At 65.7% G+C, this 56344-nt stretch carries 53 protein-coding genes, 1 tRNA gene and 1 riboswitch (1 of these 55 cut by a window edge); of the genes, 29 read left to right on the forward strand and 25 right to left on the reverse strand.

The window, feature by feature from the left end:
• Positions 1-102: 102 nt before the first annotated feature.
• The 9 genes from metK to miaB form a co-directional block, all read right to left on the reverse strand.
• Positions 103-1269, reverse strand: a complete 1167-nt coding sequence (gene metK / locus B2585_RS10735; protein ID WP_292022905.1) for a methionine adenosyltransferase — start codon at positions 1267-1269, stop codon at positions 103-105.
• A 6-nt stretch (positions 1270-1275) separates the two neighbouring features.
• Positions 1276-1324, reverse strand: a riboswitch (SAM-SAH riboswitch).
• 12 nt (positions 1325-1336) lie between these two features.
• Positions 1337-2869: an apolipoprotein N-acyltransferase gene (gene lnt / locus B2585_RS10740; protein WP_292022906.1), complete on the reverse strand. Its 1533-nt coding sequence runs from the start codon at positions 2867-2869 to the stop codon at positions 1337-1339.
• Between the two features lie 3 nt (positions 2870-2872).
• Positions 2873-3763 carry a hemolysin family protein gene (locus B2585_RS10745; RefSeq protein ID WP_292022908.1) on the reverse strand — a complete coding sequence of 297 codons (891 nt, stop codon included), beginning with the start codon at positions 3761-3763 and terminating at the stop codon, positions 2873-2875.
• Positions 3764-3787: 24 nt separating this feature from the next.
• The gene (gene ybeY / locus B2585_RS10750) at positions 3788-4276 is read right to left on the reverse strand and encodes an rRNA maturation RNase YbeY (RefSeq protein WP_292024019.1); all 489 of its coding nucleotides are present in this window, start codon (positions 4274-4276) and stop codon (positions 3788-3790) included.
• 39 nt (positions 4277-4315) lie between these two features.
• Entirely contained in the window at positions 4316-5245 is a 930-nt protein-coding gene (locus tag B2585_RS10755; protein ID WP_349678306.1) for an SDR family oxidoreductase, read from the reverse strand.
• A 129-nt stretch (positions 5246-5374) separates the two neighbouring features.
• Positions 5375-6388 carry a PhoH family protein gene (locus tag B2585_RS10760; protein WP_292022911.1) on the reverse strand — a complete coding sequence of 338 codons (1014 nt, stop codon included), beginning with the start codon at positions 6386-6388 and terminating at the stop codon, positions 5375-5377.
• 217 nt (positions 6389-6605) lie between these two features.
• Entirely contained in the window at positions 6606-6941 is a 336-nt protein-coding gene (locus B2585_RS10765; protein WP_292022912.1) for a hypothetical protein, read from the reverse strand.
• The gene (locus tag B2585_RS10770; RefSeq protein ID WP_292022914.1) at positions 6938-7492 is read right to left on the reverse strand and encodes an OmpA family protein; all 555 of its coding nucleotides are present in this window, start codon (positions 7490-7492) and stop codon (positions 6938-6940) included. Before B2585_RS10770 ends, B2585_RS10765 begins: the two co-directional genes overlap by 4 nt.
• Before the next feature lie 226 nt (positions 7493-7718).
• On the reverse strand, positions 7719-9050 hold the full coding sequence (miaB, locus tag B2585_RS10775) for a tRNA (N6-isopentenyl adenosine(37)-C2)-methylthiotransferase MiaB (RefSeq protein ID WP_292022917.1): 1332 nt from the start codon (positions 9048-9050) through the stop codon (positions 7719-7721).
• A 133-nt stretch (positions 9051-9183) separates the two neighbouring features.
• On the opposite strand from miaB, the gene B2585_RS10780 reads away from it, so the two are divergent.
• The 4 genes from B2585_RS10780 (at position 9184) to B2585_RS10795 (ending at position 13314) form a co-directional block, all read left to right on the forward strand.
• Positions 9184-10053 (forward strand): hypothetical protein, encoded by an 870-nt coding sequence (locus B2585_RS10780; RefSeq protein ID WP_292022919.1) that lies wholly within the window; start codon positions 9184-9186, stop codon positions 10051-10053.
• 88 nt (positions 10054-10141) lie between these two features.
• A complete protein-coding gene (locus B2585_RS10785; protein WP_292022921.1) occupies positions 10142-12205 on the forward strand; it encodes a methyl-accepting chemotaxis protein in 2064 nt (687 codons plus the stop codon).
• A gap of 138 nt (positions 12206-12343) precedes the next feature.
• The gene (locus tag B2585_RS10790; protein WP_292022923.1) at positions 12344-12772 is read left to right on the forward strand and encodes an FKBP-type peptidyl-prolyl cis-trans isomerase; all 429 of its coding nucleotides are present in this window, start codon (positions 12344-12346) and stop codon (positions 12770-12772) included.
• A gap of 89 nt (positions 12773-12861) precedes the next feature.
• Positions 12862-13314 carry an SRPBCC domain-containing protein gene (locus B2585_RS10795; protein ID WP_292022925.1) on the forward strand — a complete coding sequence of 151 codons (453 nt, stop codon included), beginning with the start codon at positions 12862-12864 and terminating at the stop codon, positions 13312-13314.
• Here B2585_RS10795 and irrA read toward each other — a convergent pair whose 3' ends face one another.
• Positions 13315-13737 carry an iron response transcriptional regulator IrrA gene (gene irrA / locus B2585_RS10800; RefSeq protein ID WP_292022927.1) on the reverse strand — a complete coding sequence of 141 codons (423 nt, stop codon included), beginning with the start codon at positions 13735-13737 and terminating at the stop codon, positions 13315-13317.
• Positions 13738-13924: 187 nt separating this feature from the next.
• Between irrA and fabA the strand changes: the two genes are divergently transcribed.
• The 11 genes from fabA (at position 13925) to B2585_RS10855 (ending at position 24261) form a co-directional block, all read left to right on the forward strand.
• Positions 13925-14434, forward strand: a complete 510-nt coding sequence (gene fabA, locus B2585_RS10805) for a bifunctional 3-hydroxydecanoyl-ACP dehydratase/trans-2-decenoyl-ACP isomerase (protein ID WP_292022929.1) — start codon at positions 13925-13927, stop codon at positions 14432-14434.
• 44 nt (positions 14435-14478) lie between these two features.
• The gene (gene fabB, locus B2585_RS10810) at positions 14479-15708 is read left to right on the forward strand and encodes a beta-ketoacyl-ACP synthase I (protein ID WP_292022931.1); all 1230 of its coding nucleotides are present in this window, start codon (positions 14479-14481) and stop codon (positions 15706-15708) included.
• Between the two features lie 10 nt (positions 15709-15718).
• Complete coding sequence (locus B2585_RS10815) at positions 15719-16507, forward strand: enoyl-ACP reductase FabI (RefSeq protein WP_292022934.1); 789 nt, start codon at positions 15719-15721, stop codon at positions 16505-16507.
• Between the two features lie 508 nt (positions 16508-17015).
• A complete protein-coding gene (locus B2585_RS10820) occupies positions 17016-17801 on the forward strand; it encodes a hypothetical protein (protein WP_292022936.1) in 786 nt (261 codons plus the stop codon).
• A gap of 57 nt (positions 17802-17858) precedes the next feature.
• Positions 17859-18548 carry a haloacid dehalogenase type II gene (locus B2585_RS10825; RefSeq protein WP_292022938.1) on the forward strand — a complete coding sequence of 230 codons (690 nt, stop codon included), beginning with the start codon at positions 17859-17861 and terminating at the stop codon, positions 18546-18548.
• Positions 18548-19378, forward strand: a complete 831-nt coding sequence (locus B2585_RS10830) for an alpha/beta fold hydrolase (RefSeq protein WP_292022940.1) — start codon at positions 18548-18550, stop codon at positions 19376-19378. The genes B2585_RS10825 and B2585_RS10830 overlap by 1 nt, the downstream gene beginning before the upstream one ends.
• Entirely contained in the window at positions 19375-20343 is a 969-nt protein-coding gene (locus B2585_RS10835) for a threonine ammonia-lyase (protein ID WP_292022942.1), read from the forward strand. The genes B2585_RS10830 and B2585_RS10835 overlap by 4 nt, the downstream gene beginning before the upstream one ends.
• A 9-nt stretch (positions 20344-20352) precedes the next feature.
• Entirely contained in the window at positions 20353-21561 is a 1209-nt protein-coding gene (locus B2585_RS10840) for an endonuclease/exonuclease/phosphatase family protein (RefSeq protein ID WP_292024022.1), read from the forward strand.
• A gap of 20 nt (positions 21562-21581) precedes the next feature.
• Complete coding sequence (pcaD, locus tag B2585_RS10845; RefSeq protein ID WP_292022944.1) at positions 21582-22376, forward strand: 3-oxoadipate enol-lactonase; 795 nt, start codon at positions 21582-21584, stop codon at positions 22374-22376.
• On the forward strand, positions 22376-23089 hold the full coding sequence (locus B2585_RS10850; RefSeq protein WP_292022946.1) for an alpha/beta fold hydrolase: 714 nt from the start codon (positions 22376-22378) through the stop codon (positions 23087-23089). The genes pcaD and B2585_RS10850 overlap by 1 nt, the downstream gene beginning before the upstream one ends.
• Before the next feature lie 80 nt (positions 23090-23169).
• Positions 23170-24261 carry a Zn-dependent alcohol dehydrogenase gene (locus B2585_RS10855; protein ID WP_292022947.1) on the forward strand — a complete coding sequence of 364 codons (1092 nt, stop codon included), beginning with the start codon at positions 23170-23172 and terminating at the stop codon, positions 24259-24261.
• Positions 24262-24279: 18 nt separating this feature from the next.
• Here B2585_RS10855 and glsA read toward each other — a convergent pair whose 3' ends face one another.
• Positions 24280-26112, reverse strand: a complete 1833-nt coding sequence (gene glsA / locus B2585_RS10860; RefSeq protein ID WP_292022949.1) for a glutaminase A — start codon at positions 26110-26112, stop codon at positions 24280-24282.
• Positions 26113-26428: 316 nt separating this feature from the next.
• On the opposite strand from glsA, the gene B2585_RS10865 reads away from it, so the two are divergent.
• From B2585_RS10865 to B2585_RS10885, 5 genes are all read left to right on the forward strand, one after another.
• A complete protein-coding gene (locus B2585_RS10865) occupies positions 26429-27145 on the forward strand; it encodes a cyclic nucleotide-binding domain-containing protein (RefSeq protein ID WP_292022951.1) in 717 nt (238 codons plus the stop codon).
• A gap of 192 nt (positions 27146-27337) precedes the next feature.
• Complete coding sequence (locus B2585_RS10870; protein ID WP_292022953.1) at positions 27338-27718, forward strand: DUF3307 domain-containing protein; 381 nt, start codon at positions 27338-27340, stop codon at positions 27716-27718.
• 129 nt (positions 27719-27847) lie between these two features.
• Positions 27848-29230 carry a TolC family protein gene (locus tag B2585_RS10875; RefSeq protein WP_292022955.1) on the forward strand — a complete coding sequence of 461 codons (1383 nt, stop codon included), beginning with the start codon at positions 27848-27850 and terminating at the stop codon, positions 29228-29230.
• Entirely contained in the window at positions 29227-31365 is a 2139-nt protein-coding gene (locus tag B2585_RS10880) for a type I secretion system permease/ATPase (protein WP_292022956.1), read from the forward strand. Before B2585_RS10875 ends, B2585_RS10880 begins: the two co-directional genes overlap by 4 nt.
• A complete protein-coding gene (locus tag B2585_RS10885) occupies positions 31365-32672 on the forward strand; it encodes an HlyD family type I secretion periplasmic adaptor subunit (RefSeq protein ID WP_292022957.1) in 1308 nt (435 codons plus the stop codon). The genes B2585_RS10880 and B2585_RS10885 overlap by 1 nt, the downstream gene beginning before the upstream one ends.
• Before the next feature lie 112 nt (positions 32673-32784).
• On the opposite strand, the gene B2585_RS10890 is transcribed toward B2585_RS10885, so the two are convergent.
• Entirely contained in the window at positions 32785-35016 is a 2232-nt protein-coding gene (locus B2585_RS10890; protein ID WP_292022958.1) for a CHASE2 domain-containing protein, read from the reverse strand.
• Between the two features lie 198 nt (positions 35017-35214).
• Between B2585_RS10890 and B2585_RS10895 the strand changes: the two genes are divergently transcribed.
• Entirely contained in the window at positions 35215-39564 is a 4350-nt protein-coding gene (locus tag B2585_RS10895) for a tandem-95 repeat protein (protein ID WP_292022959.1), read from the forward strand.
• A 75-nt stretch (positions 39565-39639) separates the two neighbouring features.
• Positions 39640-40401 carry a MauE/DoxX family redox-associated membrane protein gene (locus B2585_RS10900; protein WP_292022960.1) on the forward strand — a complete coding sequence of 254 codons (762 nt, stop codon included), beginning with the start codon at positions 39640-39642 and terminating at the stop codon, positions 40399-40401.
• Between the two features lie 7 nt (positions 40402-40408).
• On the opposite strand, the gene B2585_RS10905 is transcribed toward B2585_RS10900, so the two are convergent.
• From B2585_RS10905 to lepA, 8 genes are all read right to left on the reverse strand, one after another.
• Positions 40409-40485 (reverse strand) — tRNA-Arg (locus B2585_RS10905).
• Between the two features lie 49 nt (positions 40486-40534).
• Complete coding sequence (locus B2585_RS10910) at positions 40535-40711, reverse strand: CTP synthetase (RefSeq protein WP_292022961.1); 177 nt, start codon at positions 40709-40711, stop codon at positions 40535-40537.
• A gap of 88 nt (positions 40712-40799) precedes the next feature.
• On the reverse strand, positions 40800-40973 hold the full coding sequence (locus B2585_RS10915) for a CTP synthetase (RefSeq protein ID WP_292022962.1): 174 nt from the start codon (positions 40971-40973) through the stop codon (positions 40800-40802).
• Entirely contained in the window at positions 40973-41458 is a 486-nt protein-coding gene (locus B2585_RS10920) for a cytochrome b (RefSeq protein WP_292022963.1), read from the reverse strand. Before B2585_RS10920 ends, B2585_RS10915 begins: the two co-directional genes overlap by 1 nt.
• 69 nt (positions 41459-41527) lie before the next feature.
• Positions 41528-41749: a hypothetical protein gene (locus B2585_RS10925; RefSeq protein WP_292022964.1), complete on the reverse strand. Its 222-nt coding sequence runs from the start codon at positions 41747-41749 to the stop codon at positions 41528-41530.
• Positions 41750-41803: 54 nt separating this feature from the next.
• Positions 41804-42175, reverse strand: a complete 372-nt coding sequence (locus tag B2585_RS10930; RefSeq protein WP_292022965.1) for a DUF4112 domain-containing protein — start codon at positions 42173-42175, stop codon at positions 41804-41806.
• A 465-nt stretch (positions 42176-42640) separates the two neighbouring features.
• Positions 42641-43327, reverse strand: a complete 687-nt coding sequence (locus B2585_RS10935) for a hypothetical protein (protein WP_292022966.1) — start codon at positions 43325-43327, stop codon at positions 42641-42643.
• Between the two features lie 39 nt (positions 43328-43366).
• Entirely contained in the window at positions 43367-45166 is a 1800-nt protein-coding gene (gene lepA / locus B2585_RS10940; protein WP_292022967.1) for a translation elongation factor 4, read from the reverse strand.
• 122 nt (positions 45167-45288) lie between these two features.
• Between lepA and B2585_RS10945 the strand changes: the two genes are divergently transcribed.
• Together B2585_RS10945 and B2585_RS10950 are read left to right on the forward strand one after the other, a co-directional pair.
• Positions 45289-45450 carry a hypothetical protein gene (locus B2585_RS10945; RefSeq protein WP_292022968.1) on the forward strand — a complete coding sequence of 54 codons (162 nt, stop codon included), beginning with the start codon at positions 45289-45291 and terminating at the stop codon, positions 45448-45450.
• A complete protein-coding gene (locus B2585_RS10950; RefSeq protein ID WP_292022969.1) occupies positions 45447-45617 on the forward strand; it encodes a hypothetical protein in 171 nt (56 codons plus the stop codon). The genes B2585_RS10945 and B2585_RS10950 overlap by 4 nt, the downstream gene beginning before the upstream one ends.
• 55 nt (positions 45618-45672) lie before the next feature.
• On the opposite strand, the gene B2585_RS10955 is transcribed toward B2585_RS10950, so the two are convergent.
• On the reverse strand, positions 45673-46521 hold the full coding sequence (locus B2585_RS10955) for a helix-turn-helix domain-containing protein (RefSeq protein ID WP_292022970.1): 849 nt from the start codon (positions 46519-46521) through the stop codon (positions 45673-45675).
• A 117-nt stretch (positions 46522-46638) separates the two neighbouring features.
• On the opposite strand from B2585_RS10955, the gene B2585_RS10960 reads away from it, so the two are divergent.
• The gene (locus B2585_RS10960; RefSeq protein ID WP_292022971.1) at positions 46639-46866 is read left to right on the forward strand and encodes a DUF2061 domain-containing protein; all 228 of its coding nucleotides are present in this window, start codon (positions 46639-46641) and stop codon (positions 46864-46866) included.
• Positions 46867-46966: 100 nt separating this feature from the next.
• Here B2585_RS10960 and B2585_RS10965 read toward each other — a convergent pair whose 3' ends face one another.
• Positions 46967-48172: a glycerophosphodiester phosphodiesterase family protein gene (locus B2585_RS10965; RefSeq protein WP_292022972.1), complete on the reverse strand. Its 1206-nt coding sequence runs from the start codon at positions 48170-48172 to the stop codon at positions 46967-46969.
• Between the two features lie 115 nt (positions 48173-48287).
• Here B2585_RS10965 and B2585_RS10970 point away from each other — a divergent pair, with 115 nt between their 5' ends.
• A complete protein-coding gene (locus B2585_RS10970; protein ID WP_292022973.1) occupies positions 48288-49235 on the forward strand; it encodes a 1-phosphofructokinase family hexose kinase in 948 nt (315 codons plus the stop codon).
• A gap of 85 nt (positions 49236-49320) precedes the next feature.
• Positions 49321-49629 carry a hypothetical protein gene (locus B2585_RS10975; RefSeq protein WP_292022974.1) on the forward strand — a complete coding sequence of 103 codons (309 nt, stop codon included), beginning with the start codon at positions 49321-49323 and terminating at the stop codon, positions 49627-49629.
• Here the strand turns inward: B2585_RS10975 and B2585_RS10980 are convergent.
• Positions 49626-50075, reverse strand: coding sequence for a low molecular weight protein-tyrosine-phosphatase (locus B2585_RS10980; protein WP_292022976.1), 450 nt, complete (start codon positions 50073-50075; stop codon positions 49626-49628). The genes B2585_RS10975 and B2585_RS10980 overlap by 4 nt on opposite strands.
• Before the next feature lie 100 nt (positions 50076-50175).
• On the reverse strand, positions 50176-52368 hold the full coding sequence (gene katG, locus B2585_RS10985) for a catalase/peroxidase HPI (protein WP_292022979.1): 2193 nt from the start codon (positions 52366-52368) through the stop codon (positions 50176-50178).
• Positions 52369-52550: 182 nt separating this feature from the next.
• Between katG and B2585_RS10990 the strand changes: the two genes are divergently transcribed.
• The gene (locus B2585_RS10990; RefSeq protein WP_292022981.1) at positions 52551-53459 is read left to right on the forward strand and encodes a hydrogen peroxide-inducible genes activator; all 909 of its coding nucleotides are present in this window, start codon (positions 52551-52553) and stop codon (positions 53457-53459) included.
• Between the two features lie 54 nt (positions 53460-53513).
• On the forward strand, positions 53514-54902 hold the full coding sequence (locus B2585_RS10995) for a phosphomannomutase (RefSeq protein WP_292022984.1): 1389 nt from the start codon (positions 53514-53516) through the stop codon (positions 54900-54902).
• 4 nt (positions 54903-54906) lie between these two features.
• Here the strand turns inward: B2585_RS10995 and B2585_RS11000 are convergent, their stop codons facing one another.
• A protein-coding gene (locus B2585_RS11000) for a GMC oxidoreductase (RefSeq protein WP_292022986.1) crosses the window boundary here: on the reverse strand, positions 54907-56344 show its 3' portion. Its footprint extends 335 nt past the window's final position; only the last 1438 of its 1773 coding nucleotides appear in the window; the start codon falls outside the window, past its right edge; it ends in the stop codon at positions 54907-54909.

The following is a 56344-nucleotide window of genomic DNA, read 5'->3' on the forward strand; positions in this document are numbered from 1 at the left end:
GCACCCCCCACCGAGGTATTTTGAGACCGAAGAAGGGGGCGGGTCGGCGCAAGGAAAAAGGCCCCGGTCGATACCGGGGCCTTCGTCATTTTTCGGTGTCGTTCAGACCGCGGCTTTGAGCGCGTCCACGAGGTCCGTCTTTTCCCACGAGAACCCGCCGTCATCCTCCGTCGGGCGCCCGAAGTGGCCGTAGGCCGCCGTGCGCTGGAAGATCGGCTTGTTGAGGCCGAGGTGTTCGCGGATACCGCGCGGAGTGAGGTCCATGACCCGTGCCGCGGCTTTCTCGATGGCCGCTTCCGAAACCTTGCCGGTGCCGTGGGTGTCGACGTAGATCGACAACGGCTTGGCCACGCCGATGGCATAGGAAAGCTGGAGCGTGCACTTGTTGGCCAGCCCCGCCGCGACGACGTTCTTGGCGAGGTAGCGCGCGGCATAGGCGGCCGAGCGGTCCACCTTGGTCGGGTCCTTGCCGGAGAAGGCACCGCCGCCGTGGGGCGCAGCCCCGCCGTAGGTGTCCACGATGATCTTGCGGCCCGTAAGGCCCGCGTCGCCGTCCGGCCCACCGATCACGAACTTGCCGGTCGGGTTGACGTGCCATTCGGTCTCGTCCGTGATCCATTCGTCCGGGATCACCTCGTTGATGTAAGGCGTCACGAGCGCGCGGACGTCGTCCGAGGTCATGGACGCGTCGAGGTGCTGGGTCGACAGCACGAGCGAGGTCACCGCGACCGGCCGCCCGTTCTCGTACCGCACCGAAAGCTGGCTCTTGGCGTCCGGGCCAAGCTGCGGTGCTTCGCCGGACTTGCGCGCTTCGGCGAGGCGCTTGAGGATCTTGTGGCTGTAGAGGATCGGGGCAGGCATGAGCGCGGTCGTCTCGTCCGTCGCGAAGCCGAACATGATGCCCTGGTCCCCGGCCCCCTCGTCCTTGTTGTCGGCCGCATCCACGCCTTGCGCGATGTCGGCGGATTGGGCGTGGAGGTAGTTGTCCACCGTCATGTTCGCCCAGTGAAAGCCCTTCTGCTCATAGCCGATGTCTTTCACGCATTCGCGCGCGATGTCTTCGACGCGCTCGATGACGCTGGCCGGGCCGCGCACCTCGCCGCCGATCACGACACGGTCTGTCGTCGCGAAGGTTTCGCAGGCCACGCGCGAAAACGGGTCCTCGGTGAGAAAGGCGTCCAGGACAGCATCGGAAATCCGGTCGCAGACCTTATCCGGGTGGCCCTCGGAAACGGATTCCGAGGTGAACGTGTAGTTGGGTCGTGCCATGAAAAGTGCTCCGTTATGCTAAACCCGCCACGTCAGGAAGCCGTTGTGGCGGTTAAGTCACTTTGCGTTACAGGGGGGCGGTCACGGGGTCAACGGATTTGCGCCGGGCAAAGGCCAAAAGCCCCGCAAACAGCGCCGAAAGCGCCACAATGAACGGGATGTCCCCGATCCGGGCATAGAGGGTCTCCGGCATCGGCGCGGGAAGCGGCGCGTCGAGGAACCCGGCTTCGTTCAGCGGAAGCGAGGCGGTCACGTTGCCCTTGGCGTCGATCATGGCACTGATCCCTGTGTTGGCCGCACGCGCCAGCGGCAGGCCGAACTCGATCGCCCGGAAGCGCGCTTGGATGAGGTGCTGCTGGGGGCCGGAGAACGTGCCGAACCACGCGTCGTTGGTGGCCTGCAAAATCCAGTCGGCCCGCCCTTCGGCCCCGCGAATGTCGCGCGGGAAGATCGCCTCGTAGCACACCAGCGGGATCACGGCGCCCAGCGCGCCCGGCAACTGGTGGATCTCCGGGCCGGTGCCTTCGGAGAAGCCGAACCCCTCCTGCTGCGCGAGGCCGCGGATGCCCACCTTGGCGAGCAGGTCGCCGAAAGGCACGAACTCCCCGAACGGGACGAGGTGGTGCTTGTCATAGATCCAGGCGGGCTCTGCCGGGCCTTCGTAGTAGACGATGGAATTGCGGTAGGTTGCGCCTTCCCGGCGCTGTATCCCCGCGATCAGGCGGGCGGGCTGCGCGGCCTCATAGGCCTGCGCCTCCAGTCCGGGTGCCTGCCCTTGCAGCGACGGGATGGAGCTTTCGGGCCAGACGACAAGGTCGGGCGCTGGCCCGTCCGGGTCGGCGGAGGACAGCGCCACGGCCCGCTCGAACCAGGTCATCACCCAGTCCTGATCCCATTTGAGGTGCTGGGGCGCGTTGGGCTGGATCAGCCGGACGATCGGCGCGTCGGCGCGGTCCGGCAGCGGGCGCTGGTCGGCGAGGACGCCAAGCCCGGCAAGGACGAGACCCGCCACAACGACCGCTGCCATGCGCCAGCGCCCGTAGATTGCGACATAGATCGCCGAGGCGAACGCGAGCGTCACCCAGCCCAGACCATAGGCCCCGACCCATGCCGCGAGCTGCGCGACGGGGGTTTCCATCCAGATGAGCCCCGGCCCGCCCCAGGAAAACCCGGTGAAGGCCCAGCCGCGCGTGTATTCCGCGAGGCCCAGCGCGACCGGCAGGGCAATCCAGCGCAGCCGGGGACGCACGAAATGGGCGAGCGCCGAAGCCACGCCCCAATAGCTCGACATCGCCGCCGCCAGCAGGACGACAGCAAACGGCGCCATCCAGCCATGTGCCTTCACATCCACGAGGAACGGCTGCACCAGCCAGCTCCACCCAACGATGAAATAGCCGGTCCCGACCATCCAGCCGAGCAGCCCGGCCCGCTTCCATCCCGGCGCTTCCAGCACGAGGCCGAGACCCATCGCGAAGGCGACGACGCTGAGCGAATAGATCTTGAACGGTTCCTGACCGATCGCGGCGATACCGCCAAAGAAAAGGGCTGCGAACAGCCCTTTCCATTTCGCCCCCGCGAGGCGCTGCATCTGCGCGCGCATGGACTACTCCCCTGCTTCGCCCGGCATCCTGACTCGCAGTCTCTTTATCTTGCGCGGGTCGGCGTCCACCACCTCGAATTCCACGCCGGACTCGTGGGGGATCACTTCGCCCCGCGCGGGCACCCGGCCCGCCTCGAGAAAGACCAGCCCACCCAGCGTGTCGATTTCCTCTTCCTCGATCTCGTCCGAGAAGAGGTCGAGTCCCGTGGCCTCCTCGAACTCGCCAAGTGGCGCACGCGCCTCGACGAGCCACGACCCGGACGGCTCCTGCATCCACAGCGCGCCTTCCTCGAGGTCATGCTCATCCTCGATCTCGCCGATCACCTGTTCGACGAGGTCTTCGAGCGTCACCAGACCGTCGACCCCGCCGTATTCGTCGATGACGAGCGCCATGTGCATCCGGTCGGTCTGCATCTTCTGAAGCAGAACGCCAATGGGCATGGACGGGGGGGCGTAGATCAGCGGGCGCACGAGGTCGCCCAGGAAGAAATCCGGGCTGTCGCCGTTGAAACCGTGCTTCAGTGCGAAATCCTTGAGGTGGACGAGGCCCACGGGCGTGTCCAGCGTGCCGCGAAAGACTGGCAGACGGGTGTTGCCCGACTCGCGGAACTTCTCGACCAGATCGGGGAGTGTGATGTCCTCCGGCACGGCCACGACTTCCACTTTCGGGATCATAACGTCCTCGACGCGCATGCGCCGCAGGTTGAGCATACCCAAGGGGAGACTGCGCGCACCATCGGTCGCGCGCCCCGGTTCGTCGGCCTGGCCCTCCTCATCCGAATCCGAAGGGCTGAGCGCCCCGATGATCCGTCCAAAGAAACCTTCGTGCCTTGCGTTATCCTCATCGTCGCGCGCGCTCTGCGCCGCGCTAGAAGAGCCGTCGGTATCGCCCATCTGTCCTTTCCAAGTGGCCGGAGGTCAGGCCTCCGCATCCCCATATGGGTCCGCGAGACCCATCTTGCCAAGTATTTCCGTCTCGAGCCCTTCCATCAGGGCCGCATCTTTGTCGTCTATGTGGTCATAACCCAACAGATGCAGGGTTCCGTGGACGATCAGGTGGGTCACATGGTCGGCCATCGGCTTGCCCGCTTCGGCGGCTTCCCGCGCACAGGTGTCATAGGCGATGGCGATATCGCCGAGTTCCAGGTCCTTGGGCGGAGACGGATCACCGCCGGGTGCCTCCGCCCCCCGCTCCTCGGACGGCCAGGAGAGCACGTTGGTCGGCGTGGGTTTGTCGCGGAACTCGGTGTTGAGGCCCGCGATGCGGGCGTCGTCGCAGGCGAGCAGCGCGATCTCCGCCCCTTCGACTCCCAGCCGCGCGAGCGTCGCCGCACAGGCGGTTTCGGCCAGGGCCTCCAGCCCCAGCGCCTCCCAGCGGTCATCTTCGCATACGACATCCACGATCATGGCGACGCTCTTATCCGCCATTCACGCGGGCGCAAACACTCAATCCGCCATCACGTCCGCTTGTCGCACGCCGGTCAGGTCTTCGCTGACCTCCCAAAGCCGCTCCGCGATGTCCGCGCGCTGCGCGTAATCGGTGGTGGAGGCCGGTCCCACCGGCCCCTTCAGGCCATTCCACGCCTGCGGGCCATAGTTGCCGCCCCCCTCGGCGTCCGGCGAGGTCGCCGCGAACAGGATCGCGTGAGCGGCCTTCTCAGGCGGGTGGCTCAGTAGCGGCACCACGGTCTTGCCCGCGATCCACCCCAGCACCGGCACGGTCCGGAGACGGTCATGGACCCCTTGGGTGCGCGCGAACCCCGGATGGGCCGCCACGCTGCGAATTCCCCATCCGTTCGCCGCGCTGCGCCGTTGCAATTCCTTGGCGAACATCAGGCAGGCGAGCTTGGTCTTGCCGTAGGCGACCATCGGCTTGAACGCCCGCTCGCTCTGAAGGTCGTCGAAATCGAATTCGCCATACTTGTGCGCCCCGGAGGACAGGCTCACCACCCGCGCACCGCTCGCACTCAACAGCGGCAAGAGCCCGACCACCATCGCGAAATGGGCAAGATGGTTGACCCCGAACATCATCTCGAACCCGTCTCTGGTCTCGCTCCGGCCAAGCTCGGCCATGACGGCCGCGTTGCAAACGAGGATGTCGAGCTGTTCGACTTCGGCCAGCATTCTGGCGGTGAAGGCCTTGACCGAGGCGAGATCGGCGAGGTCCACCTGCCGGAAACTCAGATCGGCGCCCGGCACCTCGGCCCGGATTTTGTCCAGCACGGCTTCGCCCCGCTCGACCGACCGCCCGGCCATGATCACATGCGCCCCGGCCCGTGCCAGTCCGGTAACGATCGCGGTGCAAAGACCGCTGGTTCCCGTCACCATGGCAACCTTACCGTCAAGCGACCCCATATCGTTCGGCGTCCACGCCATATCCTGACCCTTCTCTGCTTCGGCACATGCTTCGGGGAGTTTGAGGGGCCGACCCCTCAAAGCCTGCGTGGCTTGAACGCAGACAAGAATGCGCGGGCAGCCCCCGGCTGCCCGCCCCTTTCGACAGTGTCAGCCCTTGGCCGGGTCTGCCGCGTCGTAGGCGTTGATGATCTTGGCCACGAGGTGGTGACGTACCACGTCCTTCGCGGTGAAGTAGTTGAACGCGATGTCGTCGATCCCCTTGAGCAGCGCCTCGGCATCGTGCAGGCCCGAGTTCACGCCGCGCGGCAGGTCGACTTGGCTGCGGTCGCCGGTGATGACCATGCGGGAGCCTTCGCCCAGACGGGTCAGGAACATCTTCATCTGCATCGTCGTGGCGTTCTGCGCCTCATCGAGCACCACGAAGGCATTGGACAGCGTCCGGCCCCGCATGAAGGCGAGTGGCGCGATCTCGATCCGTTTCTCGGCGATCAGCTTTTCGACCTGCTTGCCGGGAAGGAAATCGTTCAGCGCGTCGTAGAGCGGCTGCATGTAGGGGTCGACCTTGTCCTTCATGTCGCCGGGCAGAAAGCCCAGACGCTCCCCCGCCTCGACGGCAGGGCGCGACAGGATGATCTTGTCGACATGGCCGGTGATGAACAGGTTCACGCCCACCGCCACGGCAAGATAGGTCTTGCCGGTGCCCGCCGGACCGATCCCGAAAGCGAGTTCTTTCTTGAACAGGCTTTTGACATAGGCCTTCTGCGCATCCGTGCGCGGCTCCACCAGCTTCTTGCGGGTCTTGATCTCGACCCGCCCGCCCTTGAACAGTTCCATCTGGGCGTCGGGACCGGGCAGATCGCCCGCGTCGTGGCCCATGCGGATCTCGCCGTCGATATCGCCGGCCTCGATCTGCTTGCCCTGTTCGAGGCGTTGATAAAGCGCCTGAAGCACCGCGGTCGCCTGCCCGCGCGCGTCGCCATCGCCGACCACGGCAAGCTGATTGCCACGACGCAGGATATGCACGTTCATCTGGTGTTCGATCTGGGCGAGGTTTCGGTCGAACTCCCCGCACAGGTCGATAAGCAATCGGTTGTCGGGGAACTCCAGCAGAGTTTCGTGAATGTCTTCGGATTTTGGCGGGTTCAGCGCATCAAGTCCCAAGTAAATCTCCGTTTCACGGGTGCCTGTACCAACGATGGTGCCTCCCCCCTTGTTCCCACGCAAGCATTAGTGCGCTGATTTCACGCGAATGATACAAAAAGGGCGCGCGGGAGGCGTGTGGCGACCGTTCCTTAGGCGTTCAAGGAACGCTTTGGACCCGCCAAATGAAAAGGCCCGGCGCTGGCCGGGCCTCGTCGTGTCTGGGCTGCGGCGCAGGTCAGCGCGGCAGGTAATCCGGAAGGTCCGGCGAGACGCGCCATTCGCCGATGACGGCACCGCGCGGAAGTTCGTTGGTGCAGCGCGGCAGGCCCGACTTGGGGTCCGATCGGTCGCCGCCGTAGCCTTCGAGGCCATCGTCGGTGATCCAGGCCTCGCAGCCATCCGGAAGCACGGCGACGGCGGCGATGCCGTCACGCGGCCCCGGCGCGTCGCCGATGGTGCGGTCGACGTTGGTGGCGATCAGCTTGGGCGCGCCGCCGGTATAGGCGGTGGCGGAACAGCCAGCCACGACGACGGGCGCAAGAAGCGCGATCATTACGGTTCTGATTTTCATGGGTTCGGGTACCTGTAGCAGACGATTTCCACGCGGCGGTTCTTTTGCATGTTCGCCGCCGAATTGTTGGGCGCGATCGGACGACGCTCGCCAAAGCCCACGACACGGTCGACGACCGCCCCGGACTGGCGCGCGACACCGGCCACGGCATTGGCGCGGTTCTGCGACAGGCGGATGTTGTACTCATCCGAAGCGCGGCTGTCGGTGTGACCGTAGACGGCATAGGCGAAGGCGCCGGCGCCCGCGAAGAACTGACGCAGCCATTGCTGGCCCTGCGCGGTCAGCTTGTAGCTATCGGTCGCGAAGAGCACGTCGGTGTTCTGAACGGCACAGGTGTTCTTTTCGAGGCACATGTGGCGGCCCGTCTTGGGGTCGCGCCGCGACACCATGTAACCCTCGACGCCACCATCGGCCCACCAGTGCATACACCCGTCCGGGTCCACCCAGAGGCCCCAGTTGATCTTGCCGGTGACGGTGACTTGCGATTGCGCCTCGGCCGTGGATGTCACCCCGGCAGCGGCGGCGAGCCCGAGGACGGCGGCGGCAGCCATGGTCCTGACTCTGGAAATAACTCGGTATTTCACTCCATATCCCCCAAAATGGCCGTGTGGCGACGGCGCTATATCTATTGGAGGAAGGTTAAACCGATGAAAGTCTTTATGTAAATGCTGGGCAGGTCGAAATTGTCCAAGACATGTGGACATTGGGTGTCATGTTTGGCCATTGCTTGCGATTGAAGTGAAAATCCACACAATTCCTAGTGTTAGTGAGTGGAGCCTACACCACCTCGCCTGCCAATGAGTTGGGTCCGGCGCCGGTGATTCTCACCCGCCGCAGGTCGCCCGGAGCGATTCCCTCGTCACTGACATGAACGGCGTGGAGATAGTCGGACTTGCCCACCATCTGCCCCTCCATCCGGCCCGGTTTTTCGAACAACACGCCGACCTCACGCCCCACCATGCTCTCCATCACGCCGCGCGCCTGTTCGTTGATGAGACCCTGAAGGCGCTGGAGCCGGTCCGACGCTTCGGCCTCGTCCACCAGCGGGCGCTCCGCCGCCGGGGTGCCGGGGCGCGAGGAATACTTGAAGCTGAACGCCTGCCCGTAATTCACCGCGCGGATGAGCGACAGGGTGTCCTCGAAATCAGCGCCGGTCTCTTCCGGGAAGCCCACGATGAAATCGCCCGAGATCAGGATATCGGGGCGCGCGGTGCGGATGCGCTCGATCAGCCGGAGGTATTCCTCCGCCGTATGCTTGCGGTTCATCCGCTTGAGGATGCGGTCCGACCCTGACTGCACCGGCAGGTGCAGGTACGGCATGAGCTTTTCGCACTCCCCATGCGCGGCGATCAGGTCGTCCGCCATGTCGTTGGGGTGCGAGGTGGTGAAGCGGATACGCTCCAGCCCGTCAATGTCATTGAGCGCCCAGATCAGCTTGGCCAGCGACCAGTCGCCATGCGTGCCGCGCCCGTGATAGGCGTTCACGTTCTGGCCGAGCAGGGTGATCTCGCGCACCCCACGCTCAACCAGTTCCTGCGCCTCGCGCAGGATGCGTTCGGGCGGGCGGCTGACTTCGGCACCGCGCGTATAGGGCACGACACAGAAGGCGCAGAACTTGTCGCAGCCTTCCTGCACCGTAAGAAACGCGGTCGGCGCGCGCCGGGCCTTGGGCCGGTTCTTGAGAACCTCGAACTTGTCCTCAGCGGGAAAATCGGTGTCGAGCGCCTTTTCCCCGCGCCCGACCTTTTCGACCATCTCCGGAAGGCGGTGATAGGTCTGCGGACCGACCACGAGGTCGACCATCGGTTGCCGCCGCATGATCTCCTGCCCCTCGGCCTGCGCCACGCAGCCCGCGACGCCGATCTTGAGGTCCGGCTTCGCGTCCTTGAGATCCTTGAAGCGCCCCAGCTCGGAATAGACCTTCTCGGCGGCCTTTTCCCGGATGTGGCAGGTGTTCAGAAGGATCATGTCGGCCTCTTCGGGCGAGCCGACTTCGACATAGCCCTCGCCGCCCATCGCCTCGGCCATCCGTTCGGAATCGTAGACGTTCATCTGGCAACCATAGGTGCGGATGAACAGTTTCTTCGGGTCCGCCGTCTGATCGGTCATGTCGCGCGCTCCGGGGTCGGGATCAAGGCGGCGTCCTACCGCAGTTGGCGGGGTGCTGCAACGGTTGCAAAGCGGCAGCGGTTCAGGGAATGTTTACCACGGTTCCCGCAGAAGGACCCAACCGGGGCAGAACATGCGTTATCCATCGCTCGAACAGTTCATCGACACAGGCAAGGCGGCCTTCGCCAAAGGGCCCGTCGCGCTGATCTTCGTCGAGGACCTGATCGAGGTGGACAGCACGATCCGCTACCACCAGCTCACCGGGTTCCAGAGCATCGTCGTGTTCGGCCCCGAAGAGCTTGAACTGCCGCACACGCTGGAACAGGAAATCCACCGGGTCGACTACCCCGTGCTCGAGATGTCGGACGTTCAGAAGGCGGTGAACGCGGTCATCGACATCGCCGAGGGCGTCTGGCTCTACTACTGCTACAACGGCGAATACCTGTTCTATCCGTTCTGCGAGACGCGCAACGTGAACGAACTTCTTGTGTTTCACACCGAGGAACGGCGCAGCGCCATGCTCACCTATGTCGTGGACCTCTACGCCGGCGACCTGAAACGATACCCGAACGCCGTATCGCTCGACCACGCCTGGATCGACAAGTCGGGCTACTACGCGCTCGGCCGCCCGGACCCGGAGAACCACAACTATCCGAAAGAGCGGCAACTGGATTTCTTCGGCGGCCTGCGCTGGCGGTATGAGGAGCATGTGCCAAAGGACCGGCGCAAGATCGACCGGGTGGGGCTGTTCAAGGCCAAGCGCGACCTCGTCCTGCGGGCCGACAACACGTTCAATGACGAGGAATACAACACCTATGCCTGCCCGTGGCACAACAACCTGACCGCTGCGATCGTGAGCTTCCGGACCGCCAAGGCACTCAAGCTGAACGCGGGGTCGACCTATGACATCCACACCTTCAAATGGCACAACTCCGTACCCTTTGACTGGACGTCCCAGCAGCTCCTCGATCTCGGGCTGATGGAGCCGGGGCAATGGTTCTGAACCACGCGAAACGGATAGACTTGCAGACGTTCACCGGCTGTTAGGGGAAGCCGGATATTGACGCCCTGTCATATCTGGAGAACCGCCCATGTTCCGCAAATCCCGGTCCGCGCCCCGCCGGAGCGACAATGATGCCGTCGCCGAGGCCATGATGTCGTCCTTCGCGACCATCCGTTTCACCGCCGACGGCATCATCGAGGACGCGAACGACGCCTTTCTCGACACGATGGGCTACACGCGCGATGAGATCGTCGGTCAGCGCCACGCGAAATTCCTGTTCGAGAAGGATGCTGAATCGCAGGCCTACGCGTCCTTCTGGACCAGGCTGGCCGAGGGCAAACCGTTTCTCGACCGGGTCAAGCGGCGGCGCGCCAGTGGCGCTCCCGTTTATCTCGAGGCGAACTACCTGCCCATCCGCGACGCCACCGGCACGGTGACTCATGTGGTCAAGTTCGCGCGCGATGTGACCGAGGCTGTCGCGTCCGAACGCCGGCTCTCGGCGACCGTCGCGGCCATCGACAAGACGGCCGGCATGATCGAATTCGCCTCCGACGGCACGATCCTTTCCGCGAACGGAAACTTTTGCGCGCTGATGGGCTACGACCCGAATGACATCGTGGGCAAACATCACCGCATCTTCATGCCGGAGGGAGAGGCGGACAGTGTGGGGTATCAGGCGTTCTGGGACGACCTGCGCGCTGGCAAGGCACGCAGCGACCAGTTCCGGCGCGTGATACGCAGCGGGGCCGACGTATGGATTCAGGCCTCGTACAACCCGATCATCGGCGACGACGGCCATGTGGAAGGGGTGATCAAAGTGGCCTCGGACGTGACCCAGGTGAAGACGAGATCACTCGACATGCGCGGGCAACTCGAGGCGCTCGCCCGATCTCAGGCGGTGATCGAGTTCGACCTGACCGGCAAGATCCTGACAGCGAACCGCAATTTTCTCGACGCGATGGGATATGAACTCGACGAGATCGTCGGCAAGCAACACGCGCTGTTCGTTGCTGCGCAGGAGCGCGAGAGCGCCGGGTATCGGGCGTTCTGGGAGGCACTTGCGGAGGGGCAATATCAGGAGGCGGAGTTCCGGCGCCTGCGCAAGGACGGGTCCGATATCTGGATTCAGGCGACCTACAACCCGATCTTCGACGCTTTCGGGAAGCCCTACAAGGTGGTGAAGTTCGCCACCGACATTACGGCCCGAAAACTCGCCGGTCTCGACCTCGACGCCGGGATCGCCGCGCTGTCTCGGGGCGACCTCACCTATCGCCTTACGCAGCCGATGCCAAAGGAACAGGAAGGTTTGCGCCAACGCTTCAATGAGGCGATGGAGCAGATCTCCAGCCTCATCACCTCGATCCTCGTGGGCGCACAGTCCACCCTGGGCGAAGTCGAGGGGATCGACTCGGCGTCCGTAGAGCTCGGCCAGCGCACCGAACAGCAGGCCCAATCGCTCGAACGCACTGCGGCCGCGATGACCGAGCTTTCCGCGACCGTGGCGGGGTCGGCGGACCGGGCCAAGGAGGCCGCCGACTCCGTGGACCAGACGCGCGCGCGGTCCGCCAAGGGACGCGACGTGATCCGTTCGACGTCCGAGGCGATGAACGGCATCGCGGACAGTTCTGCCCAGATCTCCAAGATCACCGCCGTGATCGACGACATCGCATTCCAGACCAACCTCCTTGCCCTGAATGCGGGCGTCGAAGCCGCGCGCGCGGGCGAAAGCGGGCGCGGCTTCGCCGTCGTCGCCTCGGAAGTGCGGGCGCTGGCGCAGCGGTCCTCGGACGCCGCGCGCGAAATCGCGGAGCTCATCACCGACTCGGTCAAGCGCGTGAACGACGGCGTCGGCCTCGTCCGGTCCTCCGACAGCGCACTGTCCGATATCGACGAACATGTGGGGCGTCTGGGCGAACTTGTGAGCGAAATCGCAACGTCGGCGCGCGAGCAATTCGACGCGATGCAACAGATCAATCAATCCGTCACGCAACTCGACCACGTCACCCAAAGCAACGCGGCGATGTTCGAAGAAAGCTCGGCGGCGGTGAAGGCGTTGAGAAAGCAGGCCGAGACACTGGTGTCAGAAACCTCGACCTTCACGGTACGCGATGACGGGCACGGGCCCGCGGATGGGCTGAGGGGAGTCGCCTGATCCCGGTGGAAACCACGGCCTGCTCCCGCCGACCCGGTTTACATCAAATCACATGCGCCTATGTTAAGGGGACACCCCGCAAGAACCTGCGCCGGACGCGTGGCCTTGCAGAACTCATCCCCCGAAAACGAGGCACTCATGACCGAAGTCAAATCGGGCGATACCGTCCGAATTCATTACACCGGCACCCTTCAGGATGGCAGCGTGTTCGACAGCTCGCAGGGTCGCGACCCGCTCGAGTTCACTGTCGGCTCCGGCCAGATCATCCCCGGGCTCGACGAAGCGATCCCCGGCATGACGCCCGGCGACACCAAGACTGTCCCGGTTCCCGCCGACAAGGCCTATGGCCCGCACCACGCCGAAGGCGTGACCGAGATTCCGCGCAACGACATCCCCGAGGACATTCCGCTTGAAACCGGGATCATGCTCCAGATGTCCACGCCTGACGGCCGCCAGATCCCGGTGACCGTGACAGACGTGAGCGAGGAAAAGGTGACCATCGACGCGAACCACCAGCTTGCGGGCAAGGATCTGACCTTCGACATCGAACTGGTCGAAATCGCCTGACCCATGCGGTCCGGGGGTTCTTGCCGGCCCGAGTGACGGGCAGGAACCGCCCACCGCCCCTTCGCGTTTTCCTGTCAAAGGAGAACGCCATGATGGACTACACCGCGAAGGCGGCGATCATGGTCGCCGCTGACCCGAACACTTGCTACGAGGCATTCGCCGACCCGGACCGCATCACGCGGTTCTGGTTTCCGCGTGTCTCGGGGCCAATCGAACCGGACGCGCATCTGACGTGGCATGTCGGCCACGCGGATGATGCCATGGGAATCGACGTCGACGTGGTGTCGGCCCGGCCCGGTATCGGCTTTGACATCCGCTGGGGCACCGGCGATGCCAAGACCGAGGTGAGCTGGAGCTTTCACGAAAAGGGCCCGTTGACGGAAATCCGCGTGACGGAGACCGGCTTTCAGGGTGATGACGAGACACGGATATCCAAGGCGCTCGACTCCACCGGCGGCTTCAACCAGGTACTGGTCGCCGCGAAGGCCCTGATCGAGCACGGGGTCGATGTGAACGTCGTCGACTCCCGCGCGCCGAACTGATCAGGTCTTGGAGCGCAGGCGAATGACCACGTCCACCTTGGACACCTCCGCGCCCTCGGGCGCCATCGGCAAGGCGGAAATCTCGAGGTCTTCCTCGGGCGCATCCATCAACTCGCCCGTATCTTCCCAGAAGAAGTGCGGGTGGTTGGTGGTATTCGTGTCGAAATACCCCTTGGTCCCGTTCACCAGAATCTCGCGCAGAAGACCGGCCTCGGAGAAGGAGCGCAGGGTGTTGTACACCGTGGCGAGCGACACCTTTTCGCCCGCCGCGCGCGTCGCGTCGAACAGGCTCTCGGCCGTGACATGATGGTGCTGACCGTCACCGACGAGCAGGGACGCGATCGCAACGCGCTGGCGCGTCGGGCGCAACCCCGCGCTCTCGAGCCAGTGGAGGCCCATATTCCGTGCCTGCTGTGCGGTCATCCGAAACCTCTGTTCTCGTCTGGCCGTATATATAGGCAGGAAAGGCGGTGCCTTTCAATGAGATTCCCCGCCCCGGGCGCCGGGCCCGAACGCCGGCCGCCCTTGCTTCCCGGCAAACGGCGGTGATAGACGAAAAGCGTTGATCGCGCGTACCTTTGTGACCGAATAAACCTGAAACGGGGGCCTGATGGCAGAGTATCCAACGAGTTTCGACAAGGACGACCTGCTGAAGTGCAGCCGGGGAGAGCTGTTCGGCGAAGGCAACGCGCAACTTCCGGCGCCGCCGATGCTCATGATGGATCGCATCACCGACATTTCCGGCGATGGCGGCAAGCACGGCAAGGGCCATGTCGTGGCGGAATTCGACATCACGCCGGACCTTTGGTTCTTCGAATGCCACTTCCCCGGCAACCCGATCATGCCCGGCTGTCTCGGCCTCGACGGCCTGTGGCAGCTCACCGGGTTCAACCTCGGCTGGCGCGGCTGGCAGGGGCGCGGCTATGCGCTTGGCGTGGGTGAAGTGAAGCTCACCGGCATGGTCCGGCCCGAGCGCAAGATGCTGACGTATTATGTGGATTTCACCAAGGCCGTGCAGACCCGTCGCCTGACGATGGGGGTCGCCGACGGGATCGTCGAGGCGGACGGTGAAGTCATTTATCAGGTCAAGGACATGAAGGTCGCGCTGTCGGAAAGCTGACCGACACCCATCCGGGGACGGGCGCACCAGAAAAGGAGCCAGAAATGCAACGTGTCGTCGTGACAGGTCTTGGGGTCGTGTCGCCCATCGGGCTGAACGCCGCCGAGGTCACCGAGTCGCTCAAGGCTGGCCGCTCGGGCATCACCGCGAACGAAGACATGGTCGAATACGGCTTTCGCAGCCAGATCGCGGGTGCCGTGGATATCGACCTGAAAGAGAACGTGGAAAAACGCGCCCTGCGCTTCATGGGGCCGGGGGCGGCCTATGCCTATCTCGCCATGGGGCAGGCAATCGCCGACGCGGGGCTCGACGAGAGCGACGTCGTGAACGAGCGCACCGGGCTCATCGCGGGCTCTGGCGGCCCGTCGACATCCTCGATGTTCCAGGCGCACCAGACGGTGCTCAAGTCCGGCTCGCCGAAGCGGATCGGGCCGCTCGCCGTGCCGAAATGCATGTCCTCGACGATCAGCGCGAACCTTGCGACGCAATACAAGATCAAGGGCATCAACTATTCGATCACCTCGGCCTGCTCGACCTCCCTGCACTGCATCGGCAACGCGGCCGAGCAGATCATGATGGGCAAGCAGGACGTGATGTTCGCCGGCGGCGGGGAAGAGCTCGACTGGACCCTCTCGTGCCTGTTCGACGCGATGGGCGCGATGTCGTCCAAGTTCAACGATACGCCCGACAAGGCGTCGCGCGCCTTCGACAATGACCGTGACGGGTTCGTCATCGCGGGCGGCGGCGGGATGGTCGTGCTCGAAAGCCTCGACCATGCGCTGGCACGCGGTGCGAAAATTTATGGTGAAGTCACCGGTTTCGCGGCCACCTCGGACGGGCATGACATGGTCGCGCCCTCCGGCGAAGGCGGCGAGCGGGCGATGCGGCTGGCGCTGTCCACACTGCCCGAAGGTCGCAAAGTGGGCTATATCAACGCGCACGGCACCTCCACCCCCGTCGGTGATGTCGGAGAAGTGGAAGCGGTGCGCCGCGTCTTTGGCGAGGGCAGCACCCCGCCGATCAGTTCGACCAAGTCGATGACGGGCCACGCTCAGGGTGCCGCTGGCGCGCTCGAGGCGATCTTCTGCCTCCTGATGCTGGAAAACGATTTCATCACGCCGTCGATCAACGTGGAGTCGCTGGACCCCGCGATCAATGACGCGGAAGTGGCGACAAAGCTCGTGGAGAACGCAGGGCTGGACACGGTGATGACCAACAGCTTCGGCTTCGGCGGAACCAACGGCTCCATGCTCATGAGCAAATATCAGGGATAAGGACGGGGACATGGGTGAGTTGATGAAGGGCAAGCGCGGCCTTGTCATGGGCGTTGCCAACGACCGGTCCATCGCCTGGGGAATCGCGAAAGCGATGGCGGACGAGGGCGCGGAGCTTGCCTTCGCCTATCAGGGCGAGGCCTTCGGCAAGCGCGTCGAACCGCTGGCCGCCAGCCTTGGCTCGGACATCCTCGTCGACATGGACGTGACCGACGACGCCAAGCTCGACGCGGGCTTCGCGGCGCTGTGGGAGCGGTGGGATCGGATAGACTTCCTCGTCCACGCGGTCGCCTTTTCCGACAAGTCCGAGCTGACGGGCCGGTTCCTCAACACCTCGCGCGGGAACTTCAAGAACTCGCTGGATATCTCCTGCTACTCGCTGATCGAAGTGGCACGGCGCGTCGAGCCCTACATGACCGAAGGCGGCACGATCCTGACGCTGACCTATGGCGGCTCGAACCGGGTGACGCCGTTTTACAACGTGATGGGCGTGGCCAAGGCGGCGCTCGAGGCGTCGGTCCGCTACCTCGCCAACGACCTCGGGCCACAGGGCATCCGCGTGAACGCGATCAGCCCCGGCCCGATGAAAACGCTCGCGGGCGCGGCCATCGGCGGCGCGCGCAAGACGTTCCGCCATACCGAGGCAAACTCTCCCCTGCGCAAGAACGCGACGCTGGAGTCCATCGGCGGCACCGCAGTTTACCTCGCCTCCGACTACGGCGAATGCACGACGGGCGAGATCATTACGGTCGACTGTGGCTACCACGTCCTCGGGATGCCGCAGCCCGAGAACATCTGAGCGCGATCCACAGCCTTTCGTCCGTTTCTGTGAACCGAAGGCAGCGCGCGTCCAGCGGGCTGTGGTTAGCCTTTGGTCACGAAAAAGCCCATCATGGCACAGGCGAAGCCTACCTGCGTGTGTGGAGTGCAATACCGCCGCCGCCCGGCGCGCATCGCTTTCGCCACGCATAGCCGGCGCGAAACCAGGGCGGATCGCCTGTCGCGAAGCAAGCCGATCTCGCCGAGCGAAGCTGGCGTAATTCATTGATATTCTGTCGAATATGCCCCCAGACGCAGCGGTTTTTCCAGACTTCATGCGTCCAGAAAGCTCCGCCGTGTCGCCATTCCGCAATCCGCTCGCGAAACACCAGAACGCGCCGCGCCTTCGTGACCGAGCCGGGAAACAATCAGTTTCCGTCTAGAATATTGCGCAACATGCCCTGAACCCGGCATAAATGAGGCAGGGCCGCGCCGGGCACGTCCCTCGAAATACTGCCCGGCCGGCCTCCTGTGAACCTTGGGGTCTCATGACCTTTTTTCTGCTCTCCATGGTGTTGGTCGCCGGCACGTTCGCGATCGTGCGACCCGCCATGGTAGCGCCTCGTTCCATCCCTCTTGTCGGCGCCACCGGATCGCACGCGATCATCCTCGCCACCGCGCTGGCGGCGATTGCGCTGACCTTCGATCTGCTGACCAGCGCTTCGGTCTTTCTGGCTCTGGCCATACACGAGATGGGGCTGGTCCTTGGCCACCGGCTCGCCGGACATGACGGCGCGCGGTTCCGGTTCCTGCCGATGCCGCGCACCGGGCCGGTCTCGACCGATCCGCAGGACTCGGACCTGTCGCATTTCTTCGTGACGCTCATGGGCCCCGCGCTCGGCCTCGCGCCGATGGTGGCGGCCTTTGCGCTGTCCGACCTGTTCCCCGGCCATCCGCTCCAGCAATTGTTCGGCACAACGGCGCTGTCCATCGGTGCATTCAACTTCATCGCGCTCCTGCCCGTCTGGCCCCTGCCCGGCGGGACGCTCGTGCAACTTCTGGTGCGTCCCGGCCTGCCACGAGTGAGCCCCCTGCCCGCCGCCGTGTTCTTCGCGGGCATGGCGAGCCTTGGCTGGGCGAGCGGAACGCCGGCGCTGTTCCTCTTCGCACTGATCGGCACGCTGGCCTATGTCATCCGGCCGCCCCTCCCCTCCGGGCGCCCGCCGATGACGCTGGCCCACCTGCGGCTTGCCATCCCGGCCTATCTCGCCATTCTGTCGGCCTACTTCCTCGGCGGCTGGTGGGTTCTGCTGCTCATCACCGGCCGGTTCTGACCCCTTTCCCTCCCGCGCTGCCCATGCAAGTCTCCCGCCAAATGAGGGGGGACGACCATGGCAATCACCACTTGTGTCTTCGACGCCTATGGCACGTTGTTCGACGTCGCCGCCGCCGCGCGGGTCGCTGCGGGCGAGCCGGGGAACGAGGCGCTGGCGGACATCTGGCCAGCCGTCGCGGCGGACTGGCGGCGCAAGCAGCTTGAATACACCTGGCTGCGCGCGGTCACGGGCGAGCACACGGATTTCTGGACGGTGACGCAAGACGGGCTGGACTGGGCGCTCGAAAAACAGGGGATGCTGAGCGATGCGGCGCTGCGCGAACGGCTGCTCTCGCTGTATTGGGAGCTCGAGGCCTACCCCGAAGTCCCCGCCATGCTGGGCGCGTTGAAACAGGCCGGGTTCAACACCGCCATCTTGTCCAACGGCTCCCCCGACATGCTTTCCGGCGCGGTGGACACCGCCGGGATCGGCGCCTTCCTCGACGACGTTCTGAGCGTGGAAAGCGTGGGGATCTTCAAGCCCGCTGATGTCGTCTATGGACTGGTTGGGGAGCGGTTCGGCTGCAAACGGGACGAGGTTTTGTTCGTTTCGTCTAACGGGTGGGATGCCTCGGCGGCCTGTGGCTATGGCTTTTTCACCGCGTGGGTGAACCGCGCGGGCGACCCGATGGACCGGCTCGGCCACCCCCCGCATGAACAACTGACCGACCTCTCCAAAATTCCGGATATCGCAAGGGCCATCTGATGACGGACATTCAGCACTTCACCACTCCCGACGGCATCGAGATCGCCTTCACCGACGAAGGCGAGGGCCTGCCGGTTATCGCACTGTCGGGCCTCACCCGTAACCTGCGGGACTTCGATTTCGTCGCGCTGCACCTTCCGGGTGTGCGGCTGATCCGGATGGATTATCGCGGGCGCGGGCAATCGGGTTGGGCGGACTGGTCGACCTATGCCGTGCCGAACGAGGGCGGTGACGTGATCGGCCTGATGCAGCACCTCGGGATCGAACGGGCGGCGTTCCTCGGCACCTCGCGCGGCGGCCTCATCTCGATGTTCCTCGCCGCGACGCAGCCCGACAAGGTGATCGGCGTCTGCCTGAATGACGTCGGGCCGGTCGTGGACCGCGAGGGGCTCAAGGTCATCGACAGCTATATCGGCCGCGCGCCCAAGGCAAAGACGCTCGACGAGATGGCCGAGGTGCGCGCGGGAACCGTCAACGGGTTCGAGGATGTGCCGATGTCGCGCTGGCGCGATGAGGCCGAACGCAGCTACCGCGAGACCGGGGACGGGCTGGAGTTACGCTATGACCCGGCCCTGCGCGAGAGCTTCCTCGCCGCGATGGAGGCCGAAACGCCGGACCTCTGGCCCCTGTTCAACGCGCTCGCCGGCAAGCCGTTGGCGGTGGTGCACGGCGCGGGGTCCGACGTCCTGACCGACGCTACGGTGGCCGAAATGCGCGCGCGGCGGCCCGATCTGCTTTACGCCCGCGTGCCGGGCCGGGGTCATGCGCCCTTTCTGGATGAACCCGAGGCGCTCGACGTGATCCACGCCTGGCTGGACGCCTGCGCATGAATATCGACATGATCCGGGCGGCGGCGCTGCGCATTCAGGGTCATGCGCGGGTGACGCCGCTGCTCAGTTCCCCGTTCCTCGACGAGATCGCGGGACGGCGGGTGCTGATCAAGCCCGAGTGCCTGCAAGTCACCGGCAGCTTCAAGTATCGCGGGGGCCGGTCCGCGCTGTCCGCCCTGCACCCTGACGAGCGGGCGCGCGGTGTGATCGCCTTCTCCTCCGGCAATCACGCGCAAGGCGTGGCGCAGGCCGCGCAGGACTTCGGTGTTCCGGCGGTGATCATCATGCCCGCCGACGCGCCCGTCCTGAAACTGGAAAACACCCGCGCGATGGGGGCCGAGGTCGTGACCTACGACCGCGCCACCGAGGACCGCGATGCGATCGGTGCCGCGCTGGCCGATGAACGCGGCCTGACCCTCATTAAGCCGTTCGACGAACCCGAGGTGATCGCGGGGCAAGGGACGCTCGGTCTCGAACTCGCGGCCCAGACCGCCGCGCTCAACGTGACCGAGGGCGAAGTGCTCGTCCCCTGCGGCGGGGGCGGGCTGACCTCCGGCACGGCACTCGCGCTTCAGGCCGAGGCTCCGGGGTTCCGGGTCCGCCCGGTTGAACCCGAGGGGTTCGACGACGTGGCCCGGTCGCTCGACGCGGGCGGCATCCAGCGCAACGACCGGATGACCGGCTCGATCTGCGACTCGATCATCACGCCGGCCCCCGGCGAGCTTACCTTCCCGATCATGCACGCGCTGTGTGGCCCAGGCCTCGCCGTGCCCGACGCCGATGCGCTGCGCGCGATGGCGCAGGCGTTCCTGCGGCTCAAACTGGTCGTCGAACCCGGCGGGGCCGTCGCGCTGGCCGCCGCGCTGTTCCATGCACACAGGCTCGACGCGGACACGCTCGTCGTGGTCCTGTCGGGCGGCAACGTGGACCCCACCGTTTTCGCCCAAGCCCTCGCCACCCTCTGACGGGAGACCCTGATGGACTTCACCTTCGCCTCGTTCAACGTCAAGAACCTGATCGGCCCGGACAAGGAATACTATGAATTCCAAAGCTACACGCCGGAGGAATACGCGTGGAAGCGCGACTGGATGGCGAGCCAGCTTGTTGATCTCGACGCCGATGTCATCGGGTTTCAGGAGATCTTCGAGGAGGAGGCGCTGCGCGAAGTGATCTCCGAGGCGTCGAGCCGCGCGCGCACGCTCAACGACGCGGTCATCCCGGACAAGGGCAAGGCGTATCACCGCAAGGTCATCTTCCGCAAACTCGGGGTCGAGCCGTGGGACGACGCGGCCCTCGCCTTTGCGCCCAACAGCGCCGACACGGGAGAGCCGGGCAAGCGCCGCCCCGGCCTTGCGGTTCTGTCGCGCTTCGGTTTCGCGGGGGAACCGGAGATCATTCAGGACTTCGACGCGCCCATCGACATCCCGTTTCAGCCCCTGCGCGGCCTCGACGGCGACCTCGAGGCAGGCAGCTTCCGGCTACGGCGTCTGTCGCGCCCGGTGCTCAAGGTGCGCATCCCGGTGGGCGACACGGTCATCACCCTGTTCAACTGCCACCTGAAATCCAAGCTCGGGGAATACATCACCCCGCCGGGCGCGGACTTCGCTCCGGAGGAGGACCTCACGCGCTACGACGCCGTGGGCCGCGCGATGGGGTCCATGCGCGCCGCCGTGCGCCGGATGGCCGAGGCCTGGGTCCTGAGGCGCGAGGTCATGTCGGAACTCGCGCACGGCAACCCCGTCGTCGTCATGGGCGACTTCAACGATGGGGAGCACGCGGTAAGTTCCGAGATCATCGCGGGCGAGGTGCCGTTCAAGAACTACCAGTGGATGCTGCGCCACGATGCCGAAAGCTACTCCGACCGCTACACCGCCGAGGAAGCGTCGAGCATCACCGAGCAGGTGGAGCGGTCGCGGCTCCACTCTGCCGAGAAGCTGTTCGTGCGCAAATCCCTGCGCGACATGGTCTATACCACCGCCTTCGCGGGCGTGTTCGAGAGCATCGACCAGATCTTTCTGAGCCGCCATTTCCACCCGGACTACGACAAACGGATCGCGGATATGGAGTATTTCTCGGTGCTCAACGACCACATCACAGACGGATCGCACCCCGAGGCGCCTTACAACAAGCTCGCCTCCGATCACGGCCAGATCAAGGCGCATCTGCGCCTGCGCCGGGACTGACACGACCAAGGGAGGACGCCATGAAAATCGCGCAACTCGCCGACATCCACACACATTACGACGACCGGGGGCCGAAGGACGCCCCCACCCTGCTCTTTGCCAACTCGCTCGGCACCGACTTTCGCCTGTGGGACCGGGTGATAGACCGGCTGCCTGAGGGGCTTCGGCTCATCCGATACGACAAGCGGGGGCACGGGCTGACCACCGCGCCGGAGCCACCGTATTTCATGGGCGACCTCGTGCAGGATGCTGGCCGGCTGCTCGACCATCTTGGCGTGCGCGACGTGGTGGTCGTGGGCCTGTCGATCGGCGGGATGATCGCGCAGGGGCTGGCCGCCGAGCGGCTCGACCTGATCCGCGCGATGGTGGTGTCCAACACCGCCGCCAAGATCGGGACCACCGCCATGTGGGAGGAGCGCATCGGCGCGGTGCGCGACGGCGGGGTCGAGGCGCTCGCGGACGCAACGATGGAACGCTGGTTTGGGCGCAAGTTCCGAGATCATGACCCGCTCACGGTCGGCGCATTCCGCAACATGATGGTCCGCCAACCGCTTCAGGGTTACGCCGGCTGCGCCGCCGCCATTGGCGAAACCGACCTGTACGAATCCACCGCGCGGCTCAAACTCCCCACGCTCGGCATCGCCGGGTCCGAGGACGGCTCCACACCCCCCGACCTCGTGCGCGAGACAACCGAACTGGTCGCGGGCTCCAGATTCCACCTGATCCGCGGCTCGGGCCACCTGCCCTGCGTGGACAATCCCGACGAATACACCGAAGTCCTGATGGGCTTCCTCAAGGATATCGGACATATCTGATGGCACAGTTTCTTCTTATCCACGGTTCCAACCACGGCGCATGGTGCTGGCGCGACGTGATCCCCGAGCTAGAGCGGCTGGGCCACACCGCCCGCGCGCTCGACCTGCCGTCGCATGGCGACGATCCGACGCCTATCGCCGACGTCACGCTCGACAGCTACGCCGATGCGATCCTGGGTGCGCTCGACGGGCCGACGATCCTCGTCGGACACTCGGCAGGCGGCTTTGCGATCACGCAGGCCGCCGAGCGCGATCCCCGCAACGTCGCGGGCCTCGTCTTCGTCACCGCCTATGTCCCGCAGCCGGGCAAGAGCCTTGTCGACATGCTGGGCGAAGCGCCGGAGCAGCCGATGAAAGGCGCGTTCGAAATGGCGCCGGACAAGCTCAGCTTCCGGTTCAAGCCCGAGTTCCTGACCAGTGCGCTCTATGGCGATTGCCCGGAGGGCACCTATGACTACGCGATGGCGCACATCGGGTGGCAACCTCTCGCGACCCAGACAACGCCCGCCACACTCACCGGCGCTTCGGACAATGTGCCACGACACTATGTCTTCTGCACCGAAGATCGGGCCGTGCCGCCCGCGCACCAGCGGCAGATGGCCGCCGGGTTCGCGCCAGAGAACACCGTCGAACTCGCCACTGGCCATTCACCCTTTTTCTCGGCCCCGCGCGCGCTCGCCGAGGCGTTGGACGGCTTCTCGGACGCGATGTAGCCGAAACGGGGCTTGCCCCCGGCGACGTGAGGGCGCAAAAGGATTTTGCGAAACAGCGTTTCATTCTGCGGGAGGACATCATGGAAACCATCAAGGCGGCCGTCTGCCACGAACACGGCCAACCGCTCGTCATCGAGGAGATTTCCATTCGTCCGCCCGAGGCCGGCGAGATCGAGGTGGACATCCACGCGGTCGCCATCTGCCAGTCCGACATATCCTTTGCCGAGGGCGGCTTCGGCGGCCCGGTCCCGGCCGTCTATGGCCACGAAGCGGCGGGCAAGATCACCAAGGTCGGGCCGAACGTGCAGGGGCTGGCGGAAGGCGACACCGTGGTCGTCACCCTGATCCGCGCCTGCGGGCATTGCCCGTCCTGCGAAACCGCCCGACCCGTCACCTGCGAGACGCCTTACAACTCGCTCACCGACGGCCCGCTCAAGACCGCTTCGGGCGATCCGATCTATCAGGGGCTTGAGACCGGCGCCTTTGCCGAAAAAGTGGTGGTGCTGGCCAGCCAGGCGGCAAAGATACCCGACACCGTCCCGATGGAAAGCGCGGCGCTTCTCGCCTGTGGGGTAATCACCGGGCTTGGCTCCGTGGTCAACGTGGCCCATGTGCGCCCCGGCCAGACCGTCGTCGTGATCGGCGCGGGCGGCGTGGGGCTCAACGCCATTCAGGGTGCGCGTATCGCCGGGGCGGCCAAGATCATCGCCGTGGACATGAGCGAGGATAAGCTCGACATGGCCCGCGATTTCGGTGCCACCCACGGCGTGCTGGGCAATGCCGAGAAACCGTGGTCAGTCGCGAAGAAGATCAACGGCGGGCGTGGGGCGGATGCGGTTTTCGTCACGGTCGGCGTCGCGCCGGTCTATGACGCGGCCCCGCGCTACCTCGCCCCCGGCGGCAATATCATCATGGTCGGCCTGCCCCATGCGACGGAAAAGGCGAAGTATTCGCCCCTTGGCATGGGCAACGCGGCGCAGGGCATCATCGGCACGATGATGGGCAACACCGTGATCCGCCGGGACATTCCGTGGATGGTCGACCTTTACGAACAGGGGCGGCTGAAGCTCGACGAACTGATCTCCAACCGCTTCACGCTCGACCAGATCAACGAGGCGATCGAGAGCACCAAGTCCGGCAGCGCCAAGCGCAACGTGATCGTTCTGAAATAGACCGCCGCGAAGCGCCGCTCACTCCAGCGCCGACACTTCGTCATTGGTGCGGCGCAAGCGCTGGCTCAGGCTCAGGACCATGTTGCCGAGGATCTTCTCCATGATCCGGGGATGCTCCGGCAGCAGGTCGCGGATCGCCGATACGGCGAAGACATAGGCCAGCACCGGCCCGTCCGCCACGACGTTGGCCGAGCGTTTGCCGCCATCCAGAAGCGCCATCTCACCGATCGCCTGTCCGGGTCCGATGGAGGCGACTCGGCGCGTGCGCCCCGCGCCCACGCCCACGGTCACGCTGACCGTGCCCTTGGCTATGGTGAGAAAGGCATGGGCCTTGTCCCCGGCTTTCAGCATCACGTCCCCCGAGGCAAAGCTCAGGGTTCCCGCGACCTGTTCGAGCGCCCGCGATTCCTCGGCGGTCAGGCCCGCGAAAATCTCATGGCTCGAAAGGCTGAGTTTCTGCGTGTCCGATTTGACGCCCGCCTCGGCCAGCACCGAGTCCTCGAAGGCCTCCATCGCGCTGTCCACGTCCGGCACGATCCGCGCAGGGGCGTCCGGCCACGTCATCACGAGGTTCAGCAACTCGCGCAGCGCATCCCGATGCGCCATCTCGGCCAGCAGCAGCGTGACGCCGGTGTCCTGAAGCGCGGTCATCAACTGTTCGAACAACGCGAGCCCGCCGCGGTCGATCAGCGCCACGCGGCGGAAATCCAGCGCCACCTCGGTCACACCATCCTGCACCAGCGCGTCGATCCGGCGCACGACGCGCTCCATCGCGCCGAAGAAGAGCGGCCCCTGAAGGTGCATGACCGCGAAGGCCGACCCCTTCTCGCGCAGCACCTCGACCTCGCGCTCCTCACGCACATGGCGCGATTGCACCTCAGACGCCCGGTAGTGCCGCCGCACAACCGAGCGCAGGTCGGTGCTTTCCGAGTAGACGTGAAGCCCGAAGTCCTCGGCGAAGCGGCGAAAGACCTGAATGCCCCGCACGGAGTTGCCCACCTCGTCCAGCCGGGGGGAATAGACCGCAAGGCCGAGTTGCCCCGGCACCACGCCGCCGATCAGGCCCGACACACCGGACTTGGCCGGCATCCCGACGTCATAGCCCCATTGCCCGGCGTAGTCGTACATCCCGCAGCTCGCCATGACCGACAGCATGTCGCGCACGTTCTCGGGCGACACGACCGTATCGCGGGTAAGCGGGTTGCGCCCGTGGGCCGCCAGCGTCGCCGTCATCACCGCGAGGTCGCGGCAGTTCACCAGCACCGAGCACTGCTTGAAATAAAGGTCCAGCACGTCGCCCGGGTCCTGCTGGATCATCGCCGTGTTGAGCATCATGTTGGCGATGGCACGGTTGCGGTGGCCGGTATCATGCTCGGATTTGAACACGTCCATATCGATGGAAAGCTGGCGCCCCGCGAAGCGCGAGAATGTCTCGACCATCCGTTCCGCCGCCGCCTCGCGGTCGCCGGTGGTCATGAGCTCCGAGGTCGCGATGGCCCCCGCGTTGACCATCGGATTGAAGGGGCGGTTCGTCTTTTCGTCCAGCACGATGGAGTTGAACTCTTCCCCCGTCGGCTCCACCCCCACGCGGCGAGCCAGCCTCTCGCGCCCGTGGGCCGCGAGCGCGGCGCCGTACATGAAGGGTTTGGAGACGGACTGGATCGTTACCGCGTGATCCCAATCCCCCACGGTGTAGACCTGCCCGTCGAGGGTGACGAGCGCGATGCCGAACGTGTCGGGGTCGGCGCGGCCCAATTCGGGGATATAGGTCGCAACCTCACCCGAGTCGTTCCGCGCTATCTCGGCGTGAAGGCGTTCGAGATAGTCGGTGACGATCTGAAGTTTCTGCATGCCCGTCCGAAATCCCCGTCGCTGTCCTGCCCCGGATCGGTCGCCCCCGCGACCGCCGCAGACACGGTTGACGCAAGGGTCATGCAGGTCGCAAATCCGCACCCGCCTTTTTCATCGTTTTCGCGGCGTATGGCAGGGCCTTAGCGGACATAAGCCCGTTATTCCGACCAATTGCCCAATATCGCAGCACATTGCGAAAACAGCTTCCCCGCCCCCCGACGAGCCGAATCCGCCCGAAATTCAACCCGCGAATTATTCGCCACGGACCGTGTTTTCCGCTTTGGAAAGAGACGTTTCCGGGCTAGTCGTGTCCCCCATGATTGCTTTCGGTTCCATTACCCCGCTTGAGTGGGCAGGCTTTCTCGGCGTCGCGGTTTACCTCGCTGGCTACCTGCTTCTGCAACTCGGCCTCATACGCGGCTCGGGCTACGTCTTCCCCGCGATGAACCTCGTGGCGAGCATCCTTGTACTGCTCGGCCTGTCGTCGGCCTTCAACTGGCCGTCGGCCGCGCTTCAGATCGCCTGGGCGGGGATTTCTGTCTTCGGGATCGCCCGGATCTATTTCCTCAATTCCCGCCTGAGCTTTTCGGACGAGGAACAGACCCTGATCGCCTACGGCCTGCCGCGCATGTCGAAACCGACGGCGCGCAACCTGCTTAACCGCGGGGTCTGGTTCAATGCGGAGCCGGGCACGGTCCTGACCACCGAAGGCGAATGCGTCACGCACCTGCACTTCATGTTGCACGGTACGGCCGAGGTCAGCTCGGGCAACAAATCCATCGCCGAGATCAAGCGTGGCTTCGTGGGCGAGATGAACGTGATGGAGGCGGCCCCCGCTTCGGCAACCGTCAGCGTGTCCGAACCCTCGCGGGTATTCTCGGTATCCGGAACGACCCTGCGCAAGCTGGCCGAGACCGACGCGGACTTCGCCTCAAGCCTGTCGGTCCACCTCGCCCGCTCCACGAAGGAAAAGCTGATCGAGGCGAACCGGAAACTCTCGTCCTCCGAAGACGCCAAGGACCATGCCGGCTGACGCGGCGGCGCCCTTGCGGCCTGCCCCTTGCGTTGCCGAGACGGGCGCGGTCGTCTACCCTCTCTTGAAGACCACTGTGCGTGACCACCTGTGCATCGCCCCCACCCTTGTCGCTTGCCGCGAACAAGTGGCCGGATCGGGGCTGGCCGAAATGCAGGACCGCACCAACAAGAAACTGAGGCATCGCGCAACATGACGCCGGAACGAATCCTTCTGATCCTTCTACTCTTGCAGCTCAAACACCTGCTGGCGGATTACGTCTGGCAGAACATGTGGATGATCTCGAACAAGGGCCGATATGGCCATCCCGGCGGGCTTGCCCATGCCGGACTTCACGCCCTGCTGACGGTGATCGTTCTGGTCGTGACCGGCTTCGACATCGGCCTTGTCCTGATCCTCGGATTGATCGAATTCGTGATCCATTACCACATCGACTTTGCAAAGGATCATGTTCAGCGCTGGCGCAAGCCCGATCACAAGAAGCGGGAGTACTGGGTCTTTCACGGGATCGACCAGTTCTTTCACCAGGCCACCCTTGTCGGCATCATCGCCGCCCTGTTGTGGTTTGCCTGACACAGATTGCGGGCGCGCTGGCGCAGCCGGACAACACAATTGCACCCGGTCGTCATTTCCCTATGCTTTTTAATGCATTTGAATAACGGGATTCTCGCGGGCATCCGTGCGCGCGTAGGGGAGACAGACATGCTGCGCCGTATCGGGGCACTGGGGGCTGCGCTTGGACTTGGTCTGGCGCTTGCAGGGACCGCACAGGCCGAAAGCCTGAAATCCGCCGTGCAATCGGCCGTGACGGACAATCCGCAGGCAAGGGTGCGCAGCGCCGACGTGCAGGCGACCGCGCTGGACCTTCTGGGGCGCGAGCGTGATTTTCTGCCGACCGTGACCGCAACGGCCGAAGCCGGGGCGTATTACTACAACGATCCGGCCCGCCTTGCCCCCGCCAACAACAACCGCGTCACCGCCGGTGCGCGCGCGAATGTCGAGGCGCGCTACGTCATCTTCGACGGGTTCCGCCGGGCCAATGCGGTCTACCGGGACGCCGCGCGCGTGGACGGCTCGATCTTTCGCCTGCTGGACGCTTCGGAGTCGCTCTCGCTGAATGCGGTCGAGGCCTATATCGACGTGCTGCGCCACCGCAACCTCGCGGCGGTCGCGCGCCAGAACATCCTGAAACATCAGGAAATCGGCGCGCAGGTGCTCGACCTCGTCGACGGCGGGCGCCTGCCCTCGTCCGACCGGTTCGAAGTGGACCAGCGGCTCGTCTCCGCCAAGCTCGTGGCGGTGGAGGTGCAACAGGCCCTGAGCGACGCTGAGGTGCGTTACGAGGCGGTCGTGGGCCACCCGCCCAAGGGTCCGATGTCGCTGCCGGGTGTCCGCAGCCTCCCCCTCACGCGCGATGCCTTCGTCGCCCGCGCCACGAAGCAAAGCCACCGGGTCAAGGCCGCAGACAGCGTGGTGCAGCAGCGCCGATACGACGAGGAAATCGTGCGCTCCGGCACCCTGCCGCAAGTCAGCGCCCGCACCGGGGCCAATGCCGGGTTCAACCAGAACGGCGTGCCGGGACGGTCTCTCGACGCCTATGTCGCCCTCGGCGCGGAATGGGAAATCTTCTCCGGCGGGCGCAAGGCGCAGCAACGCGCAGCCACCATGCGCACCGTGCAGGCGATGGCCGAACGCGACCGCGCCGTGCTCGACGTGCGTGAGCTGGCCGGCACGACGTGGAACGCCTATTTGGCCAATATCGAGCGCACCGTCTTGCTCGACGGGCAGCTGTCGGCCACGCGCCGCGCCGCCGACCAGTATCTCACCCAGTTCCAGGCCGGCACGCGGTCGCTCATCGAAGTGCTGGATGCCGAGGCCGCGTGGTTCAACGCCCGGTTCGAAGACGTGAGCGCCGAGGCGTCCTATGCCTTCAACCAGTACCAGATCCTCGCGGTGGAAAGCCGTCTGGCCAGCCATTTCGGCGTGCGGTCCGCCGACGTGCCGCTGATGCCCGACTTTGAGCGGCGCGCCGTGTCGAACGGTCACTTCTCGGTGTTCTCCACGGATATCCCGGCCCTGAAATGACCGGGAGTGTGCCGGTGACAGGGGGGGACGGGGCCGAGGCCGGTCTCGCGACCGCTGCCTGGCTCGCCGACCATCACGGCCGCGCCTGGACCGACGATGCCGCCCGCGCACGCCTGCCGCGCGGCGAGGACACACGCCGGCCCGAGATCCTGTCACAGGCACTGGCGAGCGCGGGCTTGCGCGGTCGCATGGTCACGCGCCGACCGGACCGGATCGACCCGGCCACGCTCCCCGCGATCCTGTTCGATTTCGAAGGCACGCCGTTCGTCCTTGCCCGCGCCGCCAAAGGACGCTTCCAGATCGTCGAGACCGCCCTTGGTGGGCTGGAAAGCGACCTCACCGCGCGGGAACTGCGCCACCGCGCGCGCCGCGTGGCGATGCTGGTCACGCCGCAGGACCGGGCAGAGGACAGCGATTCGGGGCCGTCCGGGCACTGGTTCTGGCGCCCGATGCGCGAAAACCGCTGGGCCTGGGTGCAGATCGTGATCGCGGCCCTCGCGGTGAACGTGCTGGCGCTCGCCATGCCGATCTTCGTGATGAACGTCTACGACCGGGTCATCCCCAACCTCGCCTTCGTCACGCTGACCACGCTGGCGCTTGGCGTAGGCCTTGCCGTCACGCTCGACTTCGCGCTGCGCTCGGTGCGGGCGGGGGTGCTGGAGCGGATCGGGCGGCGGCTCGACGTTGGCGTCTCGGCCTCGCTCTTTCGCCACGCGCTCGGCCTGCGGCCCGGCGACATGCCCGGCGGCGCGCTCGGTACTGCCACCTTCCTGCGCGACTTCGACACGGTGCGGGAGTTCTTCGGCTCGCAAAGCCTCGTCGCGCTCATCGACCTCGTCTTCATCGGCATCTTCATCGCCGTGCTCTGGCTCATCGTCGGCCCCCTCGCCTTCGTGCCGCTCATCGCGATCCCGATCATGCTGGCACTGGCCATCGGCGCGCAGATCCCGATGGGCAACGCCGTGGCCCGCGCCCAGTCCGCCGCGAACCGCCGCCAGAAGGTGCTGATCGAGGCGCTGGCGGGGCTGGAAACCGTAAAGACGCTGAACGCCGAACCCGTGATGCAAAAGGAATGGGACGCCGCCACTGCCGCCGCCGCCCGCGTCTCGGGCCGCTCGCGGTTCTGGTCGAACTTCGCCTCCAACGGCACGATGGTGATCCAGCAGGGGGTGAGCATCGGCATCATCACATGGGGCGTGTTCCTGATCGCGGACGGGCGCATCTCCATCGGCGCGCTGATCGCCGCCAATATCCTGTCGGGCCGTGCGCTCGCGCCGCTGGGCGCCATTGCGCAGACGGTGTTTCGCGCGCAATACGCCCGCCGCGCCATGCGCTCGATCTCGGAGCTGATGGCGGTGCCCGCCGAGCGGGGCGACACGATCTCCAGCCCGCTCACGGTGGCCGAGGGCCGGGTTGCGACGCAGGCGCTCAGCTTCACCTATCCCGGCAGCCTGACCCCTGCCGTCTCGGACCTGACGCTCGACATTGCACCGGGCGAGATCGTGGCGCTGGTGGGCCGTGTGGGATCGGGGAAATCGACGCTGGGCAAGCTCCTGTGCGGCCTTCTCGCCCCCGGGCAAGGCACGATCCTGATCGATGGCCAGAACGCCACGCAATACGACCCGGCGGAGCTGCGGCGCGGGGTCGGCTACCTGCCGCAGGAGCCTGAGCTTTTCACCGGCACGCTGGGCGAGAACCTGACCATCGGCGCGCCCCGCGCAACGCCCGAGGACATCGCCCGCGCGTTGTCGCTTTCGGGCATGGACAGTTTCGTGGCCAGCCTGCCCAACGGCCTTGGCACCTTCATCGGGGAGCGGGGCGGCAACCTGTCGGGCGGGCAGCGGCAGGGCGTGGCACTTGCCCGCCTGATCCTGCGCCGACCGCCTGTCCTGTTTCTGGACGAGCCGACGAACGCGATGGACCGCGACATGGAAAGCCAGGTGACCGAGCGGCTCTCGGCGCTGCGCGACGACGGGATCGCGCTGATTCTCTGCACCCATCGTCCGGGCCTCGCCGCGCTCGCGGGCCGGATGGTGGTGATGGACCGGGGGCGCAAAGTCCTCGACGGGCCGAGCCAGGAGGTGCTCGGCACGCTCAAGCAGGCCGCCCTCACCCACAGCCAGGAGGCCCGGTGATGTTCGGCCCGGCCATCGACGAGGACTTCGTGAACCGCACCGGCACCGCGCCCCAGGGTGAAGGGCGCAAGGGCACGGCGCTGCTCATCGTGCTGGTCGCCGGCCTCGCCGCCTTCATCTGGTGGGCCGCCGTATTCGAGATCGAAGAGGTCACGCGCGGCGCAGGCCGGGTGGTGCCGAGCCAGCAGGTGCAGGTGATCCAGAGCCTCGAAGGCGGCATCGTGCGCGACATCCTCGTGGCCGAGGGCGCGACGGTGGAGGCTGACGCGCCGCTCCTGCGCATCGACGACACCACGGCGGGGGCCCGGCGGGGAGAGTTCCTTGAACAGGAAGCGGCTCTGATGGCCGAGCAGATACGCGTGCGTACGGAAGCCGAAGGTGGCGAGACACTCGGGTTCCCCGACAGCTTGACCGCCCGCGCCCCGGACGCGGTCGCGGCAGAGCGGGAAGTCTTCACCTCGCGCCGGTCGCAGCTTTCGTCCGAGCTCGACGTGCTGAACGACAAGCTGGCCCAACGGCGCGCGGAGCGGGTGGAAGCACAGGCGATGGTGGCCAAGCTCGAGGGTCAGATCGCGCCCCTCGCCGAGGAGGTCCGGCTCACCCGCGACTACGTCGAGAGCGGCGCGGTCACACAGATCGAGCTCTTGCGGCTTGAAACCCGGCTGGCGGAACTGGAAGGCGAACTGGCCGTGAGCCGCGCCCGCCTCCCCCGGCTCGACGCCGCCATCGCGGAAGCCCAGTCCCAGATCGAGACCGCGCGCCGCGCCTACGTTCTCACCGCCCGCGAACGGCTCGCCAAGGTGCAGGCGGAACTGTCTGTCCTGCGCGAAGGGCTGCGCGCGGCTGAAGACCGGGTCACGCGCACCATCCTGCGCGCGCCGGTGCGCGGTATCGTCAACACGCTCAACGTGACCACCATCGGTGCGGTCGTCGGCCCCGGCGATCCGCTGGTCGAGATCGTGCCGGTGGACGACCACCTTCTGATCGAGGCGCGTATCACGCCGCAAGATGTGGCCTTCATCCAGCCCGGCGATCCGGCGTCGGTCAAGATCACCGCCTTCGACTACATCGTCTACGGCGCGCTCGACGGGACGGTGGAGCGGATCGGGGCGGACACCATCACCGACGCAGACGGGAACTCGTTCTTCCAGGTGACGGTGCGGACCGACCGTACGGACCTTGGCGGCAATCAGATCAGCCCCGGCATGGTCGCTCAGATCGACATCCAGACGGGGCGCAAGACGGTTCTGGACTACCTGCTCAACCCGTTCCTTCGGGTGCGGGACGAGGCGCTTAGGGAGCGGTGATCGCTCTTCGGGCGGCACGCAGCGCCGGCCGGCCCTCGACGTCTCTGCAATACTCCTGGAGTTTCCCGTGACCTGTCAGAGACTTGCGACCGCTTGCCCTGGCCTGACCGGCCTACTTCTCCGTCGCCACGAACACCCCGTCCCAATCAGCAGGCGGCGGGTTTTCCCGGAACGCGGCGACCCGGTCGCGGTAGAGCGCGATGTAGCCGCCGAGCGACAGGCCTGCTGCCTCGCCTGCCGCGTCAAGCGCGGTCAGCGCCGCCTCACACCCGTCCCAGTCCTGCGTCGCGAACGCCACGCGCATCCGGTGATTGGCCACAGACACCGCCGCCCAGCCGTCGGTGCTTCGCAGCCCGTCATCGCCCAGCAAGCCGAAGATCGTCACGGGGAGCGTCTTGCCCTTCACCCGCACCATGTCCAGTTCGAGCATCGCGAAGTCATCGCCCACCGCGTCATGCACGCTTTCGGACAGGATGATCCCCACACCGTAGTTCTTCGACAGCCCTTCGAGCCGCGAGGCGAGGTTCACCGTGTCGCCCAGCGCCGTGTAGTCGAAGCGCGTATCGCTGCCCATGTTGCCCACGGTGCAGGGGCCGGTCGACATGCCGATGCCCACGTCGATGAGCAGCACGTCCTCGCCTTCCTCGGCCTTGCGCTCCTCGTTGATCGCCTGCACCCGCGCGTACATGGCGAGCGCGGCCCGGCAAGCGGCGCGGGGGTGGTCCGGGATGTCGAGCGGCGCATTCCAGAACGCCATGACGGCGTCACCCATGAATTTGTCGATCGTCCCCCGCTCGTCCAGGATCGCGTTGGACAGGGCCGTAAGGAACCGGTTCATCAGGTTCGTAAGGCCCACGGGGTCTTTGCGGTAACTTTCGGCGATGGTCGTGAAGCCCCTCACATCGGAAAAGAGCAACGTCAGCTCGCGCCGCTCGCCGCCCAGCGTCAGCGCGTCGGGATTGTCGGACAGCCGGTCCACGAGGTCGGGTGAGACATACTGACCGAAGGCCGAGCGGATCTGGCGCCGCATCCGCTCCTCCCGCATGTAGTTCAGGCTCGCCATGAGCATGAGCGTGAGCACCGCCGCGAGGATCGGGAAGGTCGGGTCGAGCAGCGCCCGCTGCGCCGAAAAGGCATACCACGACGCCCCCGCATAGCCCGCCATGACAACCACGGCGAGGATCATGACGAAGGTCGCGCGGAAGGCGGGCACGAGGATCACGATGACGAGCCCCAGCAGGAGCGTGATGACCAGCTCCACCGCGATGGCCGTGTTGGGCCGGTCGAGAAGCGAGCCGGAGAGGATGTTCTCAAGCACCTGCGCATGGATCTCCACCCCGGCCATCGAGACGCCCAGCGGCGTCGGCCGGAAATCCTCAAGCCCGATGGCCGATGTTCCGACGAAGACAAGGTGCCCGCGCAGTCGCCCCTGCTCCATCCGCCCGCTGATCACGTCGGCGGCGGAGACATAGCGGTCGGCGGAAGACGGCGTCAGGTAGGGCCAGACCGATCCGTCGCCCGCGGTCGGCACAAGCTGGCGCGCGACCACGACACCCTCGATCCCCGCCTCGTTCGTGCGCACCGCAAACGCATCACCGCCGGTCGCAACGCGCAGAAGCTCCGGCGCAAGGCCGAGGCGCAGGGTGTCTTCGACAAGCATGACGAGCGGGACGCGGCGGTAGATCCCGTCCGGGTCCGGTCGTGTGGAAAACACGCCGTGCCCCATCGCCGCGTCCTCGATCACCGGAAGGTTCTGAAGCAGACGCGGGTATTTCTGCAAGAACGGCAACGGGTCTTCGCCCAGAAGCGCATGCGGCACGTCGCGCACGGCGGAGGGCGAGCTGCTGTTTCCTGCAAGCCGAACGCTGGTCTGCCCCGCCACGACACGCCCCCGCGCGATGGCCTGGGCAAAGATCCGGTCGTTGTCGGGAAGCCGGGCGAGGTCGGCGCGCAGGCCCTCGGGCACGTCGCCCCGCTCCGCAAGCCGGGCGGGAGACAGCCGGTCCGGCTCTGAGAAGATCACGTCAAAGGCGATGGCCGCCGCCCCGTCCGCCATGATCCTGTCGACCATTTCGGCCAGCCTGTCGCGCGGCCAGGGCCATTGGCCAAGCTCCGCGATGCTCGCGTCGTCGAGATCGACGATGGCCACCGGTTGGCGGGTGATTTCGCGGGGTTTTAACTGTTGATAGAGGTCGAATGCCGCGAAGCGCAAGCCGGCCACGGGGGCCGGATCGGCCACCCGGAGGGCCAGCAACGCGGCGACGAGCAACAGGCCCAGAAGCCGCGACGACCCGAATCGCCGCCCCGCTGTCCGCATCCATGTTCCCGATTTGCCCGAAGCCATACCACCCGCGCCTGTTTCTCCTGCAAGCAAAGGCTCACAGGCCCCGGCGGTCAATGGTCAATCGAAACAATGCCTTCGCCGAACCGCTCCGCAAAGGTTTGTCGGAAACGATGTTGTGCCGCAGATGCAATTTCATTTCGAATCGTGTAAACAAATAAGGCAAATTTGTGACAGATAATTTTCAGGGCACGGGTCAACATGCGCGATAGTGATTTCCAGCGCGGCGCAGCTGCCGTCTTAGAGGAGTCGTTCGTCGTCACCGACGGCGCGGCGCTCCCCATCCACGATCGCCCGATCTTCACCGCCGATTTCGCCCGCGACGGCGCCGATCTGGTCATTTCCACGCCGGGTGCGGCAGACCTGCGGCTCGTGGATTACTTCGGACAGGACACAGCCCCGGACCTCGTGGCCGACAATGGTGCGGTGCTGCGCGGCGATCTTGCCGCGCGCCTCGCAGGGCCGATCGCGCCGGGCCAGTATGCGCAGGCAGGCAGCGCCCCCGCGACCGGTCCCATCGGACAGGTCGAAACGCTCGAAGGCGTGTCTTTCGCCGAACGCGCGGACGGCACACGCGTCCAGCTCGAAATCGGCTCCAAGATCTATCAGAACGACGTGCTCATCACCGATGACGGCGGCGCGCTTTCGGTCACTTTCGTGGACGGCACGATCTTCACCCTCGCTGCCAACTCCCGCATGGTCATCGACTCGCTCGTCTTCGACGCCGAGGCCGACGACGGAAACGGCGGGGCGTTCTCGCTGATCGAAGGCGGCTTCGTATTCATCGCGGGCGAAGTGGCCAAGACCGGCGGCATGGACGTGAACACGCCCACCGCGACAATGGGCATCCGGGGCACCACCGTGCTCGTCGAGATCACGACCGAGAACGGCATTTCGACCGTCGAAGTCTCGCTCAACACCGACCCGGACGGGGGCATTGGCTCCATCGAATTGCGCGACCTGAACGGTGACCTGATCGCCACCATCGACAATATCGAGACGAAGTGGATCGTCTCGCCCGTCGAGGGCGAAACCCGCGAAGTGATCCGCACCGCCGACGACCTTGCCGATGACCAGACGCTCCTGCTCGACGCGGCCCGCGCCTATGCGCTGGCGTTCGAGAGGGTGGACGCCGGTGGCACCTTCGTCGAACTCGTCTCTTCGTCGGGCGCCCCGTCCTCGGGACCGGACCTCGGCGACGACACCGGCACGCAGGGCAACGACAGTGACCCGGACGACGATACCTCGGGCGGTTTCGCGCCCGGGTCGACCGGCGGTGGCGGTGGCGGCAGCCCCGGCACCCCCGCAACCCAGACGCAGGGAGACGGCGACACCGAAACGCCCAACACGCCGCCCGAGGCCCGCAACGACGCCAGGAACGCGAGCGAGGATGGCGCCGCCGTCGGGGGCAACGTGCTCACCAACGACAGCGACGGGGACGGCGACGGGCTCATCGTCATCGTGAACACCCGGCCTAGCCACGGCCAGCTCGACCTCGACAACCAGACCGGGGACTACACCTACACGCCCGAGCCCGACTACAACGGCACCGACAGCTTCTCCTACACGATTTCCGACGGGAACGGCGGCACCGACAGCGGCACCGTGACGTTCACGGTCACCGCCACCGAGGATGCGCCCGAAGCCGGGGACGACGTGCTCACGGTCGTTGAGGACGGTGGCTCCGTCACCATCAACGTGCTCGACAATGACAGCGACGCGGACGGCGATGTGCTCCAGGTGATCGACTGGTCCTTCTCCAGCGAGGAGGCATTCAGCTCCGGCAACGCGGACGGCACCTTCACCTACACCCCGCCGCCCGACTTTTTCGGGTCCGAGACGTTCAGCTACACGGTCTCGGACGGCAAGGGGAACACCGACACCGCAACCCTGACGGTCAGTGTCACGCCGGTCCCTGACGCACCCGTGGCGCATGACGTGACGACACAGACCGACGAGGACGCGCCTGTCTGGATCGACCCGGCAATCGCCTTCACCGACGCCGACGGCGATGCGGTCACGCTCCTGTCCATGTCCGATCCGGACCAGGGCAGCGCGGTCTATGACGGCGACGGCGGCTTCACCTATACGCCGGAGGAAAACTTCCACGGCGAGGACAGCTTTACCTACACGCTCACCGACGGGAACGGTGGCACGGCCTCGGCGACCATAACGGTCACTGTCGCCCCGGTGAACGACGATCCGGTGGCGGAAGACATCACGGCCACCACCAATGAAGACACCGTCGTCGCCATCACCCCGGTCTTCGCGGACCCCGACGTGGACGGCGACGCGGTCAGCGTCAGCGCTTTCACGCAGGGCACCAACGGCTCCGTCGCGGACGATGGCGAGGGCCGGCTGATCTACACGCCCGACGCCGACTTCAACGGCACCGACAGCTTCACCTACACGGTGAGCGACGGGAACGGCGGCACCGACACCCGGACCGTTTCGGTCACGGTCGCCCCGGTGAACGACGATCCGGTGGCGCAGGACGTCACGGCCACCACCAATGAAGACACCGTCGTCGCCATCACCCCGGTCTTCGCGGACCCCGACGTGGACGGTGACGCGGTCAGCGTCAGCGCCTTCACCCAGGGCACCAACGGCTCCGTCGCGGAAAACGGCGAAGGCGAGCTGCTCTACACGCCCGACGCCGACTTCAACGGCACCGACAGCTTCACCTACACCGTCACGGACGGCACCGGCCTGACGTACACCCGGACCGTCACGGTCAAGGTCGATCCGGTGAACGACGCGCCTGAGGCGCAGGACGCGGTGGTCGAGGTCGCGGTCGATACCGAGGTTACGGGCAGCGTCATCGCGACGGACGTGGAGGACGACGACCTGACCTTCGCCCTCTCGGCCGGACCCGCGCATGGCGAGGTCACGGTCGAAAGCGACGGCAGCTATAGCTACACGCCCGACGAGGCTTACACGGGCGTCGACAGCTTTCAGGTCGAAGTGTCCGACGGCGACGCGACCGACATCGCCACGATCACACTCGAGGTCGCGCAGGAGAGCTTTACCGGAGACACTGGGCAGACCGTCACCATGGCGATCTCCGAGGACCCGGTGGGCAACGATCCCGCTGGTAACGTGGCCATCGGCGTGAGCGAGGTCGAGGCGACGACGATCAACCTCTCCTTCGCGCTGGACGCCTCCGGCTCGGTCGGATCGACCGGCTGGACCAATATCGAGAACGCGATCTACGACGCGGTCGAACAGCTTGCGGAACAGTTCGAAGGCTCGCAGACCACCGTCAACGTGCAGATCGTGCAGTATGGTGAGGGGGTCTACGAGGATTTCACTTACGAGACCGATGATCCCCAGCTCCTTACCGCAATCCGTGCGCTTACGTTCCGCAGCGGCCCACGCACCGACTGGCACGAGGCGATGGATGCCTCCCACGCGTTCTTCGACAGCAAGGATGCGGGCGACACGAACGTGCTCTACTTCGTGACCGACGGCATCCCGAGCGGGTCCGACTGGACGACCTCGCTCGCCACGCTGAACAACGCCGACTACGACCTCGACATCCAGGCCTTCGGCATCGGCACCGGGTTCAACACCACCCAGTTGCAACAGGTGGACAGCGACGGCACGCCGACCGCCGTGGGCAATTCCGCAGCCCTGCTCGCCGCGATCCAGGAATCCCCCCTCTTCGCGGCGGAACTCGTGGAGTTCACGCTGGAATTGACGGCGGACGGAGCCGCGCAGACATTCGCGCCTGGAGCCGTGGATGACGCCCTCACCTCCGACGGGTTGAACTTCGACGTGGCCCTGGCCGAGATCGCCGGGATCGGCGACCTGCTCGGCGAGGAAAACCTGTTTTCCGCCACCGCCACCTTCGATCTGGATGGCAATATCGCAACTGACGAAGACCGCGTGACGATCAACTCGAACGAGTTCATCTCCAAACACGGCGCAGCCCGCACCGCGACGGGCTCGGACGGCTCGGACCTCCTGCTCGGCAGCGATTTCGCAGACGACATCTCAGGCGGCGACGGGGACGATCTTATCCTGGGCTTTGACGGCGACGACCGGCTGGCAGGGGGCGACGGCGACGACATCCTCAAGGGCGGCGATGGCGACGACACCCTTATTGGCGGCGCCGGCGACGACACCTTGATCGACGACCTCGGCGCCGACCTGTTCGACGGGGGCGCGGGCCGTGACCTGCTCGAACTCGCCACGGGGGCGGCGCCGGACCTGATCCAGACGCTCGCCGGGTCGAATATCGAGGCGGTGGACCTGACCAACGGCACGAACGACGCGCTCATCATTTCGGCCGGCGACATAATGAACCTGTCCGACACCGCCGACACCGACCTTGAGCTGCTGCTCGACGCCGCCTTGGGTGACAGCGCGACAATCCTCGGCGAAACCGGCGATACGCTCACACTGGTCGGGGACTGGCAGAACACGGAAACGACGGTGACGGACGACGCGGGCAACACCCTCGCCATCTACCAGTTCCAGGGCGGAGATGGGCTCGTCACGCTCGGGATCGACGACGAAGTCACGGTGAACATCGCCGTCCCATCCTGACCGCGCCCGGAACAAGCCTGCCGGTCCACCGCGTTGTGAGAACGTAAACCGTTCACACAGACCGGGAGGCCGGCCATGCCCCGGGACACGACGACCCGCACCGCGAAACTCTACCGGATGGTCATGCCCGACCATCTCTGTCCCTTCGGCCTGAAGTCCAAGGACCTGTTGGAGCGCGAAGGCTATGAGGTGGAAGATCATCCCCTCACGACCCGCGAAGAAACCGACGCCTTCATGGACGAACACGGGGTCAAGACGACGCCGCAGACCTTTATCGGCGGTGAGCGGATCGGCGGCTACGACGAGTTGCGCGACCATTTCGGCAAGCCATTGAAGGGGGAGGACGAGACGAGCTACCAGCCCGTCATCGCGATCTTCGCCGTCGCCTTTCTCATGGCGCTCGGCGTGAGCTGGGCGAGTTTCGGAACGGTCCTGACGGTCCGCGCACTCGAATGGTTCATCTCGATCTCGATGTGTTTCCTCGCCGTTCAGAAACTTCAGGACGTGGAGAGCTTCTCGACCATGTTCCTGAACTACGACCTGCTCGCCCGCCGCTGGGTGCGCTATGGCTATCTCTACCCGTTCGGCGAGGCGTTCGCGGGTATCCTGATGGTGGCCGGCGCGCTCACATGGCTCTCCGCCCCGGTCGCGATCGTCATCGGCACCATTGGCGCGGTGTCCGTGTTCAAGGCTGTCTACATCGACAAACGCGAACTCAAATGCGCCTGTGTCGGCGGATCGTCAAACGTCCCGCTCGGGTTCGTCTCGCTGACAGAGAACCTGATGATGCTCGGCATGGGCCTGTGGATGGGTGCCAAGGCGATCTGGGGGCTTTGAGTGACACTGGCGACCCCTGAAGGACTCGAACCCTCAACCTGCGGATTAGAAGTCCGCTGCTCTATCCAGTTGAGCTAAGGGGCCGCTCGCGCCGAAATAGCCGGAGCGGGCGGGCCCTTGCAACCGCTTTCGCCTAGCCGCGCAGCTTGCGGTTCACGACCCAGACCACCGGCAACGCGACGATGAAGCCCGCGACGGCGGCCCAGATGATCGGTTGCGCCGTGGTGTAGCCTGCCGTGAGCGCGGCGACGATGAAGACTCCGGCGAGCGTCGTGCCGCCCATGGCGTAAAGTGCGAGCAAGAGGAACATGGGTCCCGCTCCTTTTCAAAATGACTACGCGTTTCGGGGCGACACTGCGCCGGCGGGACCGCGCCGTCCTTGATCTACGTCATTCAGATCACCGAATGCGTCCTGCGATGACGATGGCGAGCGGCCAGCCGACCAGCCACCCCGCCGCCGCGGCCCCGACCAGCGGCCAGAGCCCGGAAACGCCCGAGACGAGCGCGATAACCACGCCCACGCCGGCAAGCGTGGTGCCGATCATCGAATGAAGCATAAGGACGAGTCGCATCAGGCGTTCGGGCGCATCATCCGGGTCATCACGTCTGATTTCAGCACGAAGCGCTGAAACAGGGCACCCAGAAAATGCAGCGCGATCAGCAGGAGCAGGATGGACTTGAACAGCTCATGCCCCTGCGCCGCGTTCTCGTTCACCGCGAACCACGCGGCCGCGCCGGAGACCGGCACGAGGATCATGAAGCCGTAGAGCAGCCAATGGGTGACGCGCGCTGTCAGCTTTAGGATCTCGGGCTCCTCCGCCGGCATCGCGGGCGCACCGCGCCGCAGCTTGATGGCGAGCCGCAGGACCACCAACGCCAGCACCAGCAGGCCCGTGAAGATATGCTGCGCGGCCATCACGCTGAAGGTCGCATCCGTGCCGCGGATCACGGCACGCCATGCCGCCTGAATCCCGTCATGGAACAGGAACTGCGCGGCGATAAGCAGGAAAATGACCCAGTGAAGGGCGATCTGAAGGCGGGTGTAACCGTTGGGCATGGCGTCGCTCCGGAGTGTTGTCTCCATAGCATACGCCAGCCCAGACGTTTTCCGTCGCGGTTTTTCGCCTCAGGCCGGGATTTCCCGGCGATGATCCCAATCGGGGTCTTCGCGCTTTATTTTATGGGTGTTCCAGAGGCCGGCGGGGATGCCGATGGCGAGGCCTATGACGGCGGCGACGGCGAAGGTGACCCAGGTCATGAAGCCGACCGCGAGGCCCGCGATGACCACGACACCGGCGGCGCAGAGCGCCCAGAGGGGGATGAGAAGAAGTCTCCAACCATGTTTCATCGTATATCTCCTTTCGGGGGAAACGCGGGGCGCGGCCGCCCGGTTCCGGCTGGCTCAGGGCGCGCCGCCCAGGGCCTCACGCAGAAGCGCGGCGTTGCGGCGGTGCGATTTGAACACCAGGTCGAACAGGTCGCCGGCGAGCGGGATGGACCCGATGACATAGTCGATGGCGGCGTTTCCGCCCATACGAACAAGGGTTCCGGCGGGCACGCCGTGTTTCCAGCCGACCGCGATCATCCACAGCGACGGCAGCATCATGGCCGTGTCGCCCACGCCCGGAATGAGACCGATGAGCGAGTCCAGACCGAAGCGCAGACGCGTACCGGGGAGGCCGTAGCGGGTGTCGAGCAGGCGCGCGACACGCTCCACACGGGCGAGGTCGGCGGTCTTTTCGGCGTCGTCGAGGGTCAGGGCGGTCTCGGTCATGGGCGTCTCTCCTTTGCCCTGAGAACGGCCCGCAGGCCCGCCCGGTTCCCCGGATCAGCGTCTGCACAGCGCGTACACACCGCGTATGACTCCTGTGCATACGATTGTATGTACAGCCGCCCGGTCAGTCCCCTGCGCGCGTGTGCAGGCCGTCGGCGGCGGTTGCGAGAGGACCGGCATCCCGGAGCCCCGCATCCGGGACACGGCCGATGTCACGGCGCATCTCAGGTATTGTTGGAGTGAGGAGCGCCCGGAAACCGGTCCAGTGGACCGATTTCAGTGACGAACGGTCGGAGCCCCCCGGTGAAGCATGGATTTGTCGCGCGGCCCGGGGATTGGCCGTATTCGTCGGTGCATCGCGACCCGCGTTTCGTGCCGGGGATGGACATGATGGTGTGACGGAATGGCATGGTGGTGCGTTGGCGTAGGGCGGGCTTCAGTTGCTGCCTCGAGGTTGTATGCATTTCATTTGAAAGATTCTACGTTACGCAGGATCGGCATGCAGTTCCAGAATTCCTGCGTTTGGTTTCGGGCCGTATTTAATCTTTCTCTGAGTAACATATCGCTGCCGTCGCGAATACGCACTAACAGGTTTATTATTTCTAAGCTCACCTCAGCGAAATGGAACAAATCATTGCCTGTAACGCCATGACCTTCATACTCGCTCCTGGACGAATAAAGATTCTGCCGATCTTTGCTATCATCAATTGAATGAGCCAAATTCTCGGACCGTATTACTCTCAGGACTTTTCGAGTGTCACTATCACCTAAGACTTTCACTTTCTTCTTGATTTCAGCAAGATTCAACTGAGAATTCTTTCTCAGAACTTTATCGTGGTCGGGCTGACCGGTTTCCTGCCGAGAGATCAATTCCTCCATAATAGATTCAGAAATCCTCATCGCCATATGTATGGACCGTACGTCCCGGCGATGATCCCAAACACGATTACAGAAAAGCATTAGGGATTGCTCGATAGAAATTCTTGCCAGTTCCAATACGTGACCAGAGTAACTGTCTCTGTATTTATCCCAACGGAGATCGTTGTCAGATAGATCAGTCAAGAAAGCGAGCGAACGAATAGCAAAACCACATTGCCGCTCTAGCTTGGATACTGTCTTATCAAATTCTTCAACAGTACTTGGGATATTCATTCCTAAGTAGGGTCCGTGCTTTCCAAAGTTGTGCCGTATCTACGAGTCCATTTTCAACGCCGAAATAAACGCCTCCTGCGGAATCTCGACCTTCCCGAACTGACGCATCTTCTTCTTGCCGGCCTTTTGCTTCTCCAGAAGCTTCTTCTTCCGGGTGGCGTCGCCGCCGTAGCACTTGGCGGTCACGTCCTTGCGGAGTGCCGAGAGCGTTTCTCGGGCGATGACCTTGCCGCCGATGGCCGCCTGGATCGGGATCTTGAACATGTGGCGGGGGATGAGGTCTTTCAGTTTCTCGCACATCGCCCGGCCGCGTTGTTCGGCGCGGTCGCGGTGGACCATCATCGACAGCGCGTCGACGGGTTCGTCGTTCACGAGGATCTGCATCTTGACGAGGTTGTCGGCGCGGTAGCCCTCGATCGAATAGTCGAAGCTCGCGTAACCTTTCGTTGCCGATTTCAGCCTATCGTAGAAATCAAAGACCACCTCGTTCAGCGGCAGGTCATAGACCACCATCGCGCGTGACCCGGCATAGGTGAGGTCGAGCTGGATGCCGCGGCGGTCCTGGCAGAGTTTGAGCACGTCGCCCAGGAACTCGTCGGGCACCATGATCGTCGCCTTGATGCGCGGTTCCTCGACATGGTCCACGATGGTCATGTCGGGCATGTCGGCCGGGTTGTGCAGTTCCTGCATCGTCCCGTCCTTGAGATAGACGTTGTAGACCACGCTGGGCGCGGTGGTGATGAGTTCGATATCGTATTCGCGTTCCAGCCGGTCGCGGACGACCTCAAGATGGAGGAGGCCCAGAAAACCACAGCGGAAGCCGAAGCCCAGCGCGGCCGAGGTCTCCATCTCATAGCTGAACGAGGCGTCATTGAGCGCGAGCTTTTCGATGGCGTCGCGCAGATCCTCGAACTCGGCGCTATCGACCGGGAACAGGCCGCAGAACACAACGGGGATGGACGGGTTGAAGCCGGGGAGCGGGGTTTCGCAGCCCTTCTTCTCATGCGTGATCGTGTCGCCCACCTTGGTATCGCGCACCTGCTTGATCGAGGCGGTGATAAAGCCGATCTCGCCCGGTCCAAGCTCGGTCACGTCCTGCATCTTGGGGCGGAAGACGCCGATGCGGTCGATCTGGTGGACCGTGCCGTTCTGCATGAAGGTGACGCGGTCGTTCTTCTTCATCTTGCCGTCCATGACGCGCACAAGAACGACGACGCCGAGGTAGGGGTCGTACCACGAGTCGACCAGCATCGCCTTGAGCGGCGCGTCACCACTGCCCACCGGGGCCGGAAGGCGGTGAACGATGGCCTCCAGCACCTCGCGGATGCCCACGCCGGTCTTGGCCGACACCGCAATGGCGCCGGACGCATCGATGCCGATCACATCCTCGACCTGTTCGGCCACGCGGGAGATGTCAGAGGCGGGCAGGTCGATCTTGTTGAAGACCGGCACGATCTCATGGTCCGCGTCGATGGCCTGATAGACATTGGCGAGGGTCTGCGCCTCCACCCCTTGGGTGGAATCGACGATGAGGAGCGAGCCTTCGACCGCGCGCATCGACCGCGACACCTCATAGGCGAAGTCGACGTGGCCGGGCGTGTCGATCAGGTTGAGGATGTAATCCTCGCCATTGAGCGCGGTGTATTCGATGCGCACCGTGTTGGCCTTGATCGTGATGCCCCGCTCGCGCTCGATATCCATCGCGTCGAGGAGCTGCTCCTTCATGTCGCGATCCGGCACGGTGTTCGTGGCCTGGATCAGGCGGTCGGCGAGCGTGGATTTCCCGTGGTCGATATGAGCGACGATGGAGAAATTGCGGATGTGAGCGAGGTCAGTCATAGGGCGTGCAGATATCAGGCTTCCGATGGGCGTGGAAGTGGGCAAAATCGCGCCGGCGGGTTTTGTTTTGCAGGGGTCGCGGTGTTAGCGTTGGGGGTGAATCGACGCGTAAGGAGGCTCAGATGAAACTGAACATGGGTGTGTCCGTTGCCCTCGGGATCGCCATTGGCGCCGCGTTCGGCGCCGCAAACGGTGTGCCGGCGGAAGGTGCGGCCTGGGGCGTGGCGCTGGGTGCCGCTGTCGGGGCCGTCGCCGCCGGTGTGCGCAGCAGCCGCGCGGAGTGAACGACGTGAACATGGGGGCCGCGGTCGCCCTTGGCATCGGATTGGGCGTGGCCCTCGGTACGGCGATGGACAACATCGGCGCGGGCATCGCCATCGGGGCCGGCGTCGGCGTGGCGCTCGGGGCCGCCTTCCCCGGCGAGAAGTCGGGTGAGGACGAGGATGAATGACGCGGTTTCGTGAGTTACCCGCTCGTGCGGCAACGCGATTACCGGCTGATCCGGGTCAGGTGACCGTGAGCCCGGCGACGTAGTCTCCGAAATCGCGGGCGTCGACCTCGGCCTCGCGCACGAGCCAGTCGAAATGTTCGACGAGGGACCGCAGGCGGGAGCTTTCGCGGAAGGCGAGGTAAATCCGCCCGACATAGATCACCCCAACGAGCGGCCCGTAAATCGTGATCGGTGCCGAGAACACCCGGCGGCTGTCGTAAAGGAACACCCGCAGGCTCGGATAGAACTCATGGTGCAGCGCAGCGAAATGGTCGAGCTGCTCCTGGCGCACTTTGCGCGGCACGCCGCGATAATACCCCTCTCCCGCCGCGAAGGCGGTGAATTCCTGCACGGGCAGCGCGATCTCATGGTCCGAGGACCGGGTGCGCAACACGTCGAGCCGCTCTCGCATGGCCGAGATCGCCTGATCCGTTGTCTTGGCGAGGAACCCTTCGTATTCCCAGCGCATCATCGGCTCGGTCTTGAGCATGTCGGGCAAGGTCGCGGGCACATGGCGAACCTTGTATCCCGCCGCCTCGCGATACCAGTCGAGGAGCTGTTCGTCGGCAGACGTCCGGTCAGCCTCGGTCATCTGCACGGCCGCCTCGATCGCATCGCCCGGGCGCTCGGGTCGGTCGGTGAGTCCGAGGAGCCAGTCGGTCGACACCCCCAGCTCCTGCGCCAGATCGGCGGTAAGCTGCGCCGAGGGGAGCCGCGCGGCGCCCGCGTCCAGAACCTGCGAAATGGTCGAGCGATTGACGCCGGTGGACCGCGCGATTCCGGCGCGTGACGCCCCGGCGACGGTCATGGCCGAGATCAGCCGTTCACGGAACAGGGTGGCGCGGTCGCGCTTGTCCACTTTCATGTGCGTTGTTGTCTTTCCTGAACAGACGATGGCTTTCGTTTACAAGTAACAGACTTCGCACCACGGCGTCCAGCCGGTAAGCCGTTCTCACCCAACGATAAAAGAAGGAGATCCGGAATGGACACCGCGCGTCGCACGCTGGCCAAAGCGCTTACATGGCAACTCCTCGGTCTCGTCACCACCACCGCGCTCGGCTATGCCGCCACCGGCTCGCTCACCGCCGGCGGGGCGCTTGCCCTGTCATCCGCGCTGGTGGGTTTCATCTGCTATGCCGTCCACGAACGGCTCTGGTCCCGCATCCGCTGGGGCCGCATCTTCACGCAGAACGACCAAAGCGCGACCTGAGCCGCGCCTCTTCTCTGGTCCCGAAATACCTCGGGGGAGCGCGAGGGGGCAGAGCCCCCTCGCACGGGTCGGCGCGGGCGCAAGCCCGCGACGAAACCTCTTACATGCCCTGACCCATGCAGTTGGCGTAATAGGTGACGGTCGCGGGCCAGTCCGAGAACACGCCTTCCACGCCCACGTCCTGCGCCAGCACGTCGAGCACGGTGAAGTAATCGGCGTCGTTGTCGATCTCCTGCGACACCGATTGGTAATACCAGCCGCCGCCCGTGGTGAGCGGGCCGGAGCGTTCCAGTGTCCAGGTGATGAGGTTGAGGCCCGCCTCTTTCGCAGCCTTCGCGTAATCCGACGCGGCGATTTCGCCGTCTTTCACGGTGACCAGCATGTTGATCGACGGGGCGAGGTAGTTGACGCCCTGATCGACGAGGGCGGCAAAGTCCTCGTTCCACGTCTCGGCGTTCTGCTCGTCAAAGCCTTCGGACCATTCGACGAGGAACACGGCCTGCTGACCGAACTCGGGCTCGTTTTCGACCCAATAAAGCACGTCTTCGAGGTTGAAGGACTGCGGCCAGACGCGGTTCGGCGCGATGCCTGCGTCCTTGTATTCGTCGATCATCTTCTGGGCATAGTCGGCCTGGCTGAACCCGTCGAACGGCATCTCGACCGCGGGCGATTTCAGCTCGGGAGTGAAGTCGGCGCCAAGCTCGTCGAACAGCGCGATCGACTCGGCGTGGGTCATCAGCGTGCCGCCCATCGCCGAATAGAGATCGGTGCGCCAACCGGCGGTGCCGTCCATATAGGCCTCGACCGTTTCGCCCATCGCGTTGGCCGCGTCCATCTTGCCGGTCAGCGTGCGGAACTCGGCCAGCGTCACGTCCGAGGTGCGGCATTCGGCGGTGGCCGGCGTGTCGCCCGAAGCGCCCGCGAAGGGCGTGGTGCAGGTCCCGGCAAGGTCGGAGGCGAGGATGTCGGTCGTCGTGTGCAGGTCGTTCTGGGCGTGGCGGCAGACCAACTCCTTGTCGGCCGTGAAGGTCACGTCGCATTCGAGGATACCCGCGCCCATCCGCGCGGCGGCGCGGTTCGATTCGACGGTGTGTTCGGGAAACATGAGCGGCGCGCCACGGTGGCCGATCGAGAATTTCTGTGCCGTCATGTCCATGTCCTGACAGGCCATGAGCTTGTCCTTGAGCGCGCCGTCTTCCATCCGGTCGATGAGGTAGAAGGGGCGCGGGCCCAGCTCCACGGGGGCCGCGACGGCGGCGGTGGCGAGAAGCGTGGCCGTAAGGGCCAGCGGAATCGTGCGGGTCATGGGATGTCTCCTGTTGCATGTCCGATGGCGACAGGATGGACAGGTTTGAAACGCGCCCGTGACGATTGCGCGAAACCTTGGTGACACCCTTGCGGACGGCGGGTAGCGTCGGGCCATGACAGGCATTCTCACCGTCACGCTGAACCCGGCGCTCGACGTCTCAACCTCGGTCGATCACCTGCGCGCGGGCGACAAGTTGCGCTGCGCCGTGCCCTCGCTGGACACCGGCGGCGGCGGGGTGAACGTGGCGCGGGCCATCGGCGAGCTGGGCGGCCGGGCGACCGCCTTCGTCACGCTGGCGGGGCATACCGGGGCGCAGTTTCGTGACCTGCTGGAACAGGAACCTCTCGTCCCGCTCGTCTTCGACATTCCCGGCGACACGCGGCAGTCGCTGGCGGTGACGGACGCCTCGGACGGCAAACAATACCGCTTCGTCATGCCCGGCCCGCTCTGGAGCGACGAGATCGCGCGGGAGGTTCTGGCGGCCATTGCCGAGGCCGCGCCCGCGGACGGGCTGGTCGTTTTGTCAGGCAGCCAGCCGCCGGGGGTGGCGGACGACTTTCCCGCCGAGCTGGCCGCCGCGGTGGTTGCACGCGGCGCGCGGCTGGTGCTGGACACCTCAGGCCCGCCCCTGCGCGCGCTTCTCACGGCCGGGCGCGCGGGGCATGATGTCCTGCGGCTCGACGGGGCGGAAAGCGCGGAGCTGGCGGGGCGCAGCCTCGACAGCCAGGCGGACGTGGCGGCTTTCGCGCAGTCGCTGGTGGCGGACGGGGTGGCGGCGATCGTCGTGCTCGCGCTTGGTCCGGGCGGCTCGGTTCTGGCCACCCGCGCGGGGCGCTGGCACTGCAACACGATCGACGTGCCGGTGAAATCAAAGGTCGGCGCGGGCGACAGCTTTGTGGGGGCCTTCACGCTGGCCCTGTCGCGGGGTGCCGCGCCCGAGGCTGCGCTGGTGCAGGGTTGCGCCGCCGCCTCCGCCGCCGTGATGACGGATGCCACCGCGCTGTGCCGCCGCGAGGACGTGGAGGCGCTGGCCAAGAGCGCGGTCCTGACGCCCCTGTGACAGTCTGCCGGTTTTCCGGCGTCCGCAACCGTGCTACATTCCGTGCCCATTGGACATGTTCGTTTCGACAGTCAGGGATCGACACATGAAACAGATCTTTCTCGGCGCCGCCGTCGCCGTCACCCTGCCTTTGGCCGGACCCGCGCAGGGCGCGGGGATCATCGAAGGCGCCTGTATGAAGTCAGACCGCTCTGCCGCAACGGCCGCGCTGTGCAACTGCATCCAGGGCGTGGCCGATCAGATCCTGGCCCCGCATGAACAGCGCAAGGGCGCGGCCTTTTTCGCAGACCCGCACAAGAGCCAGGAAACCCGGCAGAGCGGGAACGACAACGATTGGGCCTTCTGGCTCAAGTGGAAGGATTACGGGGACATCGCGGCCAAAGCCTGCGGTTAGGTTTCCGCAAGCAGACCCTTGGCGCAGGCTTCCACGAGGTCGAGCGTCTCGTCGAAATCGCGGGTGTAGTAAGGGTCCGGGACGTGGTCCATGCCGGTGTCGGGCGCGTAGTCCGTGAACAGGCGCGCGGGCGTGTCGTTGCCCGGCGGGCGCATCGCCTCAACCTCGCGCAGGTTTTCGCGGTCCATCGCGAGGATAAGGTCGAAGGTGTCGAAATCCGCCCGGTCGAATTGCCGCGCGCGTTGGCGCGAGAGGTCGTAGTCCCGCGCCCGTGCCGCCGCCTGCATCGCATCATAGGGCGGATCGCCCACATGCCAGCCTGAGGTGCCGGCGCTGTCGAGGGCAAGCTCCATCCCTGCCGCCTGCGCCATGTGGCGCGTCACGCCTTCGGCGGTGGGGGAGCGGCAGATGTTTCCGAGACAGACGAAAAGGATGCGCTTGGTCATGGCGGCAGACTAGCCCGGTGGGGTCTGTGTGCAAGGCCCCTGCCCCACGCAAAACGGCGGCCCCGGAGGGCCGCCGCCTGTGCTGTCGGTCCGGTGAGGATCAGGCCACGTCGAAGCGGTCCGCGTCCATCACCTTGACCCAGGCCTTCACGAAGTCCGCCGCGAACTTCTCTTTCGAGTCGTTCTGGCCATAGACCTCGGCAATCGCCCTGAGTTGCGAGTTGGAGCCGAAGACGAGGTCGCAGCGCGTGCCGGTCCACCGGGTCGCGCCCGTCTTGCGATCCTTCGCCTCGAAGGTCGTCTCGCCCTCGTCCAGCGCCGACCACTTGTTCGCCATGTCGAGCAGGTTCACGAAGTAGTCGTTGGACAGAACGCCCGGCTTGTCGGTCAGAACGCCATGCTGCGCCCCGCCGTGGTTCGCGCCGAGCACCCGAAGGCCACCCACGAGCGCCGTCATTTCCGGCGCGTTCAGGGTGAGGAGCTGGGCCCGGTCCACCATGAGCGCTTCGGCCGGAACGGCATAGGTCGCTTTCTCGTAGTTGCGGAACCCGTCGGTCATCGGTTCGAGCGGCTCGAAGCCTTCGACATCCGTCTGCTCCGCCGTGGCATCCATGCGGCCCGGCGTGAAGGGCACGGAGAGGTCCATGCCGCCATCCTTGGCCGCCTTCTCGATCCCGGCGGAGCCGCCGAGGACGATGAGGTCGGCGAGCGACACCTTCTTGCCGCCCGACGCGGAGGCGTTGAAGTCGGACTGGATGCCTTCGTAGACGCCCAGAACGCGGGTCAACTCGGCCGGTTCGTTCACGTCCCAGTCCTTCTGCGGTGCCAGACGGATGCGGGCACCGTTGGCCCCGCCCCGCTTATCCGAACCCCGGAAGGTCGAGGCCGAGGCCCATGCGGTTTTCACCATGTCCGACACGGAGAGCCCGGAGTCGAGGATCTTGGCCTTGAGCGCGTCGATGTCGGCGCTGTCGACCAGCGGATGATCGACCGCCGGGATCGGGTCCTGCCACAGCAGGTCTTCGTCCGGCACTTCCGGCCCGAGGTAGAGCGACTTCGGCCCCATGTCGCGGTGGGTAAGTTTGAACCACGCGCGGGCGAAGGCGTCGGCGAACTGGTCCGGGTTTTCATAGAAGCGGCGCGAGATCTTCTCATACGCCGGGTCCATGCGCAGCGACAGGTCTGTGACGAGCATGGTCGGCTTGTGTTTCTTGTTCGGGTCGAACGGGTCCGGGATGATCTCCGGCGCGTCCTTGGCCACGAACTGCTTCGCGCCCGCCGGGCTTTCGGTCAGCTCGTACTCGTATTCGAACAGGTTCTCGAAGAAGTTGTTCGACCACTGCGTCGGCGTCTTGGTCCAGGTGACTTCCGGGCCGCCGGTGATGGCGTCGGGGCCCATGCCGGTGCCGTGGGTCGAGGTCCAGCCAAAGCCCATTTCGGCCATGCCCGCCGCCTCGGGCTCGGCGCCCACGAGGGCCGCGTCGCCCGCGCCGTGCGTCTTGCCGAAGGTGTGGCCACCGGCGATCAGCGCGACCGTTTCCTCGTCGTTCATTGCCATGCGCGCGAAGGTTTCGCGGATGTCATGCGCGGCCTTGACCGGGTCCGGCTCGCCCTCGGGCCCTTCGGGGTTCACATAGATGAGGCCCATGTGCGTCGCGGCCAGCGGGTTGTCGAGGTCACGATCGCCCGAAATCCGCTTGTCGGTGCCGAGCCAGGTGTCTTCGGCGCCCCAGTTCACGTCCTCTTCCGGCTCCCACACATCCGCGCGGCCACCGGCAAAACCGAAGGTCTTGAAGCCCATCGACTCCAGCGCGACGTTGCCTGCGAGCACGAGCAGGTCGGACCACGAAATCGCGTTGCCGTACTTCTGCTTGATCGGCCAGAGCAGGCGGCGGGCCTTGTCGAGGTTGGCGTTGTCGGGCCAGGAGTTCAGCGGCGCGAAGCGTTGCTGACCGGCGCCCGCGCCACCACGGCCGTCACCGACACGGTAGGTGCCCGCAGCGTGCCAAGCCATGCGCACCATCAGGCCGCCGTAGTGGCCGAAGTCGGCGGGCCACCAGTCCTGGCTGTCGGTCATCAGCGCGGTGAGGTCTTTTTTCAGGCCCTCGTAGTCGAGCGACTTGAACGCCTCGGCGTAATCGAAATCCTCGCCCATCGGGTCGGGGGATTTCCCGTGCTGGTGCAGGATCTTGAAGTTGAGCTGGTTCGGCCACCAATGGCGGTTGGTGATCGCGTCCTGCGTGACGGCGGCGCCGCCCACGAAGGGGCATTTGGCTGCGTTGGATCCGTCCATGAGTCTCTCCCTTTGACTATCATTCGTCTTGTTTCGCGGAGGTGCTGCGCGCGTTCGGCCTGCGCGGCTGAGGGACACCCGACTCGGTCCGGTGCCCATCCTCCTCTTTCCTAGAATCGTTCTAGCACCGTGCGACCATATGTTTAAGTTGCGTTTTCTGATTGGAGCGATAATTTCCCGTTATGACGAATATCACCCTGAAACAGCTGCGCTACTTCGATGCGCTCGCCCGGCACGGCCATTTCGGCCGCGCAGCGGAGGCCTGTGCGATCTCGCAGCCCGCGATCTCGATGCGGGTCAAGGAACTGGAGGAGGAACTGGGGACGCCACTGGTCGAACGCGGGGCGCGGCAGGTGCGGCTCACGGCGTTCGGCGAGGATTTCGTGCGGCAGGCGCGCGATATCCTGCGGTCGGTGGACGAGTTGGCCGACCTCGCCCGCGCCTCGCAGGGGCAGCTTGTCGGGCGGCTCAGGATCGGCGTGATCCCGACCATCGCGCCCTATCTCCTGCCCGCCATCATCGGGCGGCTCTCGCATGAACATGCGGGGCTCGACATCCATGTGCGCGAAACGCTGACTTCCAAGCTGGTGACGGAGTTGCAGGAGGGGCGGCTGGATACGGCCATCGTGGCGCTGCCGGTGTCGGAGCCGACGCTGACCGAGGTGGCGCTTTTCGACGAGGATTTCGTGCTGGTGCGCCCGGCGGCGGATGCGGGCCGCCCGGTGCCCGACAGCGACGGGCTGCGCGAGATGCGGCTCCTGCTGCTCGAAGAGGGGCACTGTTTCCGCGATCAGGCGCTGTCGTTTTGCAACCTGCGCTCGGCGCTGCCGCGCGAGACGCTGGACGGGAGCAGCCTGTCGACGCTGGTTCAGATGGTGGGCTCCGGCATCGGCGTGACACTGATACCCGAGATGGCGGTGGGGGTGGAGACGCGGGCGACGGACGTGTCGCTCGACCGGTTTCCCGAGCCGCAGCCGAAGCGGACCGTCGGGATGATCTGGCGTAAGTCGAGCCCGCTGGCGGGCCAGTTGCGCGAGATTTCGGCCATCGTGCAAGACGCGGCGCGGGCGGTGCGCGAGAAGGCGGCTTGACCCTGCGGGGGTCGCACCGGACAAAGGGCGCGATCCACTGAGGCGAGGCAGGACATGGCACCGAAATTCGGAACGAGCGGTTTGCGTGGGTTGGTGACGGAGCTGACCGACGCGCTGGTGGCGGACTACACCCGCGCCTTCCTCGCCGCCTGCCCGCATAACGGCACGATCCATCTTGGCTGGGACCTGCGCGACAGTTCTCCGCGCATCGCCGACGCCGTGGCCGGGGCCGCCAAGGGCGAGGGCGTGAACGTGGTGCCGGTGGGCGAAGTTCCGACACCCGCGCTGGCACTGGCCGCAATGGCGGGGGAGACGGCGGCGATCATGGTCACCGGGAGCCACATTCCGGCGGATCGAAACGGGCTCAAGTTCTACGTTCCCACGGGCGAGATCACCAAGGGCGACGAGGGTCGCATCACGGCGGCGCTCGGGCGCGAGGCCAAGGGGCTCGACGCCGCCGAGGAGCCCCGGCTCGACCTGCCGGACCTGTATGCGGCGCGCTATGTCAAAGCCTTCGGGCCGGCCGCGCTCGCGGGTCTGCGGGTCGGGGTCTATGAACATTCCTCGGTGGCACGCGACATCCTGACCCGGCTCGTGACCGCTCTGGGGGGCGAGGCGGTGCCGCTCGCCCGGTCGGACAGCTTCGTTCCGGTCGATACCGAGGCGGTGGACGCCGACACGCGCGAGATGTTCGCGGGCTGGTGCGCCGAACACGGGTTGTCGGCGCTCATATCGACCGATGGGGATGCCGACCGCCCGATGGTGACGGACGACACGGGGCGGATCGTGCCGGGTGATGTGTTGGGCCCGCTGACGGCGGAGATGCTGGGGGCGCAGGTGATCGTGACGCCGGTCTCGTCGAACACCGCCGTGAGCCGGATGGGGTTCGGGCGCGTGGACCTCACCCGCATCGGCTCCCCCTTCGTGATCGCGGGAATGGAGGCGGTGCGCGCGGCCGATCCGGCGGCGCAGGTCGTGGGATACGAGGCGAACGGCGGGTTCCTGCTGGGCTTCGAGGCGGCGGGACCGGCCGGCCCCCTGCCCCCGCTGATGACGCGCGACAGCGTCCTTCCCATCGTGGCGCCGCTGGCGCGCGCGGTGGCGGAGGGCACGTCCCTGTCAGAGCTGGTCGCCACCCTGCCCGCCCGCTTCACGGCGGCGGACCGGCTGACGGGGATCGAGAGCGCGGCCTCGGGCGCGTTCATCGAGGCGATGACGGAGGATCCGGCCCGCCGCGCTGCGTTCTTCGACACGGGCAGCGACGAGACCGCGATGGACACGACCGACGGGCTGCGCGTCACCTTCGCGGGCGGCGAGGTCGTGCATCTGCGGCCCTCGGGCAACGCGCCCGAGTTCCGGTGCTACACCGAGGCCGACAGCCCCGAGCGCGCGCAGGCGTTGCTGGAGCGCCACCTCGCGGCCCTGCGCGGCGCGCTCGGCTGACAGGCTACGGACCAGGCAATCGCCCGCTGGCGAGCCGGTCGCCGATGTGATCGCCCAACCGCAGGGCCAGCGCGAGCATCATCAGCGTCGGGTTCGCGTGGCCGCTGGTGGGCAGGACGGAGCCGCCCGCGACGAAGAGCCCTTCGACCCCGAACACCTGACACTCCGCATCCACAACGCCCTGCGCGGGGCTCGCGGCCATGCGGGTCGTGCCGAGGCTGTGGCCCATGTCGATCACCCGCGCCGATGCCGGATCGCGCGCGGCCACCCAATCGACCGGCTCGGGCGCCTCAAGGCCCGCCTTGGCGAAGGACGCGCTCACCAGTTCGCCCATGGCGAGGAGGTTGCGCCGCGCGGCCTCACCCGCCTGCCACCGCACGACCGGCACCGGCATGCCCAGCGCATCGCGGGCCGGTCCCAGCGTCACGCGGTTGGCCGGGTCCGGGGGTTGTTCGCTGATCGCCTCGACGCGCAGGCCCGTGAACTTGTGCGGCAGGCGGCCATAACGCACCTGCGTGGCGACGGTGTTGGGAAACAGGCGGATCGCCGTTTCGACGATGGGCCGGCTGATCGCCTGCGGCAGGCGTCCGCTGTCGAGCAGTTTGACCGCCGAGCCCTGCGCGATGCGCAGCGGGCTTTTGGCCGCAGTGACGAGATCCGCCGAGACCGACCTGCTGCGCCCCTTGAGAAGGCGGGAGATCGCCGCAAAGGGATCGTCGGGCGCGCGTTCCTCGGTCATGAAGATCGCGCCGTTGAGGAGCTTCTCGCGCCGCTGATGGTCCTCGGTCAGCGCGAGGCCGTGCTGGTAGAGATGCGCCATGCCGCCCGCGCGATGGCTGAAAAAGCCGAACCGGGCCGCCATCTGCCCCGCCGCGCGGGCGTCGAACCGGGCCACCGGGGCGGTCGGATGGTCCATCAGGTGCCGGCCGACCTGATCGTGGTCGTTGCCGACCCCGGCGGGCGCCACGTCGTTCGACTGGAGCAGGAGGCGCGGGTTCTCGATCGCGGAGGCGGCGAGGACGACGGCGCGGGCGGTCAGGCTGGCGCGGCGGCCCGTGAGGCTTGCCACCTCGACCCGCTCGACGGTGCGGGCGTTGTGGGCGAGCGCGAGCTTCGTGACCGTCGCGTTCACGATAAGCCGCACGTTGGGTGGCGGGTCGGCGAGGAAATCGGCCCCGAAGCGCATGATCTCGGACGGGTTGCGGGACGATCGGGCGAATTGCCAGAACATCGACCGAAAGGCCGCCGGGTCCGGCATTTTGCGCGGGGCGTCGCGGCCCAGAACCGGCCAGAGGTCCGGCCCGTAGTGGGCGGGCCCCAGACATAGCAGCGCCTCGGCCCGCGTGACGAAAGGCGCGAGCGTGTCCGCGTCCACCGGCCAGCCCGAGAGCGGCACCCAATCGCGCGGCGCGTAGTCGACCGGATCGAAAGGCGCGGATTTG

The organism is Maritimibacter sp. UBA3975 (assembly GCF_002384975.1).
GTDB lineage: Bacteria > Pseudomonadota > Alphaproteobacteria > Rhodobacterales > Rhodobacteraceae > Maritimibacter.

Bases quoted from the DNA above. Each gene is read 5' to 3' on its own strand.
- B2585_RS10935 (WP_292022966.1), bottom strand. From the start codon at position 43,327: ATGAATATCCCAAGTACTGTTGAAGAATTTGATAAGACAGTATCCAAG.
- B2585_RS10880 (WP_292022956.1), top strand. From the start codon at position 29,227: ATGACCGGGAGTGTGCCGGTGACAGGGGGGGACGGGGCCGAGGCCGGT.
- B2585_RS10885 (WP_292022957.1), top strand. From the start codon at position 31,365: ATGTTCGGCCCGGCCATCGACGAGGACTTCGTGAACCGCACCGGCACC.
- pcaD (WP_292022944.1), top strand. From the start codon at position 21,582: ATGAAAATCGCGCAACTCGCCGACATCCACACACATTACGACGACCGG.
- katG (WP_292022979.1), bottom strand. From the start codon at position 52,368: ATGGACGGATCCAACGCAGCCAAATGCCCCTTCGTGGGCGGCGCCGCC.
- lepA (WP_292022967.1), bottom strand. From the start codon at position 45,166: ATGACTGACCTCGCTCACATCCGCAATTTCTCCATCGTCGCTCATATC.
- B2585_RS10925 (WP_292022964.1), bottom strand. From the start codon at position 41,749: ATGAAACATGGTTGGAGACTTCTTCTCATCCCCCTCTGGGCGCTCTGC.
- metK (WP_292022905.1), bottom strand. From the start codon at position 1,269: ATGGCACGACCCAACTACACGTTCACCTCGGAATCCGTTTCCGAGGGC.
- B2585_RS10835 (WP_292022942.1), top strand. From the start codon at position 19,375: ATGAATATCGACATGATCCGGGCGGCGGCGCTGCGCATTCAGGGTCAT.
- B2585_RS10900 (WP_292022960.1), top strand. From the start codon at position 39,640: ATGCCCCGGGACACGACGACCCGCACCGCGAAACTCTACCGGATGGTC.
- fabA (WP_292022929.1), top strand. From the start codon at position 13,925: ATGGCAGAGTATCCAACGAGTTTCGACAAGGACGACCTGCTGAAGTGC.
- B2585_RS10960 (WP_292022971.1), top strand. From the start codon at position 46,639: ATGGACACCGCGCGTCGCACGCTGGCCAAAGCGCTTACATGGCAACTC.
- B2585_RS10745 (WP_292022908.1), bottom strand. From the start codon at position 3,763: ATGGGCGATACCGACGGCTCTTCTAGCGCGGCGCAGAGCGCGCGCGAC.
- B2585_RS10795 (WP_292022925.1), top strand. From the start codon at position 12,862: ATGATGGACTACACCGCGAAGGCGGCGATCATGGTCGCCGCTGACCCG.
- B2585_RS10895 (WP_292022959.1), top strand. From the start codon at position 35,215: ATGCGCGATAGTGATTTCCAGCGCGGCGCAGCTGCCGTCTTAGAGGAG.
- B2585_RS10855 (WP_292022947.1), top strand. From the start codon at position 23,170: ATGGAAACCATCAAGGCGGCCGTCTGCCACGAACACGGCCAACCGCTC.
- B2585_RS10980 (WP_292022976.1), bottom strand. From the start codon at position 50,075: ATGACCAAGCGCATCCTTTTCGTCTGTCTCGGAAACATCTGCCGCTCC.
- B2585_RS10785 (WP_292022921.1), top strand. From the start codon at position 10,142: ATGTTCCGCAAATCCCGGTCCGCGCCCCGCCGGAGCGACAATGATGCC.
- B2585_RS10820 (WP_292022936.1), top strand. From the start codon at position 17,016: ATGACCTTTTTTCTGCTCTCCATGGTGTTGGTCGCCGGCACGTTCGCG.
- B2585_RS10770 (WP_292022914.1), bottom strand. From the start codon at position 7,492: ATGGCTGCCGCCGCCGTCCTCGGGCTCGCCGCCGCTGCCGGGGTGACA.
- B2585_RS10830 (WP_292022940.1), top strand. From the start codon at position 18,548: ATGACGGACATTCAGCACTTCACCACTCCCGACGGCATCGAGATCGCC.
- B2585_RS10970 (WP_292022973.1), top strand. From the start codon at position 48,288: ATGACAGGCATTCTCACCGTCACGCTGAACCCGGCGCTCGACGTCTCA.
- B2585_RS10955 (WP_292022970.1), bottom strand. From the start codon at position 46,521: ATGAAAGTGGACAAGCGCGACCGCGCCACCCTGTTCCGTGAACGGCTG.
- B2585_RS10815 (WP_292022934.1), top strand. From the start codon at position 15,719: ATGGGTGAGTTGATGAAGGGCAAGCGCGGCCTTGTCATGGGCGTTGCC.
- B2585_RS10995 (WP_292022984.1), top strand. From the start codon at position 53,514: ATGGCACCGAAATTCGGAACGAGCGGTTTGCGTGGGTTGGTGACGGAG.
- B2585_RS10825 (WP_292022938.1), top strand. From the start codon at position 17,859: ATGGCAATCACCACTTGTGTCTTCGACGCCTATGGCACGTTGTTCGAC.
- B2585_RS10870 (WP_292022953.1), top strand. From the start codon at position 27,338: ATGACGCCGGAACGAATCCTTCTGATCCTTCTACTCTTGCAGCTCAAA.
- B2585_RS10865 (WP_292022951.1), top strand. From the start codon at position 26,429: ATGATTGCTTTCGGTTCCATTACCCCGCTTGAGTGGGCAGGCTTTCTC.
- miaB (WP_292022917.1), bottom strand. From the start codon at position 9,050: ATGACCGATCAGACGGCGGACCCGAAGAAACTGTTCATCCGCACCTAT.
- B2585_RS10915 (WP_292022962.1), bottom strand. From the start codon at position 40,973: ATGCGACTCGTCCTTATGCTTCATTCGATGATCGGCACCACGCTTGCC.
- B2585_RS10945 (WP_292022968.1), top strand. From the start codon at position 45,289: ATGAAACTGAACATGGGTGTGTCCGTTGCCCTCGGGATCGCCATTGGC.
- B2585_RS10930 (WP_292022965.1), bottom strand. From the start codon at position 42,175: ATGACCGAGACCGCCCTGACCCTCGACGACGCCGAAAAGACCGCCGAC.
- B2585_RS10990 (WP_292022981.1), top strand. From the start codon at position 52,551: ATGACGAATATCACCCTGAAACAGCTGCGCTACTTCGATGCGCTCGCC.
- B2585_RS10850 (WP_292022946.1), top strand. From the start codon at position 22,376: ATGGCACAGTTTCTTCTTATCCACGGTTCCAACCACGGCGCATGGTGC.
- B2585_RS10875 (WP_292022955.1), top strand. From the start codon at position 27,848: ATGCTGCGCCGTATCGGGGCACTGGGGGCTGCGCTTGGACTTGGTCTG.
- B2585_RS10975 (WP_292022974.1), top strand. From the start codon at position 49,321: ATGAAACAGATCTTTCTCGGCGCCGCCGTCGCCGTCACCCTGCCTTTG.
- B2585_RS10910 (WP_292022961.1), bottom strand. From the start codon at position 40,711: ATGTTCCTCTTGCTCGCACTTTACGCCATGGGCGGCACGACGCTCGCC.
- fabB (WP_292022931.1), top strand. From the start codon at position 14,479: ATGCAACGTGTCGTCGTGACAGGTCTTGGGGTCGTGTCGCCCATCGGG.
- B2585_RS10765 (WP_292022912.1), bottom strand. From the start codon at position 6,941: ATGAAAATCAGAACCGTAATGATCGCGCTTCTTGCGCCCGTCGTCGTG.
- lnt (WP_292022906.1), bottom strand. From the start codon at position 2,869: ATGCGCGCGCAGATGCAGCGCCTCGCGGGGGCGAAATGGAAAGGGCTG.
- ybeY (WP_292024019.1), bottom strand. From the start codon at position 4,276: ATGATCGTGGATGTCGTATGCGAAGATGACCGCTGGGAGGCGCTGGGG.
- B2585_RS10920 (WP_292022963.1), bottom strand. From the start codon at position 41,458: ATGCCCAACGGTTACACCCGCCTTCAGATCGCCCTTCACTGGGTCATT.
- B2585_RS10780 (WP_292022919.1), top strand. From the start codon at position 9,184: ATGCGTTATCCATCGCTCGAACAGTTCATCGACACAGGCAAGGCGGCC.
- irrA (WP_292022927.1), bottom strand. From the start codon at position 13,737: ATGACCGCACAGCAGGCACGGAATATGGGCCTCCACTGGCTCGAGAGC.
- B2585_RS10965 (WP_292022972.1), bottom strand. From the start codon at position 48,172: ATGACCCGCACGATTCCGCTGGCCCTTACGGCCACGCTTCTCGCCACC.
- glsA (WP_292022949.1), bottom strand. From the start codon at position 26,112: ATGCAGAAACTTCAGATCGTCACCGACTATCTCGAACGCCTTCACGCC.
- B2585_RS10890 (WP_292022958.1), bottom strand. From the start codon at position 35,016: ATGGCTTCGGGCAAATCGGGAACATGGATGCGGACAGCGGGGCGGCGA.
- B2585_RS10790 (WP_292022923.1), top strand. From the start codon at position 12,344: ATGACCGAAGTCAAATCGGGCGATACCGTCCGAATTCATTACACCGGC.
- B2585_RS10755 (WP_349678306.1), bottom strand. From the start codon at position 5,245: ATGGCGTGGACGCCGAACGATATGGGGTCGCTTGACGGTAAGGTTGCC.